Source organism: Acidisoma sibiricum (assembly GCF_057837225.1).
Genome location: NZ_CM174445.1, coordinates 2667082 through 2720789, shown reverse-complemented (window position 1 = coordinate 2720789; position 53708 = coordinate 2667082). Strand labels below are relative to the sequence as shown.

The following is a 53708-nucleotide window of genomic DNA, read 5'->3' as shown; positions in this document are numbered from 1 at the left end:
CCGCCGCCGTGCGGGACTTTTCGGCGGCCGGGATCACCGCCCGCTTTGAGCGGCTTGATGTCACCTCCGAGGCGGAAATCACCCGCGTCATCGGCGATATGGCGGCCGATACCGGCATCGATATCCTGGTCAACAGCGCGGGCGTCGCCAGCCACTGCAACACGACCGAGACCGACGCCGCACACTGGGACTATCTGATGAACACCAATCTGCGGGGCCTGTATCAGTGCTGCCGCGAAGCGCTGCGCCATATGGCGGCGCGGGGCAAAGGCGGCAGCATCGTCAATATCGGGTCCATCTCCGGCATCATTTCCAACGTGCCGCAGAATCAGGCGGTGTACAATGCCTCCAAGGCGGCCGTGCATATGCTGACCAAGTCGCTGGCCAGCGAATTTGCCGACCGCCATATCCGCGTCAATGCCATCGCACCGGGCTATATTCGCACGGAGATGACTCAAGGCGGGCTCGACAATCCCGAATGGTCGAAGATCTGGCTGGACATGACGCCGATGCGCCGTCCCGGCGAGGCTGATGAAGTAGCGCAGGCGACGCTGTTTCTGGCGTCAGACGCGGCGAGCTACATCACCGGCGAGGTCATGACGATCGACGGTGGCTACACGCTGCGCTGAGGCGGGGCCGCCCCGGCCAAGCTCAAAGCCTCACGATGATCTGCGTGGGGCTGGGCGCCGGATCGTCGATGGGCGTGTCACCGGGTTCAGGGAACGCCAGTGCGTCCGCCGCGACGGACATGCTCACCATGCTCATGGTATCGAAGCCGGGCGTCACCTGCCAGTTTCCACTGGCCGTGTAGACGGCCTGGAAGCTGGTATTGAAGGTAGCGTCGCAAACCCCGAGGCGAGAGAAACTGGTGGGGTCGACGACGATACCGGTTCCCGCATTTCCCAAGGCGAGATTGAATATCGGCTTCGGCGCGATCGTTATGGTGGTATTCGGAGAGGCGACGATGAAGGTCGGCAGCACTACCCCGCCGCTGCTCGTGCGCAAGGCCGTGCCTGCATTATAGATGGCTGTAGCGCCGTTATAACTGGCCGTGACGATACGAAAACTGTTTGCCGGTACGTTCGTTCCCGGCACGGCCGGCGAGAGCGCCAGCGGGTTCACCGTCATGGTGGTCGTATCGGTGGATTTCCCGTCGCCGGTCGATAGTTGGACAGCCTGACTGGCTGAAATATAGCCCGATTGTTGTCCCGGAACCGGCTGGGCATGGGCCTGCTGGACGCCTGCGCGATACTCGAAGTCGAGGATGAAGGTGAGGATCGCTCCGCTCTGCGCGTAGTTGCCGAGCTTGGCGGTACCAAGGCTGGTGGAATACCAGCCGGCGGCTGTACCCCCTTGGGCGGCCGACATGAAATACAGAAAATTCTGCGGCGATGGACTATCGTTCTGAACGTTAATCGTAATCAACGTCATGATGCGCCCTTCCCTTGCGGCCAGCCTCGTGCCAGGCCGGACCCTACTCCTATCATTGTGGTTAAGGAATGGTCTCAGCCTTGGCGCCTGCGATCGCCCCGCCCCGGCGGCCGGCAGACCCTGGCCAGGGTTAGCGTCAGGGCTGGTTGAACGTAATCTTGTAGTCATCACCGTCAATGGTGAACTCGGTAAATGCACTCGTGCCGAGCCATGTGAGGTCGGAGAGAGGTTTAATCAGCACGCCCTCTTCCGCAGTTGTGGTCGTTATCTTACACGTCGTTCCGGATGTGCATTCTTGTGTCGTGCCGATCGGCCAGGCGGCACTGTCGTCGCCCAAGACAAAGTCATGCCTGCCTTTGTAATTGGCGAACTGAACCATCAAGGTGGTTTGCGTTCTCCCTTTCTTCGCATATTGCAGATAGATGGTATCCAATTCAACGGCCGTCATGATGGAGTTCCTTTATTGGCCTTTGACCGTGAAATGCTGCAGATTGATGGCAAGGCGGCTGTTTCTATCTCGCACGCGAGATAGAAACAGCTCTACCCGAAGCCGCTCAATCGTGCGGGGGCTTATGGCGCGCAGGTGTCTCAGCGCGGCGCGGCGCCGTCAGGTGACAGACCAGTTCCCGGAGGCATCGTAGCCGACATTGAACGAAACCTTGCCCTGGGTTGCATCGCAAAGCGCCGCTGCGACCGAACTAGTCGTGAAGTTCATAACCGTGCCCGCGACATAGTCGCCGACAGCCACGTAGTATTTCAGGATCGGCTGGGCGTCGATATTGGCGGCGGGGCTCGCCAAAACGAAATTCGACAGCACGGGTGTCCCGTTGCCGAGCAGCACAGCGGAGCCGGCGAAGTAATTGTTGGCATTGGCATTGTAGCTCGGTGTCGTGATGCGGAAGGCGCCGGGTTGGACCCCGTTGGTAAACTTCGGCACGCTCAGCCCAAGTCCGCCGCTGCTTGAAATCGCCATGAGGGTCGAGTTGTTGGTGGGGGTGCCGTCCGCCAGCGTCAGATCAATCGGCTTGGTAGCGGTGCCGTAGCCCGAGCTTTGCCCCACAGGCGGCACGGCATTGTCCGACTGCTGAACGCCGGCGACGAACTGGATGTTCGCGCGAAAGGTCAGCGACCCGCCGCCGCTGACGGGATCGTCATAAGGCGCAAGCGGGGCACTGTAGAGACTGTTCGAATAGACCAGTGCACCGCCGGTATATTTCGCCGGTTGCTGGAAGAAATAGAAGCTGTGGTTCTGCGTGCTGTTGTTGATGAGATTGATCGTAATCAGAGTAGACATGGTAACCTCCGGCTCGGCGCGCACGGCGCCGGCAATGTTTAGTTTATAACTGGTAGCGGTAGAGACGGAATGCCTAGTCTATGACTGTGACGTTGATCTTCGGCCTGGTGTTGTGCGCGACCGTGCTGGGCGGCAGATACGGAGATGTTAGTCCCGTTGGGGTGACTTTCACCTTTTTGCCGTCCTCGGCATAGGTGAACAGATTTTCGTCAAAGTTCGCATTCTTGACGTCTTGCTTGGCGTCGGCCGCCGTCAGTTTCGCTTCATCGACGCGTTCAAAGATATAGTAGGCAACCATTGACTGTTCTCCGTTGGATCGTTCGCCCCGGTGTCTTTTGATATTACTAGGCACGGAATGAATGGCGCGTTTGCGCCACTTGTCTCCGGGAAGAAGATCACAAAAATTGTTCATTCCGATCTCGGTATGATAAGAAAAATAGCTCTTTGCGCAAAAGGAATAGACTTGCGTGGCGTGCAAGTGGCGCCGGGACCGCGTGAGCGGCGCGCAATCATCAAGGCGTTGATGGTAGTTCCGTGTGGATGCAATCCACCAAAGTCATTAGGGCTGTGGCTACAGATTTTGGCAGTTGATCAATTTTCGACAGCACTGGCCGTTCACTTGAACCGGTTTCAGCGCGATGATGCTGATCCATATCGCCCCGTCCCAGAACCAGCCAATCCAATGATATGTCTAGCGTCTCGCAAAGCTTGACCGCATGTTCCAGCGACAGGCCGGCACCTTGCTGCCAGCGGCTGACAGCGCTTTCATTAACGCCGACTTCTGCGGCAAGAACGATCTGTTTGCGGATTCCCCGTGCTGCCATGGCGCCTTGCAGGCGCTCTCCTCGTGTTGACATTCCGCACCCGTTAAGAAAGATGCGGCGCTAAAAAACGGACAGACTAAAAGTCGTCAACATCGTTTTTATTATGGATGCATATAATGAAAAAGAAACGATTCGTAGAGATGCTTGATCGAGTGTCTGTTATTTTGCTCGGGACTTTGCCGCCAGATGCACGTGGGAACTCCCGGCCCTGTCACACCCCCTCGCCCCGGACCACGGCGCGGAGAGTCAGCGCCAGGATGCGCAGGTCGAAGAGCAGCGACCAATGGGCGATGTAGTGCAGGTCGTGCGCCACACGGTGGCGCAGCTTCTCCACCGTATCCGTCTCACCGCGCAAGCCGCTGACCTGCGCCCAGCCCGTCATGCCGGGCTTGACGCGATGGCGGGCCGCGTAATCGGATGCGGCCTCACCGAAGGGCAGGCCCGCGGCCTCGGTGCCCAGAGCATGCGGACGCGGGCCCACCAGGGACATCGTGCCCTCCACAACATTGATCAGCTGCGGCAGTTCATCGAGGCTGGTGCGGCGCAGGAAGCGGCCCAGCGGCGTCACCCGCCGGTCCCCGGCCACCGTCTGCTCTCTGCCATCGGCATCGCCGTCCTCCCTGCGCATGGTGCGGAATTTGCGCACCAGGATGATCCGGCGGTTGAGGCCCAGACGGGGTTGAATGAACAAGGCGGGCCCCGGTGAGGTCAGCCGGATGGCGACGCCGATGACCAGCATGACCGGCAGGGCGATGACCAGAAGCGGCAGGCCGAGCACCACATCCTCGGCGCGCTTGGCCATCGCCCGAACCCCGGCCATCGGCTTGTCGCGCAGCGGCAGAAACGGAAAGCCGCCCAGTGCCGTCAGACGCGTGCCCGCCGCGTAAAAGCGCGCCGCGTCCGGCGGGGCCAGCCAGATATCGGCGGCCACCCCCGCCATATGCCGGTCGATCGCCGCGATATGGCGGCCCGCCGTCTCCGGCAGGGCGATGAGCAGCAGATCCGCCTCGCCGCGTTCCAGCACGGCGCGCGCGTCACGCAGGCGGGTCAGCGCAGGGCCGGGCAGAATGACCTTCTCGCGGTCCTGTCCCTCGCCACGGGACGGGATATCGAGAAAGCCGCAAAGCTGGACGAGGCCACCGGCCGCCAGCACGGGGGCAAGCCGCCGGACGCCCTCACGGTCGGCCAGCAGCACCGCACGCCGCTGCGGCGGGGCGCGCACGGCGCGCCACAGGACTGCTTCCAACCGCGGGCGGGTCGCGGTCAGCAGCAGCGGTGCCGCCAGCGTCCAGCTGAACAGCCAGTTGCGATTGAGAGCGAGAATGCCGGTCCGCTCAGCCGCCATCGCACCCGGATAAAATGCGGCCAGCCCTTCCCACAGCAGAAGTGCCAGCAGCATGAGCGCGAAGGCCTGGGCCAGCGTAAACAGCAGGGCCAGGCGCCGGCTCTCGGCCCGGCTTCGGTAGAAGCCCCGTGCCTGCAGCAGGGTCACGGCGAGGGCGGCCGTGCCCAGGATCACCACAAGTTCGCGCACTGTGTGACCGGCATGGCCCGACGGGTTCAGGCTGCGGCAGGCCAGGCCGGTGGCGCCGATACCGCCTACATCCCAGCCGACCAGAACCATGCGCGGATGAAAGGCGCTGCGGCGCTGCGGCTCTGAAAGCCTTCGCGACGCCTTGGCCCGGGAAAGCTCCATATGCGCGTCACAGCCCCCTCGCCCGTTGCAGACCTCGCCGCCTTATCCTCTCCTATCGTCGTTTCTATATCGAATCAAGTTTGACTACCAGGATGATAAGGCTTCGTTCAGGCCGCCGGCCCTGGCTCACCGAAGACGCGCGTATAGAGCGCGTCGAGCGCCTTCAGATGCATGCGGGAATCCATGGCACTATCCAGCACCTCCGGCGCCACCCGCCCGGCGACGTCCGGGTCCGCATCCAGATTGGCGCGGAAGCCGCGGCCCTCGGGCGTGCCGAGCTTGGTCCAGGTCTCCATCGCATTGCGCTGAACGATGCGATAGGCATCCTCACGGGAAATGCCAGACCGCGCGAGGGCGAGCAGCACTTCGCCGCTATGCACGACACCACCCAGGCTTTCGAGATTGGCCGACATCCGGTCGGGATAGACCAGCAGCTTGTCCATCATCCCGGCCAGGCGCTGCAGCGCGAAGTTCAGCGCGATGGAGGCGTCGGGCGCGAAGACGCGCTCGACCGCGGAATGGCTGATGTCGCGCTCATGCCACAGCGCCACATTTTCCAGCGCCGGAACCACGGCCGCGCGGACGATGCGCGCCAGACCGGTCAGGTTCTCGCTCAGCACCGGATTGCGCTTATGGGGCATCGCGGACGAGCCCTTCTGCCCGACATGGAAAAACTCCTCCGCCTCCCGCACTTCCGAGCGCTGCAGGTGGCGCACTTCGGTTGCCAGCCGCTCGACGCCAGAAGCGACGACCGCCAGGGCCGCGAACCAGGCGGCATGACGGTCGCGCGGGATCACCTGGGTGGAGACGGGTTCGGCGGCAAGGCCGAGCTTTTCCGCCACGTAATCCTCCACCCGCGTATCGAGATGGGCATAGGTGCCGACGGCGCCGGAAATCGCGCAGGTCGCGATTTCAGCCCGCGCCGCGACCAGACGCGCGCGATTGCGGGCGAATTCGGCATAATGCCCGGCCATCTTGAGGCCGAAGCTGGTCGGCTCGGCATGGATGCCGTGGCTGCGGCCGATCGTCAGCGTGAACTTATGCGCGAAAGCCTGCTTCTTCAGCGCGGCCAGCACGGCATCGACATCGGCGATCAGAATATCGGTCGCCTGGGTCAGCTGCACGGCAAGCGCGGTATCCAGCACATCCGAACTCGTCATGCCGAGATGCACAAAGCGGCTGTCCGGCCCGACGCCTTCGGCGAGCCAGGTCAGGAAGGCGATGACGTCATGGCGCGTCACGCTCTCGATCTCGTCGATCCTGGTGACATCGGCGTCCGTCATGGCGGCCAGCATCGGCGCGCCGCGTTCCCGGATGGTCCGGGCGGCGTCGGCCGGCACGGCGCCCACCATGGCCATGCCCTCGGCCGCCAGCGCCTCGATCTCGAACCAGATGCGGTAGCGGTTGATGGGCGCCCAGATGGCCGCCATTTCAGGGCGGGAGTAACGAGGGACCATGTGACGTCTCCAGGAAAAAGCGCGTAGGCGCCGCCCTAGCCCGCATGGCCAGAGTTGACAAGCACGGTCATGGCTTCAGATGAAGGGAAATGATTGAAGCAACCCTGCTCTCCCAAATCTCCGCCCTCGCCCAGGTCCTGATGATCGACCTTGTGCTGGCGGGAGACAACGCCGTCGTTATCGGCCTGGCCGTCGCCGGTCTCGCACCCGATCAGAAGCGGAAGGCCGTGCTGGCCGGCATCGGCTTCGCCGTCGTCATCCGCATCGCCATGGCCATGGTCGCGCTGAAGCTGCTGGCCATCGTGGGTCTGACCCTGGCGGGCGGCATTCTGCTGCTCTGGGTCTGCTGGAAGATGTTCCGCGAGCTGAAGCATCGCGCGGCCCATGCGGATGGCGGGGCGCCCGCCATCGCCAAGACACCGCTTCAGGCTGCGCTGCAGATCGCACTCGCCGATATTTCCATGAGCCTGGACAATGTCCTGGCAGTGGCCGGCGCCGCGCATGAGCATCCGTGGATTTTGGCGCTCGGCCTGCTGCTATCGGTCGTGCTGATGGGCATCGCCGCCAGCGTCATCGCGACCCAGCTCGAAAAGCGCCGCTGGATCGCCTGGGTCGGCCTCGCCGTCGTGCTCTTCGTCGCGGTCAAGATGATCTGGGAAGGCAGCCACAAGGTCATGGAGCATTTCGGCTGGCTGCCGGGCCTTTCCGCCCTCGCGGGCTGAGAACGGCCCTAAGGCGTCCTCCCCGGCTGCATGCCGGGGATCTAACCGTCGCAGCGCCAGGACGCCCCCCGTCTTGAGTGCCCCGGCATTAGGCGTGCAATCGGATTTCGATGTGAAACTTTCGGGCCGCTGCCTATAATCTTCGACCATGGACAAGCAATCCGGCCCCGAAAGCGACCAGCGCACCGTCAGCCTCTCGGCTGAACAGGCGCGCTATATCGACGATCTGGTCGCCTCCGGCGGCTATGCCTCCGCGAGCGAGGTGATACGCGCCGGCTTGCACGCGCTTCAGGAGCGGGACACAAGCCTCAATCGCTGGCTCAGCCAGGAGGTCGTTCCCGTTTACGATGCCATGGTGGCGGACCCGGCGCGCGGGCTTTCGGGTGAAACGCTAGCCGGGCAAATCGAGGCCCGTCATGCCGCCCGGCTGGACAAACGTCGCCGTGGCGGCTGAGGTTGTCTTTTCGCCTGAAGCTGCGGAAGACCTTCTAAGCCTTTACGATGACATTGCGGACAGTGCCGGAGAAGCCAGGGCACTGGCATTTGTCGAGACCATCCGCCTGCATTGCATGGATTTCGAGACATTCCCGCAACGTGGAACGCCGCGAGATGATCTGCGTCCCGGCTTGCGCGTCACCGGCTTCCGACGCCGGATCACCATCGCCTTTCACGTCGCGCCAGCGCGCATCGTGATCGACCGCGTTCTCTATGCCGGCCGCGATATCGACAGGCTGTTCGAGCGCGAGGGCAATACGTGAAACCCGCCCCATGCCGGTCGTCCCGGCATGGGGCGAACGACATTACTGGCCCAGCGCGGCGGCAATCTCGTCCTGCAGTTCCTTCACCGTCACGGCGATCTTCTCGGCCGAAAAGGCGTCGATCTCCAGACCGGTTACGCGCGTATAGGCGCCGTCGGCGCAGGTCACCGGCACGCCGGCGATGATGCCTTCGGGAATGCCATAGGACCCGTCTGACGGCACGGCCATCGAGACCCAGCCGCCCTTGGTGCCCTGCACCCAGTCATGCATATGGTCGATCGCCGCATTGGCGGCCGAGGCCGCCGAAGACGCGCCGCGGGCTTCGATGATCGCCGCACCACGCTGCGCCACTTTCGGGATGAAGGTCTCGCGATACCAGGCTTCGTCATTGACGACCTGCGGCAGGCTCCGACCACCCGAGGTCGCAAAACGCCAGTCGGCCAGCATGGTCGGCGAATGGTTGCCCCAGATGATCATCTTTTCGACGGTCGAGACCGGCACGCCGGCCTTGGCGGCCAGCTGAGAGAGCGCACGGTTATGATCGAGCCGCACCATCGCCGTCACATTCGCCTTCGGGAAATCGGGCGCGAAGGCGGAGAGAATGCCGGCATTGGTATTGGCCGGATTGCCAACGACGATCACCTTGGCATCGCGCTTCGCATTCTCGTTCAGCGCGCGGCCCTGAACCTTGAAGATCTCGGCATTGGCCAGCAGCAGGTCGGCGCGCTCCATGCCTTTCGAGCGCGGGCGCGAACCCACCAGGAAGGCGGCATCGGCATCGCGGAAAGCGGTCGCCGGATCATCGGTGATGACCACGTCCTGCAGCAGCGGGAAGGCGCAGTCTTCCAGCTCCATCACCACGCCGCGCACCGCGGCCTGGGCCTGCGGCAGATCGAGGAGCTGAAGGATAATCGGCTGGTCGCGGCCGAAAACGTCGCCTTGGGCGAGACGGAACAGGAGCGCGTAGCAAATCTGGCCGGCAGCGCCGGTCACGGTTACGCGTTTTGCGGGACGAGACATGTGAGCGTCCTATGTTCTTCACAGAGACCCGCTGTATGCGCTGTCTGCGGCCGCTTTCCAATCCGCTTATGGGATCGGCGGCATCATGAAATTTGGACCCAGGTCCCCGCAAAAAGAGCAGCCTGCCTCGGCTGGCCGCGGCTCAATCGGCCGCCTGGATCAGGCGCTTTACCTGTCGTCAGACCGCGAAACGGATGCGGCAGCACAGTCCTGCGGCATCGTAGGTGATGTCGGTTTCGCCTTCCTCCTTGCGAAAGGCCGAGCCGATCAGGCGGGTGCCAAAGCCGTGCGCCTGCGGCCGCACCACCGGCGGCCCACCGATTTCGCGCCACTCCAGGTGAACCGTGCCGCCGTTGCGCCGCCACCCGATCTCGACCCGGCCATGGGGCACGGACAGCGCCCCGTATTTGACCGCGTTGGTGGCCAGTTCGTGAATGATCAGCGCCAACGGCGTCGCCGTGCGCGCCGTAATCTGCACCGGCGGTCCGCTGATCTGGCAGTTGTTATAGCCGAACGGGGTCAAAACACGGGTGACCAATAGGTCGAGATTGGCGGGGGTCAGCGCCTCGGTATCGGTCACGTCCAGGGCCAGCGCCAGGCCCAGCGCCTCCAGACGGTCATGAAACTGGTCCTGATAGTCGGCCAGCCCCTTCGCGCGCCGCGCGGTCTGCTGGGAAATTGCCTGGACAAGCCCCATCAGGTTGCGGATGCGGTGGCGCATTTCGCGCGTCAGCAGCAGGGCCTGCGCCTCTGCCTCCCGGTGGGCCTCAACCAGATTTTTGAAAAGGCTGCAGATGACGATGATCACCGCGCCAGACAGGATATAGCCCAGCAGGATGTGCAGATCGTCGGTGTCGATGCGGAACGCACCGGTCGGGTGCAGCCAGAAATAGTCGCCGACCAATGCGCTCAGCACCAGGCAGGTCACGCCTGGACCGAGCCCGCCCCAGAAGGCGGTGATCATGAGGGCCGGGAAGAACGTAAAGAAGACGCCGTGGCTGCCCAAAGTTGCCGCCAGGCCCAGGCGAAGAAGCGCCGCAATCGCGAAACATCCCAGAGCCAATGCCTGACCCTGCCAAAACGTGAGCTGAGCCTGGGGGGCAACTTTCGTCCACCACCGGCCAGCACGTTCCTGCAGAAACCCTCCGGCCATCGTCCTCATTCCGGCCTTATACCTGCATCGCGATAATTGGAGTCCCGAACCAAATTTCTGTCAACTCAGGCCTGTCCGTTCAAGCCTGGTCACGGCGCTATTTGCGCAGTTCCATCTGTATAGGGCCTTCGCGGCGGCCATGGGTAAACTGGTCGACGATCGGATTGCCGGAGTCCAGGATTGTCGCCGCCGGCCCCTCCCAGATGATGCGCCCCTTATACAGCATCGCCGCGCGGTCGCCGATGCGCTGCGTGCTGGCCATGTCATGGGTGATCGCAATCGCCGTGCTGCCCAGGCGCTTCACGCAATCGACGATGAGCCCGTCGATCACCGCACCCATGATGGGATCAAGACCCGTGGTCGGCTCATCGAAAAACATGATTTCCGGCTTGGAGGCGATGGCGCGCGCCAGCGCCACGCGCTTCTGCATGCCGCCGGAGAGTTCCGAGGGGGACAGGTCACCGACCGAGGGGTCCAGACCCACCTGCCCCAGCACCATATTCGCCTTCTCATTCGCGTCCGCCCGGCTGGACTGGCGTTTGGCGACGAGGCCGAAAGCGACGTTGTCGCGCACCGTCATGCTGTCGAACAGCGCACCGTTCTGGAACAGCATGCCGATCTCGCCCCGCGCCGCGTCCCGCGCGCGCCGGCCGAGCTTCAGAATATCCTGCCCGTCGATCTCAATGCTGCCGGCATCCGGCTCGATCAGGCCCAGGACGCACTTCAGCAGCACGGACTTGCCGGTGCCCGAGCCGCCGATCACGACCATGGAGGTACCGGCCGCGACATCGAGATCGACATCGTCCAGCACCAGCTTCGATCCGAACGCCTTGCGGAGCGACCGGATGCGTATCTTGGGAGTGTCAGCCGCGCTCATCGGGTAAAGAAGACCTCGGTCATGCCATAGTCGAGCGCCAGCACCAGGACGGAGGCCAGCACGACGGCGGATGTGGTGGCCGCCCCCACGCCCTCGGCACCGCCCCGGCTGCGATAGCCGTAGAAGCAGCCGGACAGCGCGATCACGAAGCCGAAGACGACGCCCTTGGCGAGGCCGATCGTGATGTCCTCCGTGTGCAGGGCGGCAAAACTGTCCTGGATATAGGACCGGCCGTTAAAGCCCAGCTTGACCGTGCAGACGATGAAGCCGCCGAGCACGCCCAGGATATCGGCGACGACAACCAGCAGCGGCATGGCGATGATGCCGGCCAGCAGCCGCGGCGCCACCAGATACTTCATGGGCTTGGTCGACAGCGTCTGCAGCGCGTCGATCTGATCCGTCACCCGCATGGTGCCAAGCTCTGCCGCCATCGCCGCACCCGCGCGCCCTGCCATCATCAGCGCCGCCATCACCGGCCCCAGTTCACGGGTGACCGACAGCGCCACGACCGTCGCGGTCTGGGATTGCGCGGCAAACCGCGCGAAACCGGTATAGGACTGCAGGGCGATGACCATGCCCGCGAAAATCGCAGTCAGCGCCACCACCGGAAGCGACAGGAACCCCATGCCGAAAATCGCGCGGCCGAACAGACGCGGATAATAGGGTGGCAGGACGATATGGATCAGCCCTTCGACCCCGAAGATGGCGAGAGCCCCAGCAGACCGGCAGGAGGAGATGGCGCCGCGCCCGATGGCCGCGACCCCGTTCAGAATCGTATTCATGCCTCCAGATAGACGTGATGGATGCGCATGCCCAGAGCGGTCAGGATGTCATCTGCGTAAGGTCTGCCTCGCTTTGCCCCAGGACAATGGCCGCCGCGCGCCGGCCGTCCAGAATGGCGCCGCCCACCGTGCCCGCCATGCCGTCGGTGCGGCAGGCCTCCCCGGCAAAGACCAGCCGGCCGCCGGCCAGGGGCTCGGCCAGCGTCGCGCGGGCCGCTGTCGCGCCCGGCCTCGCATAGGTATAGGCGCCCAGATGATGGGGGTCCGTGCCCCAGTCTGTGGTGATGCCGCCCGCGCCGAAGATGCGATCGGCGTCATGGCCCAGCATGTCGCGCCAGACCTCCCGCGCAAAAGCCACAGCCGCCGCCGGATCGCGCGCCAATTCCCACGCCGTCTCGCCACCCACAAAGCCGATGACATGGTCCGTGTTCCGCGGCCAGGCGATGAAACTGATGAAAGGATCGCCCAGCTTGTCCAGACAGCGGAACAGCTGCGTCGGACCGTCCATCCCCAGACGGTCACCCGTGGCTGAGCGCAGCACGATCTTACTGAGCAGGCCCATCGGCAGGTCGGCGATGGCCTGCGCGGTCTGCACCGGCAAAGCGGGCGCGAAGCCGATCCGCCCGGCGGCCAAAACGCCGACCGAGACGGTGACGATGACGGACCCCGCCGCGATCACGCCCTCAGGCGTCTCCACCCGCACCTGCGGACCGCTCCAGTCGATGCGGGTCGCCGGGCAGTTCAGGCGAATCTCGCCGGCGCTTTCGGCCAGCATGTCCCGCAGCAGCTGCCCGAGCCCCTGCTCGGCCATCATATTGCTGCCGCCGAGCTGGTTCAGGCAGAAATCCGCGAGGCTGAGACAGCGCGCGTCGGAGGCTTCGATCAGCCCCGCCTCCCAGGCCTCGATCGTGGGCGCGAAGGGGTTTTGCTGGCGGAAAGGTCCGATCGCCTCGGCCAGCGCCACATCCGGGGTTTTGGCATGCGCGAAGACGCGCTCGAACCATGCCGCTTCGGCGGTCTCATACGCCGCGTGATCGGCGGCACTCGCTTCGCGGCCGCCGATGAACATGCGGCTCGGATTGCCGAAGGCTTCGCGCAGCGGCACGCCCCGCGCCCGCGCTTCGGCTACCAGCGGATTTTGCTCCGCCATATGCAGCCAGGCCGCCCCCTCATCCAGCCAGGCACCGCCGAGGAATGCGGGGCGCACCGTGCGTGCCCGGCCACCCGGCTGGCCTGAGGCTTCCAGCACAAGGGTTGTCTTGCCCGCCGCCCGCAAGCGGGTGGCGGCCGCGAGGCCAGCGGCACCCGCACCGATAATCAGAACATCGACAGAGGTCATAGCGTGCAGCCTACGATCAACGGCTGTCGTCGTGGACTTGGTCCAGATCGCCGAAGCGGGTGAATTCGCCCTCGAAGAAAAGGTCGATCTTGCCGGTGGGGCCGTGGCGCTGCTTGGCGATATACAGCTCGGCCTTGTTATGGACGCGCTCCATATCCTGCTGCCACTTGTCGAGCGCCGCTTGGAACTTGTCTTCCGAATCGAAGCTCATCTGCTGCGGAGCCCGCTGGGCCAGGTAATATTCGTCGCGGTAGATGAACATGACCATATCCGCATCCTGCTCGATCGAGCCGGATTCGCGCAGGTCGGACAGCTGCGGCCGCTTGTCCTCACGGTTTTCGACCGCACGGCTGAGCTGGGAGAGCGCGATGACGGGCACCGACAATTCCTTCGCCAGCGCCTTCAGCCCCTGGGTGATCATGCTGATTTCAAGCACGCGGCTTTCCGGCCTTGTGCCGGCCGCCGGGCGCATCAGCTGCAGATAATCGACGATCACCAAGGCCAGGCCCTTGCTGCGCTTCAGGCGCCGGCAGCGCGTGCGCAGCGCCGAGAGGGTGATCGCCGGCGTGTCGTCGATTTCCAGCGGCAGCTGCGCCAGATCCCGCGACACCTGGACGAACCGGTCGAAATCCTTGGGCCCGATGTCGCCGCGGCGGATACGGTCGCCGCTGACGCGGGCCTCCTCGGCGAGCAGACGGGCGGCGAGCTGCTCGGAACTCATTTCCAGCGAAAAGACCGCGACTGAGCCCTTCATATGCGGATCGCCGCCGCCTTCCTTGCGCGACTCGGCGAGTGATGCGCGCGCAGCACCGGAGGCGACCTTGGTGACCAGTGCTGTCTTGCCCATGCCCGGCCGGCCGGCCAGGATGACAAGATCGGAGGGGTGCAGGCCGCCGGTCTTGGCGTCCAGATCGCGCAGACCGGTCGACAGGCCCGAGACGCCGCCGGAGCGCTGAAAGGCGCGTTCGGCGCTTTCGATCGCCAGCGACAGCGCCTTCTCGAAGCTGATGAAGCCGCCTTCGCTGCCGCCTCTGGTCGCCAGGTCGAACAGCTGCTGCTCGGCCGCTTCCATCTGGTCGCGGCCATCCAGCTCGGGCTCGGCCCCGAAGGCGCGATTGACCAGGGTCTCGCCGACATCGATGAGCTGGCGGCGCAGCCAGGCGTCATGGACGGTCTTGCCGTAGTCGCCGGCATTGATGATGCCGATCATGGCGGTGAGCAGCTGAGCCAGATATGCCGTGCCACCGACCTCGTTCAGCAGGCCGGAATGCTCGAACTCGGCCTTCAGGGTGACGGCGTCGGCCAATTGCCCGGATTCGACGCGCCGCGAGATCGCCTGAAAGATGCGCCCGTGAATGGGATCGGCGAAATGTTCGGGGGCCAGGAATTCGGACACCCGTTCATAGGCTTTGTTATTGGCAAGCAGCGCGCCGAGCAGGGCCTGTTCAGCCTGGAGGTTGCTGGGCGGCAGCCGCTGGGTGAGGCCCGCGAGCGGTGAGTCGATGTGATTCATCCCACCACCATACGCCTGTGTGACGGTTTTAATCACCTCCCCCGTCTGTGGAGATCGGGGATAAGCCCGCGGCCGGTTAGCGCCGTATGGGCGGCAGCACCAGCCTGTGGCCCGCGTCCCGCGCCCGGGTCAGAATCACCCCGCACACATCCTCCGCGCTCATCGGCTCTTCGGTGACCCGGCCCGGCTCGCAGTGGCGGAAGACCACGCCACTATCCGCGCCGGCTTGGGTCAGCCAGCGGCGCATATGGGTGACCGGCATCAGGCGGGGATCATCGACCAGCGTAATAACCGAGGTCCCGCGCGCCGTGTTGGACCGGAAGCGTCCAAGATGGATCTGCATGCTGGCGCGCTCGATCCGCAGCTGGGTCACGATCAGCCGCTCCAATTCCAGGGCGCGAAAGGCCCCTGCGGCGTGAAGCGCGAGCAGAGCCCGGTCCCTTATGTCTGCCGGCCCACTATCGCCGATCGCGCGCAGGGTCTCGCTCCAGATGCGCATCGTCGGCCGCCGTACGGGCGCCTGGTCGCTCTCGGCCATCTGCGCCAGGATGTCGCGGATGCGCTGACTCTCCGGCAGCACCAGCGGCGAGGCCAGGCCGCTCTGCCGGTGCATATAGCCGATGGTCGCGATATGCCGGTTCAGGGCCGCTATGCTGCTGCCGCTCTGACGCACGGATTCCAGAAAGCGGCAAATGGTGTCCACCTCGGCCGGAAGTTCGGCGACGCCTGCCCCGGCGCACCACAGGGTAAATCGGCTCCAATCGATCTGATAGGCCCGGGCAGTCGCCTCCGATACCGTTTTCTCACCCCGCTGTGCCGCCCGCTGATCCTCTCCAGTCCGAAATACCATGGACATGTCGGAATGATCAGTCATCACGCCGCTCTCAAACATTTCGATCACCGACTACCCTTCTGCCCTGATGTCGCGGGGGGACCGAAGCCCGCCGGCGCATCGCACAGTAGTGTGGGATTACTTCCCACTCAATCACTACAAATATAACGATGGAAACAAATAGTAACTGCGCTAATATTTATTGAAATAATGTCCCGACAGGAACAATAATACATCAGAACAATGTGGCATTATCGACGCAGTCGTCGGTATTTAAATGCAACAATCCTCATGATTATTGCATTTCGTGGTCGATCGCCGAAAAGTCCGACCCCACGCTTCGGTATCTGCCGCGGCGCCACCAATCAGCGAGATCATCATGCGCATTCCCCTTCTGGCGAGTACCGCCATCGCAGTTGCCGCCAGCGTCCTCTCACCGTTGGCTCATGCTCAGACCGCGGAACCGGGATCGGTGACAGTAAGGCTCAATGGCCGCGTCAACTGGTACGCGGGCGTCGAGAGTTCATCGCTCGATTCCATCAGCGGCACGAAAACCTCGACCGCCGGCTTCCTCGGCTATCTCCGCCTCTTTCCGGGTTTCGACGGCGTCGCCGCAAACGGCCTGCACTACGGTGCCGCCGCTGAAATCCGCATGAACAGCGGCAGCTCGGCGAGTTCGGAAACTCTCTATGTTCACCAGGCCTACGGCTATCTTGGCCTGCCGCATATCGGCCAGGTCAGTTTCGGCCAGGAAAACGGTCCGGTCGTGCTCTTCGAGACGGGCACTTTCGAGGCCTTTAATGATGGCGGCTGGTGGGGCGATCTGCCGGCCCTGGTGCCCACCAATGCCGAACCCGTCTATCCCTTCGTTGATAACGGCGGCTTCAACCAGGAGACGAGCAAGATCGTCTACCTGTCGCCGACCATCGCCGGTTTCCAGTTCGCCTTCGGCTTCACGCCGAACCAGACGGCTGAAAACTACACGGCAGCCGACACCACCGTCACGACAGCGGTCTCCGGCGGCACGCCGCGCAACGTCGTCGATTTCGGCGGCCAGTATACCCAGACCTTTGGCCCCGTCGGCATCCAGGCAGGCGCCGACTATATGTTCTCCGGTCAGGTTGCCGGCACGGGCACCCAGAGCGAAAGCTACACCACGCCGAGCGGCTACAAGGATCTCAGCATCTTCTCAGGTGGCGCGACGGCCACCATCGCGGGCGTTACCTTCGGCGGCAATGTCGTGGGCGGCAACTTCAACCAGGTGTCCGGCTATACCTTCGAGCTGGAACCCGACGGCGGCAAATCCGCGATTGGCTGGCTGGGCGGCGCGCAATACACGGCGGGACCGATTACGTTTGGCGCGAGTTATTTCGTGTTCAATACCACCGGCGATCTGCCCGGCGGCATTGATTCAGGCTCCGGTGCCACCATCACCTCGGCGGGTCTGACGACAGGCCAGCAGTCCAACAATGGCTTTGCCGCGGGTGCCACCTACACGCTGGTGCCGGGCGTCAGCCTGTTCCTCGACTACGACTACGGCTGGCGCCACCAGGGTGGTTATGATTTCTCAACTGGCAAGGCCGGCACCGAGCATAACGACACTCAGGCCCAACTCTTCGGCTTCGGCACGCAGATCCAGTGGTAATATAGTCACGTCCAGCGCGATCTGACGGTCGCGCTGGGGTAACGGACTTCAGCAGGGCGCCGGCCGCGCAAGCGGCCGGCGCCCTTTTGTCCAGAGTCCTGGCGTCTTGCCCGCGTTACGCGGCGCGATGCGCCTGGCCGGCCGCTGCGTTCACCCGCGCGCGCAGTCGCTCAACCTCCACCCCCGCCACCTTGAAGGGGGCCGCACCCAAGGCATCCATGATCAGCGTGACGTCCCGCGCCGCGCTACCCCAGGCGGGATGCAGGGCGAGTGCGCCCGCGCCATTGCTGAAAGCGCCACGGTCGCCGGTATCCAGATAGGTTTCCACCGGGAGCCCTTCCGCCAGCACAACGTCATGCGACTCCAGCTCGATATGGAAATAGCGCACCGCATCGACCGCAACCTGGCGGATGCTGTCACCGTTGATGAGCTGCTTCACCGGCACCAGCACGCCCTCGCCAAAGACGGCATGATCGGGGGACAGAAAAAGCGCGCGCGCCGGCAGCCCTGGCCCGAAGGCATGGGCGCTGATCCGCACCGGGTGAACACGCGAAGGCTCGGCATGACGCGCGCACTCGACCGTGCGGTGCCCCACCCAGCGGATCGGCCGCGCGGTTCCGCGCAGCGTCATGACCGTCATGCCCGGTATCAGATTTTCCACCGCAACCGGCCCGGCGGGCGTCGCCAGATGCGTGCCCTCCGCGAAGCAGGCCGCCTCGATCGCAATATAGCCGCCGCCGGCATTGTCGACATTGAACATGATGCTCTTGCCCAGAAAGGCATCGAGCCCGGAATTGACATAGGCGCCGGTGCCGGCATCGGCCCCTCCCGAGAGAGTGTTCTCGCTTTGGTCATTGCCCAGCACGTAATCCAGAATCGTCGCGGTGCCGGTGGAACTGTCGGCCGTGAGCGTCAGGCTATTGACCGGCGCGTCATAGGTGATGCTGGTGCCGGCGGGGATGAAGGTATTCGGTGCGCCGGTATCCAGCACAATCCCGGTCTCGGACCCGGTGGTGCCATTGGTGGCAATCGTGCCATTCACGATCTGTTCGGAATAGACGTAGTTGTCATAGGAATTCGTGGTCGATCCGGCCATGGCGATGGTGCCTGACGCCGCATAATCCGCGATCTGCTGATCGGTCAGTCCGAGCTGCAGCGTGCCGATGGCATAGGTGCCGCCATCGGCGATGGTGCCGATGCTCGAGAGGCTATTGAGGGTGATGATATAGCCTTCCGACAGCGATGTGCCGAATTCCTTGAGGAGCGATTCAAGGCCGTCCTTGTCTGCTAGAGAGACGCCGAAATCCCCGTAGAAGTTGCTGTAAAGCGGCGGGCCGCCGTCCGACGCGTTGGTCGTATTCCATTCGACATCCGAGTTCGTGCTCGTATTCGTGTTCGTAACCGTCGAGATCTGCACCACCGTGCCGTCGGTCGAGACCGTGCCACCGGTGCTGTTTTCGAGCGTAATGGCGGTCGAGACCAGCGTGCCGTTATACTCCAGGCCGCTGCTATAGGTGTTGCTGGCGGTAATGCCGGTGCTGACAGTCGTGCCCCAGGCTGCGTCATCGGCAATCCAGAAGCCTTTGCCGCCCGTGTCGAACTCATACATCTGATAGGTCTGGCCACCGTCCAGGCTGACCTCGATGCCGATTTTATAAATGCCATCGGCATCGACCAGGTAAAGCGGCACATCAAAGGTGTCTGACGAAGTTTCGCTCACGGTAACTCTCGCATCCTCTGGACAGCTGTCCCGGCCGATGATGCCGCGAAACTGGCCGCTTGAATAGTATCGGAAGCGTTACGCGATGACATATTACCTTGACGAAACGACCATCAGCACCAGTCGCGGCTTACCTTCTTCATAGCGACTGCAAAATCTCGTCATGGGTTGACCCCGCGATGAAGCAGAGTGCCACCTCACCCAGCATCTGCTGGAATTCCGTATCGGTGTTGATGGTCTGATGATCCCGCGCATAGGCCGCCAGATCGGCATGGACGGATGACCAGAAGATGCGCGTCGGGTTGCCCGCCAGCGGCCGGCTGATCGCAATATCGATGCCGTGCTTCTCCGCGATCAGGGTGCTGGCGCGGCGCACGAAGGCGAAGGCTTCGCTGGTCTTGCCGGGGGCGATGGCGGCACTGCGTATCCAGGTGATCATGAGCCTTGCTCCATTTTGTAGCACTCGATACAAACGCTCTAGATATCGCGCTTCGGCGCGTCAAGCAGTATTTGTAGCGCACGATACAAAATGGAGGCGCCGGTGGCCCGCGCTTTGGCGTTCGATTATGAGGCGGCGATGGCCCGCGCGACCGACACTTTCTGGCGCGGCGGCTATGATGCGACCTCGCTGCGTGACCTGCTCAAGGCGATGGGGATCGGCGAAGGCTCGTTCTACAACAGCCTCGGCAGCAAGAAGAACGCCTATCTGGAGTGCCTGAAGCTTTACGACGCAACCGTGAACCGCCGCCGCGGCGCGGCCTTCATGGCGGCCGGCACGGCCGCCCTTGGCCTGCGCGCCTTCTTCGCCGATATCCTGGATAGTCTGGATGATCCCAGCATGCCGCGGGTCTGTCTGCTGGCGGGCTCCCTCACCCCGGCCGTGCTCGAGGAAGCGGCGCTGCAGGACTATATGCAGGAACAGGTCGCCTCCTGGATCAGCCATCTGGCAGATCGCTTCGCGGCGGACCAGCGGCAGGGCCTGCTGCCACCATCCTTTGACGGCGAAACGACGGCCGCCATTATCGTGACCTATGTGCAAGGCCTCTGGCGCCTCGCCCTCATCGACTATGACAGGACGCGGTTTGAGCGGCAGATCGAGTGTCTGCTGACGGGGCTTGGCCTGTAGCGGGGCCCCTCACCCCAGCATCGATCCCGTACGGCACGCAATCTCGGGCGTTTTGACGGCCCCGCTGGTGAGGCCTAAAGTGAGACCACCAAGGGGAGCCCCAATGAGGGGCTGAGAGGCCATTCGGGTATTTCCCGGCAATGGCGACCCTTAGAACCTGATCCAGGTCATGCTGGCGAAGGGATGGATGTCTACGGACAATGCGGCTTTTCGGGCCGCCCCTTCCCTCACCACATCCCGGGTCGCATGGATGGGGTTGCGTCTTTGCCTGTCTCAGTCACAGTTATCGGCGCCGGCATTGCCGGCCTGACCACCGCCTGGGCCCTCACCGAGGGCGGCGCTGACGTGCGGGTGATCGAGCGCAGCGCAAGCCTCGGCACACAGGCCTGCACGCGCTATGCGGGCGGCATGCTGGCCCCCTGGTGCGAGGCGGAATCCGCCGAGCCGCTCGTCGTCGCGCTGGGTCAGGAAGCGCTCGCCTTCTGGCCAAGGGCCTTCCCGCCCACCGTCCAGCGCGGCAGCCTGGTGCTGGCGCTGGGGCGCGACGCGCCGGACCTCTCGCGCTTTGCCCGCCGCACGCAGCGCTTCGAGATGCTGGACGATGCCGGCATCGGCGCCCTGGAACCCGATCTGGCCGGCCGTTTCCGGCAAGGCCTGTTCTTTGCCGACGAAGCCCATCTCAACCCCCGCGCTGTCCTGCCCGCGCTGGTAGACGCCTTGACAGCCCGCGGCGTGGTCTTCGACTTCGGCCGGGAGGCGGATGCCGATGATCCGTCCCTCGGCCCCGTCGCCGATTGCCGCGGCCTCGCCGCGGAAGACCGGATTGATGATCTGCGCGGCGTCAAGGGTGAGATGCTGATCCTGCGCTGCCCGGCGCTCTCCCTCAGCCGTCCCGTCCGCCTGCTGCATCCGCGCTTTCCGCTCTATATCGTGCCGCGCGGCGACGGCGTCTTCATGTTGGGCGCCACCATGCTGGAAAGCGGCGAGCGCCACCGCGTTACCGCGCGCTCGGTCGTGGAACTGCTCAACGCGGCCTATGCGCTGCATCCAGCCTTTGCCGAGGCCGAGATTCTGGAAATGGGCGCCGATGCGCGGCCCGCCTTCGCTGACAATCTGCCACGTCTGCGCCCCTTCGGCCCAGGCCGCCTGCGCGTCAACGGGCTCTACCGGCATGGCTTCCTGCTCTCACCGGCGCTCGCGACACGCGCGGCCGCCTATCTGCTCCATGGCACGCTTTCCCCGGAGGTGATGGATGAAAATCCTCGTCAATAATCAAGAACAGACCGTGTCGAGCACCAGCCTCGCCGAGGCGCTGACGGAACTCGGCTATGACGGCACGGTCATCGCGACCGCGCTCAATGGTGACTTCACACCGCGCGCATCCCGCGCCCAGACGGTTCTGCAAGACGGCGACCGTCTGGAACTGCTGGCGCCGATGCGGGGAGGCTAGAGCGATGAAGGTTTATGGCGTTTCGCTGTCATCGCGACTGCTGCTGGGCACATCGCAATATCCCTCCCCCGCTATCATGGCAGAGGCGGTGCGGCGCTCAGGCGCCGAGGTCGTCACGTGCTCGCTGCGCCGCGAATCCGGCGCCGAGCGCGCGGGCCAGAGCTTCTGGTCGATCATCCGAGACCTAGGCGTGCGCGTGCTGCCCAATACCGCCGGCTGCCATTCCGTGCGCGAGGCGGTGACGACGGCGCAGATGGCGCGCGAGGTGTTTGCAACTAACTGGATCAAGCTCGAAGTCATCGGCAATCATGACACGCTGCAGCCGGATGTTTTTGGGCTGGTGGAAGCCGCGCGTATCCTCGCGGCCGACGGGTTTGAGGTTTTTCCCTATACGACGGAGGATCTGATCGTGGGCGAAAAGCTGCTCGATGCCGGCTGCCGCGTGCTGATGCCCTGGGGCGCGCCGATTGGCTCGGGTCGTGGCTTGAACAACCTGTATGGCCTGCGCGCTATGCGGGCGCATTTCCCCGATACGCCGCTGGTCATCGATGCTGGCATAGGACTTCCGTCCCATGCCGCACAGGCGATGGAACTCGGTTTCGATGCCATTCTGCTCAATACCGCGGTGGCGAAAGCCGGTGACCCGGCGCTGATGGCCGAAGCCTTTGCCGGGGCCATCACGGCCGGACGGCAGGCTTATGACGCGGACCCGATGCCGCCGCGCGACATGGCGGAACCCTCCACCCCTGTTCTGGGCCTCGCCTTCCGATGATCCTCGATCCCTTCTACCTCATTGTCGACCGCGCCTCCTGGCTGGAGCGGCTTTTGCCGCTGGGTGTGAAGCTCGTCCAGCTGCGGGTGAAAGAACAACCGGATGCTGTGCTGCGGGCGGAGATCGCCCAGGCGCGGGACCTGTGCGCTCAGGCCGGCGCGGTGCTTGTCGTGAACGACTATTGGCAGATCGCCATCGACCTCGGCTGCACCTTCATCCATCTTGGCCAGGACGATCTGGCGGATGCCGATCTGCCCGCCATCCGCCGTCACGGCCTGGCGTTGGGCGTCAGCACGCATGATGATGCGGAACTGGATCGCGCCCTTTCCGTCGCGCCTGATTATATCGCCCTCGGTCCGGTCTTCCCGACCATCCTCAAGCAGATGCCCTGGGCGCCCCAGGGTGTGCCGCGGGTGACGGAGTGGAAGCGGCGTGTGGGCTCGGTGCCGCTGGTCGCCATCGGCGGTCTGACGCCCGACCGTGGCCGCGCAGTGCTGGATGCCGGCGCCGACAGCGCGGCCGTGGTGACGGATGTGCTGCTGAATGCAAACCCTGAAGCCCGGGCGCAGGAATGGCTCGCGGCGACGGCACCCTGGCGCGCCTAGTCATTATCGACCGCAAAACGACGCCTCAACCGGTCATGCGTTCCAGCACGCCATCACGCAGCCAGACGCGATGACCCAGGGCCACAAGCCCATGGCCACAGGCCACGATGATGATGGCCCAGGCCAGATACTCATGAGTCATGGACATAATCGGCCGCAGATCCGGCGCATAGACAAAGGGCGACGGGATATGAATCAGCCCGAATACATCGACGCTGCGCCCGCGCACCCAACGCTTCGATAGACCCGTCGCTACCTCGATGATCATCATCACATAGAGCAGCGAATGCACGGCATGCGCGGCCGTCGCCTGCAGGCGGGGCAAGGTCGTGGGCAGCCGGCGTCCCCAGACAAGCCGCCACAGGATGCGGAAGAGAAGCGTCGCGACAAGGCACACGCCAAGCGACACATGCAGCCGCACCAGCTCGCCCGCCAGATCGTCGCCGACGCGGCTCCAAAGAAGCGTCAGCAAAAACTGGATGATGATCTGGACGGCCATCAGCCAGTGCAGGATGCGTGTGACGCGGTCGTAATGCCGGGCTGCGGGCGCCGCAGATGCTGGATGCAATGGCATGATCAAATCCCTCGAATGATGGGTGTACGTGCCACCACAACACCGCGGGCCTGGCTTTATTCCATGACGCAGGCACTCCCGCGGGACTTTTAAATTTGCCCGGCTAGAGAAAAAGTTTGGGAATAAAGCGCGGGCGCCGGTGTTGACCCTGTGACACGATCAATCGTGCCGCCATTCATCCCGGAGAGACCATTATGAAGCGCGCTATGCTCGCCGCCTGTGCTTTTCTTGTCACCGCGCCCCTCGCCTTCGCGGCCGCACTCCCCTTTGCATCGGAAAAGACGCAGAAAGGCGTGGTATTGACCGATGCCCGCGGCATGACGCTCTATATTTTCGACAAGGACAGCAAGGGAAAGTCCGCGTGCTACGGCGAATGCGCCGAAGACTGGCCGCCCTTCCTCGCCAAAGCGGCCGATGCCGCCAGCGGCCCCTTTGGGCTGGTCACCCGCAAGGACGGGCAAAAGCAATGGGCCTTCAACGGCATGCCGCTCTATTACTGGCAGGATGACACCGCCAAGGGGCAAGCGACCGGGGATGGCGTGGGCGGCGTATGGCATGTCGTGCCCACCGTGCAGACCGCGGCGGGCAGCACCTCCGGCGGGTCCTGGTAGAGGCTGCGGCCGAAGGACCAAGACCGCATGACGGCCTTTCTGGATGAGGTGGAAACGTCCATTCCGGCTTTGCGGCGCTATGCCCGCGCGCTCTGTCATGACCGGAACGCGGCCGACGACCTCGTCCAGGATTGCCTGGAGCGGGCGTTGCGGAAACGGTCCCTGTTCCGGGCCATCGGCCCGGTCAGGCCCTGGCTGTTCCGCATCCTGCTCAATCTGTATCGCAATGAGAGACGGCGCCTGGGGCGACAAGGGGTTCATGTGTCGATCGACGCCACAGCGGATTACGCAAGCATCGCGGGCAATCAGTATGCCCGGCAAGAACTTGCGGGCATTGCCCAGGCGCTTCAGCACCTCCCGCCAGAACAGCGCGAGGCGCTGCTTCTCGTCGCACTGGAAGGCATGACCTATGAGGAGGCATCGGATATTCTCGAAGTGCCTGTAGGCACCGTCATGTCGCGGATCAGCCGGGCGCGTCAGGCACTGCGGGTGGCGACCGACGCGGCACCGAAACTGCGGAGCGTGAAATGATGCCACAACCCGAAGGCATTATCAGTGATGCCGATCTCATGGCCTATCTCGACCGCTCGCTGGATGCCGCGCGCACGGCGCAGATCGAAGCCGCGCTCGCCCTCGATCCTGACCTGCGGTTGCGCCTCGCCGAATGGCAGCACCAGAACGCCCTCATGGTCAGCCTGTATCAGCCGACGGCCAGCGAGCCCCTGCCGTCCCGTCTCGACGTGCGGCGGATGGAAGCTGATCGGCAGGATCGGCAGCACATGTGGCAGCGTCTGGCGGCGGCGGCGGTGCTGTGCGTCGCAATCGGCGCAGGCGGCGGATGGTATGTAGCCCAAAAAGATATCGGATTGTCCGGCCCTGACACCACGCAGCAGGCGTTTGCCGGTCTGATGGACAATGCGCTGGCCGCGCACCGGCTCTATGCGGCAGACCCGACACGCCCGGTTGAAGTGAGCGGCAATGATGGAGGCGCGCTCGGCATCTGGCTCTCCAAGCGGCTTGATCGCAAGCTCACGATTCCAAATCTGGAAAACGTGGGATGGCATCTGGTGGGCGGCACGCTTCTGCCCGTGGGGGACAAGCCCGGCGCGCAAATCATGTATGAGGACAGTGAAGGGCGGCGCCTCACGCTGTTCTTCACGCCTGTCCTGCGCCAGAAGGACAATGCCCCGCCCCGCTTCGCAACCTCTGCTGACCTGAATGTCATGAACTGGACCGATGCGGGGCTGAACTGCACGATCGTGGCGCCGATCGCACGCCAGGACATCAAGCAGATTGCAGCCGAGATCTATGACCAGTTGATTTGATCATCATCTGAAAGCCTGTGTTTCCTACCGGCCGATCAGCCGATGGCTGCTACCTACCCGCTTGGCAATGGTTTGGCACGTTCAACCCGCGCCAGTTCTTTCGGACTGTGCATGGCCTCCCACAGGTCGCTGCGCCGCTGCGCGTTCAGCCAGAAATCAGGACTGTTGCCGAAGACGCGCGCCAGGACCTCGCCGCGACGCCTTAGCGCACGACGGAACCTCAATCCCTTGCTATCGTTATCGCATGGATAGGTTGCCAGTCCCCGACATCCTCCCCGACCTGCTGGAGACGGGGCTTGATCTCGTCATCTGCGGCACGGCGGCCGGTGCCGTCTCGGCCGCCCGTGGCGCCTATTACGCGGGGCCCGGAAACCGCTTCTGGCCCATCCTGGCCGAAACGGGGCTTACGCCGCATCGCTTTCAGCCGTCAGACTTCCCGGCCCTTCTGGCGCTTGGCATCGGTCTCACTGATATCTGCAAGACGGAATCAGGGCAGGATGAGGCGCTGCCGCGTCATGGTTTCGACCGTGACCGGCTGCACGCGGCGATGGCCCTCTACCGCCCCCGTCTTCTCGCCTTCAACAGCAAGCGCGCGGCCGCCGAATTTTTCGCAGTGCCGACCGGCCGCCTTGCCTATGGGGCGCAACCGCCGCTCGCAGACATGCCGGAGATATGGGTTTTGCCCTCCACCTCCGGCCTGGCCTGCCGCGCATGGCATCCCGAACCATGGCACGCCATGGCGCAGCGCAGTCTCGCTATTCGGCGGGAACGAAGTTCAGCACCAGCCCGTTGATGCAATAGCGCTCAAAGCTCGGCGGCGGCCCGTCCGGGAAAACATGGCCAAGATGCCCGCCGCAATTGGCGCAATGCACTTCCGTGCGCAGCATGCCGTGGCTGCGATCTTCCGTCGTCTCCACCGCGCCGGCCAAGGGCGTGTCGAAGCTCGGCCAGCCGGTGCCGCTCTCGAATTTGGTGTCGCCGCGAAACACCGGATTGCCACAGCCCACGCATTCAAATGTGCCAGGGCGCTTTTCGCGCAGCAGCGCGCAGGAGCCGGGGCGCTCCGTCGCATGGCCGCGCAGGATCGCAAATTGCTCCGGCGTCAGCCTGGCGCGCCATTCAGCCTCGGTCAGCGTGACCGGAAACGTCTTTCCGCCCGTCTGCATGTCCATGCTATGTGTCCTTAAAGGTCCGCTACAGCGGATTATCCGTCACTATCGGTAGCCCGGCCCTGTTATAGGCCGCAACCCAGCCGTTCCGGCCTTCCAATTGACCATGGCCGCCCGTCCAGCGCAGAATATTGGCATGATCCTCCTCATCGACAACTACGACAGCTTTACGTTCAACCTCGTGCAGTTCTTCGGCGATCTCGGCGCCGCATGCGAGGTCTGGCGTAATGACGCGCTGTCCGTGGATGAGGTGATGCAGAAGCAGCCCGAGGCGATCGTGCTCTCGCCCGGTCCCTGCACACCGAATGAGGCCGGCATCTGCCTCGATGTCATCCAGGCGGCGGCAGGCAAGATCCCGCTTTTTGGCGTCTGCCTCGGCCATCAGGCCATCGGCCAGGCCTTCGGCGGCCATGTGCTGCGCGCGCCGACACCCATGCATGGCAAGATCAGCCCGGTCACGCATGGCAATTCGGATATTTTCGAGGGACTGCCGTCCCCCTTCAATGCGACGCGCTATCACAGCCTGATCGTCGAGCGCGACACGCTGCCCGAAACCCTGGTGCCCACCGCCTTTACGGAAGACGGGCTCATCATGGGACTGCGGCACCGCTCGCTGCCCGTCTTCGGGGTCCAGTTCCATCCCGAGAGCATCGCCAGCGAGCACGGGCACAAGATCCTGTCGAACTTTCTGGATATCGCCCGCGGCCGCAATACGCCCGCGCGTGCCGCCTGACCGCGAACGGCCCAATCAGCGATGATGAGTGACAGCGCATGACCGGCGCCATCCGTCCTCTATTGACGCGGCTGGCCCGCGGCGAAAGCTTGACCGAGGCGGAAGCCGAGGGTGCCTTCGGCGCCATCATGAGCGGTGACGCGACACACGCCCAAATCGCCGGCCTGCTCATGGCCATGCGCGTGCGCGGCGAGACGGTCGCCGAAATGGTCGGCGCCGTCCGCGCATTGCGCAGCCGCATGGTCGCCATCACGCCGCCGCCTGGCGCCATCGATGTTTGCGGCACCGGCGGCGATGAGCAGGGCACGCTGAATATCTCGACCGCCGTCACCTTCGTCGTCGCCGGCTGCGGCGTGCCGGTCGCGAAGCACGGCAACCGGGCGCTGTCCTCCAAATCCGGCGCGGCGGATGTGCTGGAGCATTTGGGCATCGGCGTCGCCCTGCCGCCTGCCGCCTTGGAAGACCTGCTCGCCCGCACCGGCTGCGTGTTTCTATTCGCGCCCGCCCATCACCCGGCGCTGCGCCACGCCGCGCCTGTTCGCGCCGAGCTTGGCACCCGCACGCTGTTCAACCTGCTCGGGCCGCTTGCCAATCCGGCGCGCGTGACGCGCCAGTTCACCGGCGTTTTCGCCAGTCACTGGACCCGCCCCGTCGCGGAAGCGCTCAGCCATCTCGGCACGGAAGCCGCATGGATCGTCCATGGCCAGGGGCTGGATGAGCTGACGCTCGCCGGGCCGAACCATGTCTCGGTTCTCACCCATGGCCGGGTCGAGGATGTCATTCTGCATGCCGGGGATGTCGGCCTGCCCACGGCCCCGTTGTCCGCCTTGCGCGGCGGCGATGCGGCGGCCAATGCCGGGGCCCTGCAGCGCCTGATGGACGGCGAGCCGGGCCCGTACCGCGACACTGTTATCCTTAACGCCGCCGGCGCCTTGCTGGTGGCCGGCCGCGTGGCTAGCCTTGCCGAAGGCGTCACAGCCGCCACCACCTCATTGGATGAGCGCCGTGCGCTCGGCGCGCTTGACACTTTGCGCCGGGAAAGCCAGCTCCTCTCCTCAGCGATTTCCAAGCATTGACGGAAGCATGAATTCACACATTCCCGACGTCCTGATCCAGATCTGCAATGACACAAGGGCTGAGACCGCCCGCCGCAAGGTGGAAGCGCCGGTCGAGGCGCTGAAGCAGCGGATCGCCGTCCAGACGCCGCCGCGCGGTTTCGGCCGCCGCCTGATGGATCACGTCAATCTGCATCGCGTCGCGCTGATCGCCGAAATCAAGAAGGCCTCGCCCTCGGGCGGGCTGATCCGCCCGGATTTCGATCCGCCGTCCCTGGCGCGTGCCTATCAGGATGGCGGTGCCACCTGCCTGTCGGTGCTCACCGACGGCAAGTATTTCCAGGGGGAGACGGCGGATCTGGTCGCCGTACGGGCAGCCGTGCCGATGCCGGTGCTGCGCAAGGATTTCATTCTCGAACCCTGGCAGGTCTATGAAAGCCGGGCGATGGGGGCGGATTGCATTCTGCTCATCCTGGCCGCCCTTTCCGACGATCAGGCGCGTGAGCTGGAAGCACTCGCCCGCGCGCTCGATATGGACGTGCTGGCCGAAGTGCATGATGAGGCTGAGCTCGGCCGCGCGCTTGGGCTGCAGACGCCGCTGATCGGCATCAATAACCGCAATCTCAAGACCTTGAAGACCGATCTTCAGACGGCGGTGACGCTCGCCCCGCATGTCCCGCCTGACCGGTTCCTGATTGCCGAAAGCGGCATCCAGACCCCGGATGACGTGAAGCGCCTGATCGATGCCGGGCTGCAATGCTATCTGGTCGGCGAAAGCCTGATGCGTCAGGCCGATGTCGCCCAGGCCGTGCGTGACCTGATCGGCGCGCAGCGAGCCACAGACGCCGCCGCCTAACCTCGACAAAGGCCGGCCGATGACCGAGAAAACTGGCGACCGGCTGACCCATTTCGATGCCTCCGGCCAGGCCGTTATGGTCGATGTCTCGGGCAAGCCCGAGACGGCGCGGGAAGCGACCGCCCGCGCCCGCATCACCATGCTGCCCGAAACCTTGATGCTCATTCAAAGCGGCGAAGCCAAAAAGGGCGACGTCCTGGGCGTCGCGCGTCTCGCGGGCATCATGGCCGCCAAGCGCACGGCCGATCTTATTCCGCTCTGCCATCCTCTGCCGATCGCGGCCGTCACCCTCGCCTTTGAGGTGAATGTCAGCGGTTCGAGCATCGAGATTACAGCGACCGTCCGCACCACGGGGCGCACGGGCGTGGAGATGGAGGCGCTGACCGCGGCCTCGGTCGCCGCACTCACCATCTACGACATGTGCAAGGCGGTCGATCGCGGCATGGTGGTTGACGGCTTGCGCGTCACCGCCAAATCCGGCGGTGCATCCGGGGATTTTGCCGCGCCATGATTTCCGTCACCGAAGCGCGCAGCCGCATCCTCGCCGGGCTCACGCCCACCGCCGCCGAAACGGTCTCGCTGATGGCGGCCTCCGGCCGCGTTCTGGCCGCCCCTTTGATCGCGCGCCTGTCCAATCCGCCGGCCGATGTCTCGGCCATGGACGGCTATGCGGTGCGGGCCGCGGACGCGGTGGCGGGCGCGCGGCTGCGGCTGATTGGCGCGGCACCCGCGGGCCATCCCTTCGCGGACCGGGTCGAGCGCGGCGAGACCGTGCGGCTCTTCACCGGCAGCACCGTGCCCGCAGGCGCGGATACGATCCTCATCCAGGAAAATGCCACGGCGGACGGCGACTGGGTGACGGTGAATGCGGCGCCGCCGCTGGGGCGCCATATCCGCGTTCACGGTGCCGATTTCGCAGAAGGTGAGACGGTCGCGGCAGGTGGCCTGCGGCTGCATCCGCGGCTCATCGGCCTGGCCGCCGCCGCCGGCCATCCTTGGGTCGCCGTCCATCGCCGGCCGCGCATCGTCATCCTCTGCACGGGCGATGAAATCGCCCTCCCGGGAGAGCCCCTGCCGCCCGGTGGCGTGGTCTCCTCCAACGGTCCGGCCCTCGCCGCCCTGGTGCGCGCGGCGGGCGGTGACCCGGTCCTGCTGCCGACGGTGCCGGACGATCTGCCGGCCATCGCCGCCGCGGCCCGCGCCGCGCGGGGTGCCGATCTGCTGGTGACCACGGGCGGCGCCAGCGTCGGCGCGCATGATCTGGTCCAGCAAGGCCTTGCCTCTGCCGGCCTGGTGCTCGATTTCTGGCGCATCGCCATGCGGCCGGGCAAGCCGCTGATGCATGGGCATTTGGGGGATGTGCCGATGCTGGGCCTGCCCGGCAATCCGGTCTCCGCCCTGGTCTGCGCCATTCTGTTTCTGGTCCCCGCCATCGAGCGGATGCTGGGCCTGCCCGGCGACCCGCCCTTGGCTGAGCCGGTGCGGCTGGCCGCCGACCTGCCGGCGAATGACATCCGCGAGGATTACGTGCGCGCCTCGCTTCTCGTGCGCGAAGATGGCGGCTGGGCGGCCTATCCCTATCAGACTCAGGATTCGGGGCAGATCAGCCGGCTGGCGGCAGCCGACGCCTTACTTGTCCGGCCGCCCTTCGCGCCGGCTTTGGCGGCCGGCGCCATGGTGCCGGCCATCCGCCTCGGTCCTCTGGGGCTGTGACCGCTATGCTGTCCAGGATGACAGAGCGAAACTTCACCCTATCTGGACAAAGCGGCAATGCCGCCGCTGGTTTTAATCGACATAAGAGATAGAGGTTCCCATGCGTCTTCTCCTGGCGCTGCTGCTGCCCGCCGTATCCTTTTTCTTTATCGGCCGCCCCTGGTCCGGCCTTCTGTGCCTGATCCTGCATTTGACCATCATCGGCTGGATACCCGCGGCGATCTGGGCAGTCTACGCCCTCAATCAGTATGAAACCGACCGCAAGCTGCGTCTGGCTGGCTGGGGCCGCTGAAATCCTGACCGCGGCCTGCCGGACGACAGCAACAGCCATCGGGGACCATTGATTTATGTGATTAATGTCTTCCCTTGCGGGTCATATCGTTTGTAAAACGGATAGCCCGCACGGTCTTTTGCAGCTCAGAGGCGAATAATGGCCCAACCAGAAGCCACCGCCTGCACCACGATGGCCCCTCCCGGACAGCGCTGCCCGCTGTCTGAGCGAGCCGGAGGCGGCCCGCGTCGTGGCCCGCATCTTTAGCCCCGTTCCGCGCCGTCGCCCTGCGACGTCGCTGCGCGTGCGGAAAAGGCCACAGGCAGCGCATGACATGGTGATGCGGGGCATCGGACTTGACATTGTCTCGGGCCTGTACCCCCCGGGAAGCCTCCTGCCCAGCAAGGACGTGCTGAGCCGCCATTTCAAGGTATCCAACAGCACCCTGCGGGAGGCTCTGCAGAAGCTCTCCTCCAAAGGCATGATCCATCCCAAGACGCGCGTCGGCACGCGGGTGCTGGAAGAGCGTCATTGGAACATGTTTGACGCCGATATCCTGGACTGGCGCTTTGCTGCGGGCGTCGACCGCGCCTTCCTCGCGCATCTCTTCGTGCTGCGCCAGGCCTTCGAGCCGATGGCGGCCGCCATCATGGCCGCGCGCGGCGACGCGGAGGCCGCGAGCCAGCTCACCCGGCTTGCCGCTCAAATGGCTGAGGCGGGGCGTGATCGGGAAGCTTTTGCCAGGGCCGATCTCGCCTTTCATCTCTTTATCCTTGAAAGTGCCGGCAACCCGTTTTTGCAATCCATCGCCGCGCTGATCCGCACCGCTCTGCTGGCAAGCTTCTCGATGAGCGCGCCGCGCGAGGATGACGGGGCGGATGCGCAGTCCCAAAAGGACCACGGCATCCTGGCCAGGGTCATTGCGGCGGGCGACCCGCAGGGCGCCGCGGACGCCATGATGACTGTCATCCGCACGGGCTGGACCAATCTGGGCGGCGACGATCCGGCCGAACTGGCAACCTTGCATCTGGCCCTGCCGGCGCCCTGACATGCTCTGCCGCCCCGGCGCGCTGGGTCGCCGCGCGAAACTGCGCGACGGGGGGATGACAGGCCGGGGGCGACGGCCTAACTCACTAAATCTTAACAACCACTGAAGGCTTGTCGTGGCGAAAGCTCTCTATGCGACGTTCGAGGTTCTGCCAGGCCATGAGGAGACCATCCGCGCCATGATGGCCGATCTCACGCGGGACGTGCGGGCCGAGCCAGGCTGCCTGCGTTTCGTGGCCTATACCTTGGACAGCAACCCCCGCGCCTACCATGTCGACGAAATCTACGCTGACGACGCCGCCTTCGAGGCCCATATCGGCAGCGCCCATGGCCGCGCCTTCAATGCCAGGATCAAGGATATGGTCGCCGGCGGCGGTTCGACCGTCTATTTCCTGAACGAGGTCTGAGGGGCGCTCGTCAGCCGGCGCCGGCGCCGTGTGGGCGCCTGCGGCGCCCGATCCATCGCTGGCTGGCCTGCGCGCCGCGCGACGCGCCAGCCAGCGTGCGAAACTGAACCTTCACCTTTCGGTGCTAGTGATGCGGCGCGCCCCGATCGGCCTCACAGTGTCTCGATTGTGTCCTGGCTGCCCAGCCACGCATCGTCACCCATCAGTTCCCCGTATTCGGTGACCGCGCCAGCCGGTGGCGACTGCGCCCGAGGGGACATGGATTGGACGCACTTTTTCCGATAAACGGCACGCGGGCGTTCTGGACGATCGGCGAACTCTACACAATCATCGATACGATGCCGACACCCGTCAGCTGGGCCTCCATCGGCGACGGCACGATCGGTTTCGTCAATCGGGCCTTCACCGATGTCTTCGGCTATACCAGTCAGGATCTCTCCACCGTAGACGACTGGATCGCCTATTATGTGCGGCAGGACGACCGAGAGGCGTTGGGCCGGCACTGGGCGTTGCTGCGGGATAGCACGCGCCGCGGCGTCACCATCATCCCGCCGCTTGAAGTCACCATCCGCTGTCGCGACGGGTCCGTCACAACCGTGCAGAGCCGCGGCACCGTGTTGCATGACCTGGGCATCGGCGTCGCCGTTTTTGAAGATATCTCCCTGCAGAAACAGGCAGAGGAGGCATTGCGCCGCATCGCGTCTGAAGACGCACTGACCGGAATCCCCAATCGGCGCGGGTTGCAGCGGGAATGGCAGCGGTTGACCAGTCAGACCAGCAGACAGCCCGGCGGCTTCTCACTGCTGCTGGCTGATCTCGACGGCTTCAAGACCGTCAACGACCAGTGGGGGCATGATATTGGCGACTGCGTGCTCGTCGAAGCGACCAGACGGTTGCGCAGCGCTGTCGGTGAAGACGGCATGCTATGCCGGCTGGGCGGGGATGAGTTCGCCCTGTTTCTGCCTGACGGCACCGGCCATCGCAGCGAAAGCCTGGCCCGGCGCATCCACGCCGCCTTTCACGCACCGGTCGCCACGCGTCTAGGCGCCGCCCAGCTTGGCGTCAGCATCGGCGCCAGCCGCTTCCCAGCCCATGGCAACGACCTCCGCAGCCTGCTGCGCCACGCCGATGAAGCGCTGTATCAGGTCAAGCGCCACGGCAAAGGCGGATTTGCCTGGTTCACGGCATCAGGCCCCGGCACCCATGGCATCACCCACTGAGGGCGGAAGGCCGGACCATGGCGGCCTCCGGTCATGAAGCGTCCCGCCCCGCCGGCTGGTCGTACAGACCTTGCGCCATTTTTCGCTGCACGGTCGCAAAGGACTGTGGCCGGTCGAACAGAAATCCCTGCGCCAGATCGCAGCCGAAACCGCGCAGAATGTCGTATTGCTCCCGCGTTTCGATGCCCTCCGCCGTGGTCTCGATACCAAGCTTGTGGCCGAGGCCAATGATCGATTCGACAATCGCCAGCGAATCCGCCCGCGTCACAATTTCGCTGACGAAACTGCGATCGATTTTGATTTTGTCGAATGGGAATTTCTGCAAATACCCCAGTGAGGCGTAGCCGGTGCCGAAATCGTCCAGGGCCACCCGCACGCCCAGGGCGCGCAGATCCCGCAGCATGGCGCGGACATCGTCCACATCCTGCAGCAGCGCACTTTCGGTCACCTCCAGCTCCAGCCGATGCGCGGGCAAGCCGCTGCGCGCAAGCGCCGTCTCGATCACCAGCGGCAGCTGCAGGGATTTGAACTGCAAGGGAGAGAGATTGACCGCGATGCGGATATCCTCGGGCCAGTTCATGGCCGTGCGGCAAGCCTCGCCGATCACCCATTCGCCCATCGGCAGGATCAGACGGGTCTCTTCCGCCATCGGGATGAAGCGATCGGGCGTCACATAGCCCAGCGTCGGGTGGCGCCAGCGCATCAGCGCCTCGAACTGGCGCAGATGCCCGGTTTTGAAGTCGAAGATCGGCTGATAGACGAGTTCCAGCTCATGACGGTCGAGCGCATTGCGGATGTCGGACGCAATGGCCGTACGCACGCGCACGGCATCTTCCATGTCAGGCGCGAAAAAGCGCCAGGTGTTTCGTCCCTCGGCCTTGGCGCGGTAAAGCGCCATATCGGCGCTGCGCAGCAGGCTTTGGGCGTCCGTCATGCCGTTATCGGCACAGAGAGCGATGCCGATGCTGGCGCCGGCGGCCAGGCGGGCGCCTTCGTAATAGAATGGCTCGGCGATTGTGGAGACGATGCGGCGCGCCAATGCTTCCGTCTCCGCGATGCGACCCGGCTTGGTCTGGAGAATGGCAAACTCATCACCGCCCAGGCGCGCGACGCTGTCCTGCGGGCCGATACAGCGCCGCAACCGTTCGGCGGCGGCCACCAGCAAAGTATCGCCCGCCAGATGCCCCAAAGTATCGTTCACGTCCTTGAAATTATCGAGATCCACGAGCAGCAGCGCGAAATAGTCACCCGCCGGCCGCCGGCTCAGCGCCGTGCGCAATGTCTCGGCGAACATCAGGCGGTTGGGCAGATCGGTCAGGCTATCGTGATGCGCGAGATAGGCTGTGCGCGCCTGGGCCTGGCGCTGCTCGGTGATATCTTCAAAGGTGGCAACCCAGCCGCCGTCCACCATCGGCTGATGATCGACTTTGATGGCCCGCTCCTGGGTTTCCGCGACGAAGGCCTCCGGCTCGTGCTTTCCCGTGAGCGCGCGCGTGCGGTCATGCAGCGTGTGGGCGACCTGCACCGGCACACGCTCCCGCTCGGCCACCATGGAAAACAGCGCAGCCACATCCTGTCCCGGCGGCGCGTCCCGCGACGCGAGACCGAACAGTTCCAGAAAGCGCTGATTGCTGACGATCACGCGCCCGAACCCGTCGACCATCAGAAGGCCCTGCGACATGTTATTGAGCGCTGCGTCGAAGCGCGCATTCTGCACCGCCAGGTCCTGGTCCCGGCGGCGCAGCGTCGCGTTCTGCACATTAAGATCCTCGTTCGCCTTGGCGACAGCGATATGCGCGCTGGAGAGTTGAGATCCGGTGCGCTGCAGCTCGTCCGTCAGCCGGCTCAGGCGGCCGTAATTCTCGGCCATGAGGTGATTGTCGCGCAGCAGGATGAGAATGAGCAGAACGCCCAGCCCGATCAGCACCCCGGTGACCGCCGCCGAAATCATATGCAGCCTCTGCAGACGGATTTCGCCGGTTTCAATATCATTGCCGACGAAGGTGCTGCTGAGCGACGCGAGCTGGATCAGGTCGGGTTCCAGCGGTTCCAGGATGGTCAGGATGCGCCTGGGCACGTCCGGCTGATCCGGCGAACTGGCGAGCGGCTTAATCTCCTGCACCGCCCGCGCCAGATCAGGCACGACGGTCGCCAGTTCAGAATGGCCGCTGAGGAAGGACTGGAATTCCGGGCGGAGCAGAACGCTCACCCGGTTCTGCAAAATAGCAAAGCGCAGCTGGAGCATTTCCGGGGAACTGCCCGGCAGCTTCAGGGCGAGCCTGGCGGCGGACGTCTCCAGACGCATGAGTTCGGCCGCGCCCTGACTGGCATCGAAGGCGGTGTCGTATCGGGCCAGACGATGTGCCGCTGTCGATTGCTGCAGTACAAGGTAGGACGTCCCCGCCGCCGCGAGAGCGAAGCAGACGAGGACCCCGGCAAGGAACAGTTTGACCAGACGGCGCCGGCCCGTGTCGCGCTGAATGCGAGCCTGCATGGCTTAGACGATGGTCATCCGGTCCAACTGCCACACGCAACGGCCATAAAACGTCTGCCGCGCGAGATCGGGATTGCCGTCGAAGGGATAGACAATGAAGAGCGGCCCCTTATCGGCGATCGGCATCAGTTGACCGTTCATGCGGGTCGCGAGGAGCGGCTTATAGGCGGCAAAGTCGGAAATCGGCACTTCCGCGCTATAGTCATTCAGGGCCGTGGCGACGAGGGTTGTGCCCTGCGCCCCGATACGTTTCATCAGCGTGTCAAGCAAAACGCCGCTGAATTTCGTCTGATCCGTCCACGGTGTTTTGGTCGTGAGCGTGGTGATCCCGAGCGATTCGAGTGTGGCCATGTCAAAGACCGCGGTCGCGCCGCGGTTGGGATTGCTGATCTTACCCATAATGGTGAGCACCGGATCGCCCTTGGGCAAGGGAATCGGTTGGGCCGCCTGAGCTTTCCAGGGACTGCCGGCCAACCCGGCGGCCGCCCCACCCAAGCTCACCAGGAGCTGACGCCTTCTCATCCTTCGTTCCTCACCCAATGTAAGCCAATCAGCAACCGCCCAAAGCAACCCAACCTGACTAACCTTTCGATGGAGTTAAAGCCCTATTTCAGATCCATTAACAACTGAGCCTTGCACGCAACCCGCAGATAAGGCTAGCAGAACTGCCTCTAGGAACGACGAGCATGACAACCAAACTCTGGGCGTTAAGTAGCGCCCGCACGCACGAAAAAGACGTCGCCCTTCAGGACAGTTCTGCGGAAGATCGGCTGGCGACGATTATTGGCGACCTGCCCCGGGGTTCCCTCGTCGTCGACTACGGTTGCTACGGTTGGCAGGCGGCGCATATCGCAGCCAGGATCGGACGTGGTGACCTGCGGCACATCGGCATCGATCTGCATCAGGAACCCCCGGAACGGCCGCTCGGCGCAGAATTCCGTCTATTGACCGCGATCGGCGGACCGCTCCCTCCCCTGCAAGCGGACCTGATCGTCGCCACTCATGTCATTGAGCATTGTAGCGACGCCGTTTCTGTTTTCGGCACGATGATCGCCGCCGTAAAGCCCGGCGCGTGCGTTTATATCGAAACGCCAAGCGAACACACAGCTCTTTTACGGAGCGACCCGGACGTTGAGGGGCATGCCTTCACGAATTTTTGGGATGACCCGACCCATGTCCGGCCCTGGCCGCTCGCGGCCTTGTACCGGCTCGCCTTGTCCTGGGGAGCGCGGCCCGAGGATCTTTGCCATGCCGATCGGGGTGGCATCCATTGCAGCACGGCACTGATCCGCCGAATCGATCCTGACGTCCCGCGCTATCGATACGTCTCACTCGCCGATGTCCCCCGCGGCGTCGCGGCCGCGCTGGACCATGTCAACCGCCAGGCGCGGCCGACGGAGTAAGGATAGCGGCAGGCTGCGGCCCACCGGCCATCCAATCCAGCAACTCCACTGTATGAACCACCGGCACACCCTCGCCTGAGAGCTGGGTGATACAGCCGATATTGCCCGCGGCAATCAGATCCGGCCCGCGTTCCTTCAGGCTTGCCAGCTTGCGCGTCCGCAGCTGCCCGGAAATCTCCGGTTGCATGATGTTGTAGGTGCCCGCCGACCCGCAGCAGAGATGCGCGTCCCGCGGCTCGACCACCGCAAACCCGGCGGTTTTGAGAAGCGCCTTGGGCGCGGCGGTCACCTTCTGGCCGTGCTGCAGGCTGCAGGCGGCGTGATAGGCGACGGTCAGGCCAGGGGCCGGGCGCTGCGCCTGATAGCCGATCCGCACCAGATATTCGGTGATATCCGCGGCGAGCGCCGAGACGCGCTCTGCGCGCGCCGCCTCCGCCGGCGGCTCGTCGCGGAACATGAAGCCGTAATCCTTCACCGTCGTGCCGCAGCCCGAGGTGTTGATCAGAATCGCGTCCAACCCCTCGCCCTCGATCTCCCGGCTCCATCCCGCGATCGCGGCGCGGGCCGCTGCCATTGCGGGATCGTGCCGGCCCATATGATGGGTCAAGGCCCCGCAACAGCCGACTTCGGGCGCGATGACGACGTCGATTCCGAGACGGGTTAGCAGCCGGATGGTGGCCTCGTTGATCGAGGGCGCGAGCACTTTCTGCGCGCAGCCGGTGAGCAGGGCCACGCGGCCCCGGCGCTCACCCTGCGCGCGGTGAATCTGCGGCCGCTGCAAGGCGCTTTCGGCGGGCAGGCTGGCCGGCGCCAAAGACAGCATGGCGCGCAGGCGCTGGCCCGTGATCCCGCGCGCGGGGATGAGCCGGGCCGCGGGCCGCGCCACAGCCGCCGCCCGCAACGCCAGGCGGAACAGCCGCGGATTGGGCAAAACGGTTCCCAGGACAGCGCGCAAGATCCGCTCCGGCCAGGGGCGCCGGTAGCTCTCCTCGATATAGCGGCGGGCATGATCGACCAGGTGCATGTAGTTCACACCTGATGGGCAGGTCGTCATGCAGGACAGGCAGGAGAGGCAGCGGTCGACATGGCGCACCACCTCCTCCGTCGCCGGCTTGCCCGATTCCAGCATGTCCTTGATCAGGTAGATGCGTCCCCGCGGACTATCCAGCTCATCGCCCAGCAGCACGAAGGTCGGACAGGTGGCGGTACAGAAACCGCAATGGACGCAGGTGCGCAGCACCTGGTTGGATGCCGCGGTATCTGAATCCCGCAGCTGTTCGGCGGAAAAAGTGGTCTGCATGACTCTCTATAGCCCCGCGTAGAGACGGCCCGGATTGAAGATGCCGGCGGGGTCCATCGCCGCTTTGACGCGCCGTGTCAGGCCGACCAGGGGCGGGCTTTCCGGCGGCACCACCGGCATGGCCGCCCGCAGCGTTTCGGGCGCCCGCATCAGGGTGAAGGTGCCGCCCAGTTCCCAGACAGCATGCATGATGGCGCCATGCGCGGCCTCGGTGCCGGGTCCCACCGCCCAGATGCGGCCGCCACCCCAGTCCATGAAGCCACGCACGCCGGCATTGCCGATCAGCTCCAGCAGTGTCGGTCCGCGCGAGGGCCGCGTGGAGAGATGCCACACCGCCTCCCCCGGCTCGGGGCGAATGGGGGTCACGTCACGGATCGCGGTCCAGACCCGCCGGCTTGTCCGCTCATCCAGAGGCTCCGCTTTGCCGAAGCGGGCGAGCGTCCCTGCCAGCCGCTCCAGCCGGTAGGATACGCTGTTCGGGAAATCCTCGACCCGGATGATGGTGACGGATTGTGAGCCGATGCCGGGGACACGATCGACGGCCCAGGCCGGCAACCAGGCGGCGCCCGATACCCCGAAGGGTGAGCCGAGGGCAGCCGACAGCGCCGCCACGCCATGGCGGGCATCGAGCCCGCGGATAATCAGCGCGCCCGTCATTGCCGGCGCCGGCAGCACCTTCATGGTGATTTCGGTCATGATGCCGAGCGTGCCGTGGCTGCCGGTGATGAGCTTGCACAGATCAAGCCCCGTGACGTTCTTGAGCACGCGTCCGCCGGCGCGGATGACCTCGCCCCGGCCGTTGATGATGCGCATGCCGATGACATGGTCGCGCGTCGCCCCCCAGGCCACGCGGCGTGGTCCGCTGAGATTGGCGGCCACCATGCCGCCCCAGCTCTGCGCAGCCGTGCTGCCCAGCAGCCCGGACAGATCGGGCGGTTCCGCCGTCAATTGCTGGCCTTGCGTCTGCAACGCGGCCTCGACCGCTTCCAGCGGTGTGCCGGCCTGCGCGCTGATCACGAGTTCAGTTGGAGAATAGAGTGTGATGCCGGAGAGTGCGCGGGTGGAAAGGGTCGTGGCTGCCTGCACCGGCCGCAGCATTGCGGTCTTGGAGCCGAAACCCTGCACCAGCAGCGGACGCTGCGCCGCCCGCGCCTCCGCTACCATCGCCGCCATCTCCGCCTCGTCGGCGGGGATAAGGTCGGCGCGCTCCGTGGTCTCGCTCATGCGGCTCAGGCCGCCACGAGCGGAAAGACCTTGGCGGGATTGAGCAGCCAATCCGGGTCGAAGGCGGATTTGATGGCACGCTGCTGGTCCAGCTCGATCTCGGTAAATTGCCGCCCCATCAGATCGCGCTTCTCGACGCCGACGCCATGTTCGCCGGTCAGGCAGCCGCCGACCTCGACACAGAGACACAGGATATCGGCGCCGAAGGCTTCGGCCCGGTGGAAACTGTCCGGGTCATTGGCGTCGAACATGATGAGCGGGTGCAGGTTGCCGTCACCGGCATGGAAGATATTGGCGACCTTCAGCCCGTATTGGTCGCTCATCTCACCGATCCGGCGCAGCACTTCCGGCAGACGGCCGGTCGGGATGGTGCCGTCCATGCAGAGATAGTCCGGGCTGATTCGCCCCACGGCCCCGAAAGCGCCCTTGCGGCCTTTCCAGATCGCCGCACTTTCCTCGGCCGATTGGGAGACTTTGCAACTGATCGGGTCGAATTCGGCGCAGATGGCGCGGATGCGGTCGAGCAGCTCATCCTGTTCGGCGACCGAGCCTTCGACCTCGATGATCAGCAGCGCTTCCGCATCCAGCGGATAGCCGGCATGGGCGAAAGCCTCGCAGGCGTGGATGGCCGGCCGGTCCATAAATTCCAGCGCCACAGGAATGATGCCCGATCCGATGATGCGGTCGACGCAGGCCCCGGCAATTTCGTTGGAGCGGAAGGCGGCGAGCATGGCGCGCTGCCCTTCGGCCGCCGGCAGGATGCGCACCGTGACCTCGGCCACCATCGCGAGCTGGCCTTCGCTGCCGGTCAATATGCCAAGCCAGTCGAAGCCCGCCGCATCCAGATGGGCGCCCCCGATATCGACGATCTCGCCATCGATGGTCACGATCTTGAGGCCGAGCAGGTTATTGGCCGTGACGCCATATTTCAGGCAATGCGCGCCGCCGGAATTCATCGCCACATTGCCGCCGATCATGCAGGCAAGCTGGCTGGACGGGTCAGGCGCGTAAAAAAACCCGTCCGCCTGCATGGCGGCGGTAATCGACAGATTGGTGACGCCCGCCTGGACCACGGCAAAGCGGTCGTCATAATTGATGTCCAGGATGCGGTTCATGCGCATCATGCCGATCACGACACCGTCCGCCAGCGGCAGCGCCCCGCCCGACAGGCTGGTGCCCGCGCCACGGGGAATGACGCGCACCGATTCCCGATTCAAAAAGCGCAGCACCGCGGCCAGCTGCTCGGTGGTTTCCGGCAGGGCCACGGCCAGCGGCGGCTGGCGATAGGCCGTCAGCCCGTCTACCTCATAGGGTTTCAGCCGCACGGCTTCGGCGATCACACCGGTTTCGGGCAGAATCCGCCGCAATCCGGCAATGATGGCGTCCCGCTTGGCAAGTGTCGCCGCTTTCGGTTCCGGCAGACGGATCATGGCGGCCTCCCCTCGAAGCTGGTGCCTTTCGGTGAATCTGCGCTGCACGCGCCCGGGTTGCAAGCCGCTATAGTTGCGAATGCCTCGCACTTGCACTAATACCCGGCCGCACTGCCCCGCCACCGGAGATTGCATCATGGACGCCCGCTATTCAGGAACCCGTATCCTGCTGCATTGGCTGTCGGCCGCGGTCATTATCTGGGCCTCCGTCACCGGTTTTCTGGCGGCACACCATCCGCATGACGCCTTCCGCCGGATGATCGACCTGATCAACCCGCAGATCGCCACCCTGTTCGTGCCGGTCTTCCTGGCCCGCACGGCGCTGTTCCTGCGCAGCCGCCCCTGGCAGCAGGCCCGGCGCTCAGCCTGGCCGGCCCGCGCGGCGCTCGCTGGCCACGCCATGCTCTATGCCACCATCATGGCCGTCCTCGTCTCAGGATTGCTGATGATGCCTGGCCCATGGCGCTTGCTGGGCCTGCTGCCCATGCCAAGCCTGCCGCCGGGGAACGCGGCTTTGCCCGCACTCGGCCATCTGCACCGCCTCTGCTGCGCAGGGCTGGGGACCTTGGTCCTCGGTCATGTCGCGGCGGTCGCCCTGCATCATCGCGCCGGCGACCCCGTGCTGCGCCGCATGCGCCCGCGGATCGCGGCGCGCGGCCCGCAGCCTGCCACCGGCTAAGACAGACGCCGGTGGCATGGCCGCCGTATCACAGACTATGCAGAACCGCCGTGTGGCGCACCGGAATATCGGTCGCAAAGCTCTGCGCCTCGGCCTTCAGACTGGCATAGTCGGCGTCTCCGCCCTTCTTATAGGCGGCTTCCTCGGCGGACTTGTAATAGCGATGCGCGAAAGCCTTGTTATGGGTGGCATCCGTGATCAGCTCGATACGCTCGACCTTGGTGTTTTCCTTGTACCAGGGCACCGCCTTCGACTTGTAGAAGGCGACGAAATTCTCGGTTTGACCGGGAAGAAGATGGATTTCGGTGACGATGACATGCATGGACGGTCTCCTTTCAAGGAAGGTCTGGCGGGTGTGCCGTCGTCCTACCGGTTTAACGAACTGTCCGATCGGACGCGGTCAGTCATCAGGGGACCGTGCCAGGGCAGGGTCGCCTCATGAGCGCAATCGAAGACGCGCGTGTCATGCGCATCCGGCTGTGGGTTGATGACGCGCACAAGCCAATAGAGTTTCGCTTCGACGACACGCGACTCCATGAATCTGAACTTGATATGGTGCAGCAGGCAAAAGACAGTCTGGCCGGAGTCTGACAGGTAGCGGCCATTCATGCGCCGAAGCTGCCGCGTCTGTTCGGGCGTCAGAAACCCCAGATCGGCGATCGCCTGCAGAACGGCGTCACAGCCGGCGACGGCCGGCGCCCATTGCCGCTGGAAGACATTCACTTCCACGGCAAAGGCGCCGAGAAACCGCTCCGCGCTGTCGCAATCGAGCATGAGCGAATTGCCGCGGCGCATCAGCGGGCGCAACCGCGCCAACTCCCGGCGTAAAACGCCGTCGTCACGCGCAATGCCGAGCAGGGTCAGCCATTGCCGTATCTGGTCTTCGCTGTCGCATCGCCAGCAGCTCCGCAAGGATGAGGCGGAAGACGCCGTCAGGCGTGAGGCCATATAGCCGATATGACCCAGCGCCATGGCGTCCGCGGCCTGCCATGGCGCTTGATGACGCAGCAGATGCGCGAAGCGGGACACCTGATCGGCCAAAGCGGGATAGCCCGCCAGACTGGCCGACAAAGCCTGAATATCCGCCCCCGGCACCAGGGCGATGAAGAGCGCCGGATCGCCGAGCGCGGCCTCATGCGGCGCCAGATCGAATTCCAGCCACATCATCATGCATTGATCGCGCAAGGCACCCTGCCCTGCGGCCAGCTCGCGCCGCCAATCCTGCAGCAGCGCAATCGTCGCCGCCCAGACCGGGCTCCGCTGCTCAAACCCCGCCTTCAGCCAGGCCGCAAGCGACCCGTCCGAAATGCACAGGCTGGTGACGATATCGCAGCGCGCTGGACGGCTGCCTGGATGCAGTTCCAGAAACATCCGGTTGCTGCTGGGCACCGCACTGGCGCAGTCAAGCCAGCGCGGCCAATGCGCCGCCCCGATCCAGGACAACAGCGCGGGCCGCAGCCCGGCCAGCAGATCCCCGCCTGAGACTGCCTGCGGCAGGCTGGCACGGCGCCGTGCGGTCATGACCGATGCGTCTCGCATTCAGGCTGTGCCTTACTGCCGGGGAACAGCACCCAAAAGACCAGAACCGTCTTTTCACCGGACAGAACCGGCCGCCCGGCATGCAGTTCGGTCGGCAGAAAGACCAGCACGCGGCCAGCTTTGGGCTGGCAACGGTAGTCCAGGCGCGGAAATTCAGTCTCGCCCCCCGTGAAATCATCATCCATATAAACGATCACCGTGAAGGCGCGTTCGGCATTGCCGCGATGGGTATCGGTATGCGGCTTGAATTCGCCGCCTTCGGGGTAGCGGATGATTTCGGCACCCCCGATCGTATCGAAATTCAGGCCGAATTCTGAGGTGACAAAACGACAGACCACGGCCTGTACCCTCTGCAGCAGCTGCACGGTCTGCGGTTTGCTGGCGAGATCAATATCGCGCAGCCGGATGCGGGTCGCATTGCGGCGGTCATAGTCGATGACGCCGACAATTTCTGATTGTCCAGGAACGGATTTTTGCAAAACCGCAATCTGCGCCTGGTCCCAGGGATCGTCTGCGGTAAACTCGCGCAAGACCGCGGCGGTGACGGCAGGCGATAGAAGATCGGCGATATAGACTGATGGCGCGACTTCCGAGAATGCGGCGTCTGTCTGGCCCATAGTGATAGAGAAGGCGCGCTCTTCGACGTCACTATCGATGATGGTCATGACTTTCCCATCGCCTTATGGATGGCGGGACAGCAGAGACCCGAACCTCGGCCGCTAGACCGGTGCCGTTGCGACCGCCGGTTTCCGGCGGCCGTTCGGTGTGATGTTTGTCAAATGGACGTGGGCAGGGACGCCTAGTTGGTCCAGGTCGTCATCGTTTCCCCATCTTCATCCACCAGCTCGTCGCAGCTGGCGATGTTCAGCTTGCCCAGAAGATCGCCGCTGACACTCAGCCCGTGGCTGGACAGCAGATCCGACATCGCCTTGGCAAATTGCAGGCGCACGCGGGGAATACGGCTCAGTTCGCGCCGCAGATCGGCGATATCGTCAATAGGCTTCAGGTCTGTCAGCATGGCGCTGTCCTCCGTCCGGGGTGATTTTTGATGGTGGTCACTCAACCAAGCGCGGTCGTTCTTACGAACTGACAACATACAGGACTCATAGTGACAGGGCAGAATAACAGCAAGAGTTTTTGTTTTGAATTAGTACCGTTTTAAGGAAATCGGTCGAACCGATACGATGTCGATACTCTCTCTGCTGGACGGTTTCTAGGATGGGCAGGCCGACATCTGCGCGCTTGCCGCTGATCCTGCCGCACAAACAAAAACGCAGCGCCCTTGCGGACGCTGCGTGTCGTAAAAACCCAGGGAAAACGGAGTTAGTAGTGGTGACCGAAGAGCAGCAGCAGGATCAGCACCACCACCAGAAAGAAGCCAAGACCGCCGACGCCGTAGCCGTAATGCGGGCGATCCCGGTAATAGCCGCGGCTATAGCCATAACCGCCGCCGCCGAAAACAAGGACCAGCAGAATGATGATAAGGATCAGAAACATGGCCAACTCCTGTGAAGGCCAGACGGCCCAGGGTTAGGCCGTCGGGCGCGTCTCGTTGCAGTGACACATGGCGCTGCCCGGACGTACGGCAGGGGGGGCTACACAGGAACGTGATCCACCGCTCCGCCAGTCCTTTTCGATGCCGCACTGATAGCAGGGCTGCCGCTACGGGACTTCCGCCAGGACAAAGCGGCGCGCAGGCACCATCTTCGTCGGGATGGCGGAATAGACATCCTTCACCGCCTCGGCGATCGTCACCCCCGCCAATTGCGGCATGGCCCAATGCCCGACACGCTCGAACAGGCGATTGCTGCGCAGGACAAGACGCGTCTCCATGGGCGGCATGAACAGAGCGGTCTCGCGCTGCTCGACCCGGAACAGGCTTTGTGACAGCAACCGCCCCACCTGCCCCGCTGAATAAGGCGTGCCATGGCCGAAGGGCGTGTTCTCGAAATAGGCCCACATCCCGCGCCGGTTGGGGGTCACCACGATCAGCCGTCCGTCATCCTTCATGACGCGCCAGATCTCGCGCAGCAGGCGGCGGGCATTCTCGGCCCCTTCCAGCCCGTGCACCAGCAGCACGCGGTCGAAAACCGGCCCCGCGAAGGGCAGCGCATCCTCTTCCGCCATGCAGGTCAGGTTCGCCCCACCCACCGGCCAGCGCGCCGCGCCGAAATGCGCCGGCGTGACAGCCACGGTCAGCCGCGCATCCTCGCGCCAGCCGCGCAGATAGGGCGGCGCATAGCCCAGGCCCAGTACGGTCCGTCCGGTCATATCCGGCCACAAGCCGGCAATCCGGTCGCGGATCAGGCGGCCGGCCACGATCCCCTGGGCGGTTGCGTAGAAATCGGCTGCTGCATGAACATCAAGTGCCATCCGGCCGATCATAGCGTAAAGCACACAGCACCGCGATGCGGCTGAAACGCCGCGCCGCTGCATTCCCGCGGGCGGCCTGCGGTGCTAGGCTTTGGCCATGACCCTCACCGCAATCCCCGTCCCCATGCTGTCCGACAACTACGCCTGGCTCCTGCGGGACGAGGCATCAGGCGCCCTCGCCTTCATCGATCCAGCCGAGAGCGAGGCCGCGACCGAAGCGGTGCAAGCGATGGGCGGCAAGCTCGACATGATTCTCCTCACCCATCACCACAATGACCATATCGGCGGGGCCGAGGCGCTGCGCACGCGGTTCGGCGCGCAGATCGTCGGCGCGGCTCTCGATTCCCATCGCCTGCCGGCGCTCGATATCGGCGTGCGGGAGAGCGAGGATTTCACCTTCGCCGGTCATAAGGTTGAGGTGCTGGAGACGCCGGGCCATACGGTCGGCCATATCTCCTACTTCCTGCCCGATGGCCCGATGCTGTTCTGCGGCGATACCATGTTCAGCCTCGGCTGCGGCCGCATGTTCGAGGGCACGCCGGTGCAGTTCTTCGACAGTTTCCGCAAAATCGCCGCCTTGCCGCCGCGCACGCTGATCTATTGCGGCCACGAATATACCCAGTCGAATGCGCGCTTCGCGCTGTCGATCGACCCTGACAATCAGGCCCTGCGCGACAAGGCGGCAGAAGTCGACCGGCTGCGCGCGGCAGGGCAAATGACAGTGCCGGTGCGGCTGGAAGACGAACTTCCGGTCAACCCCTATCTGCTCGCGCGCGACGCGGTGAGCTTCGGGCGTATCCGCCTGCTCAAGGACACATTCAAAGGCTGATCGGCGCACTGCGGCGCCTCTTTCCTCATCCCTATAAAGGACGTTCCGGTGAAGCTTTTCTACTCGCCCAGCAGCCCTTTCGTGCGCAAGGTCGTGCTCGCCGCCAAGATCCGTGGCCTGGACGCACAGATCGAGCGTCTGCCGACCGATGCACATAGCTCGCCGGCCACGCTGCTTGCGGCCAATCCGCTGTCGAAAGTGCCCTGCCTTCTCACGGAAGATGGCGTCGCGCTCTTCGACAGTCCCGTCATCTGCGAATATCTCGACAGCCTCGGTGATGCGCCGCCGCTTTTTCCTGATCACGGCGGTCCGCGCTGGACGGCGCTGCGCCAGCAGGCTTTGGCCGATGGCATTATGGATGCCGCGGTCCTCGCCCGCATGGAAAGCGTCCGCCCGCAGGAGGAGACGCGCGCTGCCGTCATTGCCCGGCAGAAAAGCGCTGTCTTGCGCGGACTGGCGGTGCTGGAGGAACATCCGCCCGAAGCCGGCAACCCCACCATCGGCTCCGTCACCGTTGCCTGCGCGCTGGGCTATCTCGATTTCCGCTATGCCGCGGACAACTGGCGTGACGGCCATCCGCGGCTCGCGCGCTGGCTGGACGGCTTTGCCAAAACCGTGCCGGGCTTTGCCGAAACCGCGCCACCGGTCTGAGCGGGCCAGGCGATGGACCTGACGCAGCCGGGCCTCGCGGCGGATGCGGTGGTGGCAGCCCTCGGCCTGTCGCCCCATCCCGAAGGCGGCTTCTATCGGGAGACCTTTCGCGACGGCGATCTGCAAAACCGCGGCGTCGCGACTGCCATCCATTTCCTCTTGCCGCGCGGCGTCATCAGCCACTGGCATAAGGTCGATGCCGTGGAGATGTGGTTCTGGCATGCGGGCGCGCCGCTGCGGCTCGATGTCGCCAAAGCGGGATCGGCACAGGCCAGCCTCACCCTCGGGCCGAACTTAGGCGCGGGCCAGGCCCTGCAGGGCGTCGTGCCGCAGGATGCCTGGCAGCGCGCCGAAAGCCTGGGCGACTGGACCCTCGTTTCCTGCACCGTCTCCCCGGCGTTTCTGTTCGCTGGGTTTGAGATGGCACCGCCCGGCTGGGAACCCGCCGGCTGAGCGCGGCTGGCTAAGCTGTCCGCACGCCCCTTGCCACCTGATGCGCCCAGATCGCCATGCCAAGGCCGATCGTGGCAGCCAGGCCGCCGATCAGGAAAACTGGCGCATAGCCCGACCGGTCAGCCAGCAAGCCGGCGACCGGTCCGGTGGCGCCATAGGCCAGGTCCTGAAAGGCTGCGAAACCGCCCACCGCCGTGCCCCGCTGCTGGGGTGCCACCTGTTTGACGACCTCGGACCCCATGGCCGGAAACACCATCGAGCAGCCGAGGCCCGTCAGCGTGGCACCGGCGAGTGCCGAGAGCGGTCCCGGCGCCAGCCACAGCAGATATTGGCCGCAGGCCTCGATGGCGAGCGAGACGATCGCCACAGGCGTGCCGCCGATGCGGTCAGGCAGATGGCCGCAGAGCAGGCGCACGGCGACGAAGCCGAGACCGAAGCAGGTCAGGCCGAGGCCGGGATGCGGCCAGTGGCGGCTGAGGCAATAGAGCGAGAAGAAGGCCCCCAGCGCCGCGAAACCCACCCCCTGCAAACCGACCGCCGCACCCGGCCGCCAGATGCGTCCGATAATCGTCCAGAAGGATTGGCGATGGCCGCCCGATGGGGCGACGCCCGGCACGCGTGCGACCCCGATCAGCCCCAGAAGCGGCAAGACCGCACAGGCCAGCATCAGCCAGCCGAAACCGAAGCGATGCGTGATCCACAGGCCCAGCGGTCCGCCCACGGCGAAGGCGCCATACATGGCCATGCCGACCAGGGACAGGACCTTGCCGGATCGTGCCTGGCCCATCAGGCCAATGGACCAGCTGATCATGCCGACCAGGGCAAGGCTTTCACCCAGGCCCAGGACCAGACGCCCCAGGATCAGGGCCGCGTAGCCCGCCGTCACCGGCACCTGTGGCAGGCTCGACAGCAGGCAGATCAGGCTGGCCGCAGCATAGACGATCAATCCGCGCTGCATGGAGCGTTTGCCGCCATGCAGGTCGGCCTGGGTTCCGACATAGCTCCGTGACAGAATCGTCGAGAGAAAAGCGATGCCGACCGCCGCCCCGCCATAGGCGTTGTCGAGGCCAAGCCCCCGCACCACATGCAGCGGCACCGCAGGCAGGGACATGGCAACGGACAGATAGGAGACGAACAATGTGGCTGTCAGGATGACGACACGACGATAGGCCGTATCCGGCCGATCCCTGGCAAGCATGGTCAAGCACTCCGCATAAAGGATGCCAGCCTCGGGAAAGCGCTGGCCTGATGGCCGCTCGCCCCTGCACGCCTGGCAGCCGGTTTATGCGTTGATTGACGTAAACGCTTACGGGCCGTTCGGCCTTCGGTATGGCCACATAGAACGAAGGCGCGCGGCGTGCAAGCGGGCTTCGATGACGGTGTGGCCAGGTGCCCTTTCCTGGCTAAGACTGCCCTAGCTGCGCGCGCAGGGCCGCGACCTCCGCTTCCAGCGCCGCGACATGATCCATCAACGGCTTGATCGCCTGGCCCACCTCCGCCTCGGTAAAGCGCGGCGTGATATGCTGCGGACAGTTCCAGTCGAAGGTGACCAGATGCAGAATCATGATACGCTCGACCTTGGCTTTGTCGTCCGGGTCCAGCACGATCGCCGCCACATCCGGCCGCTCCGCGGCTGATACGATCTCCATGCGGCCCAGGATCTTCATCCGCGCGCGGCGTGGGTAGTCCACCAGAATAAGCGCGACGCGATCATCGGCGGACAAGTTCCCCACGGATATATACTGCCGGTTTCCCCGATAGTCCGGGAAGGCGAGCGTCGTCGCATCAATCACCTTGACGAATCCCGCCTTGCCGCCGCGATGCTGGACATAGGGCCAGCCGGTCTCACCGACGGTCGCCATATACAGATGGTCCTGGTCAGAGATGAAGGCGATTTCGTCCGCGCCGAAACGGTCGAATTCCCGGTGGCCTTTGAAATTGGTCCAGGTCCGGTCGCTGCCCATCGCGGCCTGAGCGGCGCGTACGGCGGGCGTCGCCATGATATCCAGAAACCCATAGCCCATGACCGATCTCCCTGTATTGGCCCGGTGCGGCCCGCGGGCCGCGCCGGGCGGCCTTGATCAGGCGCCCAGAAAACGTTCGATGAGAACTGCAATCTCGCGAGAATGCGTCTCCACCGCGAAATGCCCCGTGTCGAGCAGATGCACCTCCGCCTGCGGCAGATCCCGCCGGTAAGCCTCGGCTCCTGCCGGCAGAAAGTACGCGTCATTCCGGCCCCAGACGGCCAGCAGCGGCGGCTGATGCGCCCGGAAATAGTCCTGAAAGGCGGGATACAGCGCGACATTGGTCTGGTAGCTGAGGATGAGGTCCAGCTGAATCTCCCGCGCTTCCGCACGATGCATGTAGTGCTGGTCCAGCGTATAGCCGTCCGGGCTCACCTGGCCTTGCGGTGCTCCGTCTTCATACTGCGCGCGGATCGCGGCGTCGCTCAGGGACGCGCGGCAGGCGTCGCGATGCGCGTCCGTCGGCTCCCGCCAATAGGCCTGCCACGGCTCCCAGTCGCGGCTCAAACCTTCCGCATAGGCATTGCCGTTCTGGGTGATGATGGCGCTGACGCGCTCTGGATGCGCCATCGCCAGACGCAGCCCCACCGGCGCGCCATAGTCGAAGACATAAAGCGCATAGCGCGTCAGCCCGATCGCCGTCACGAAGTCCCCAATGACATCGGCAAGAGTGTCGAAACCATAATGGAAAGCATCGCGCCCTGGCGCCTTTGTCAGGCCGAAACCCGGCAGGTCCGGCGCAATGACGCGAAAGCGCCCGGCCAGAAGCGGGATGAGGTCGCGGAACATATGGCTGCTGGTGGGAAAGCCATGCAGCAGAAGCAGCACCGGCGCATCGGCCGGTCCGGCCTCGCGGTAGAACACCTCCACCTCACCCACCGTCTGCGTGCGATAGCGAATGTCGATCATGATCGTCTCCTGTAACGCTCTGGCACGGAGACTAGCTCCTTGCAGAAACCGGCAGAATGCGCGTTCCTTGGCAGGCTTGCTTTCAGGAATCGAAATCATGGACCGCTTGGACGCGATGGAACTGGCAGTCGCCGCCATTGAGGAGGGCTCGCTCGCCGCCGCCGCCCGCCGCCTTGGACGCTCAGCTGCCGCGGCCACGCGCGCCCTCGCCGTGCTGGAGAATGAGGCCGGGGAGACGCTGGTGCTGCGCTCCACCCGCGGCCTGCGCCTGACGGACGCGGGCGAGCGTCACGCCGCGGTATGGCGGGATGTGCTCAGCCGCCTCGCGGACATCCGGCTGGACCCCTCCGCGCCTAGCATCAGCGGCACGCTGGTGCTGACCGCGCCGGAACTCTTCGGCCGCTTGCACGTCGCGCCCGTGCTCGAAACCTTCCTCGCCCTGCATCCCATGGTGCAGGCGCGGGCGCTTCTGCTCAACCGGGTTGTGGATATGCAGGGCGAAGGCGTCGATGTCGCGATCCGCCTCGCGCATCTGGCCGAGACCAGTCTCGTCGCCGTCAAGCTCGGCATGGTGCGGCAGGTGGTCTGCGCGTCCCCTGCCTATCTCTCCCGACACGGCCAGCCGCGGGACCCGGCCGGGCTTGCAGACCATGCCTGCATCGGCATGAACCCGGACGGCAACCGCGAGCTGTGGAGCTTCCGGCGGGAGGCCGGGGGCGCCCCTCTGCGGGCAACGCCGGTGCAGACCCGCCTCGCGATGACCAGCGTCGGCGCCGGGCTGGATGCCGCCTGCCGCGGCGGCGGCTTCATTCGCTGCCAGTCCTATCAGGTGGCCGGACACCTGGCCGCGGGCCGGCTGCAGCGCGTTCTCATGCCGTTCGAGCCGGAGCCGACCCCGGTCCATATCGTCTTCCGTGCCAATCCGCGGCGCTGGTCGCCGGTGCGCGGCTTCGTCGATCATGCCGTCCCCATCCTGCGCCACGAACTCACGCAGGTCGCCGCCATCATCGACGGTCTGCCTGAATCCGCACCCCGCGGCCCGTGAGCAGCCGCAACCCCGCGCGCGCCGAAATACCGCCGCAAATCCCTCACATTATGGCGTCTCTGCGGAGCCTTGGGGGCTTTCGCATGCCGGAGTGCTCGCTTATGGACTATGCCATGACCGAAGAATCCCAACCCGTGCCGGAATCGGCCGCGGCGTCCGCTCTGCGTCCCGTCAGCGCGGAGCTGTCCATCGTCGTGCCCTGCTACAAGGAGCGGCCGAATGTCCGCCCGATGGTGGAACGCGTGGCGGCGGCGCTGCCCGGTGTCGCCTGGGAGATCATCTTCGTCGACGACAACAGTCCCGACGGCACGGCGGATGAGGCGCGCGCCATCGCGCGCATCAACCCGCAGGTCCGCTGCATCCGCCGCATCGGCCGGCGCGGCTTGTCAAGCGCCGTGATCGAAGGCGCGCTCTCCTCCTCCGCCGATTTCGTCGCCGTCATGGATGGCGATTTGCAGCATGACCAGACCGTCCTCCCCGCCATGCTGGAACAGCTGCGTGGCGGTAGCGCCGATATCGTCATCGGCAGCCGCCATGTCCTGGGCGGGTCCTCCGACGGGCTGTCATCGGCCATGCGCCACCGCATTTCCAATGCCGGCATCTCGGTCGCGCAATATTTCCTGCCCATGCGCATCACCGACCCGATGAGCGGCTTCTTCATGATGCCCCGCGGCCGGTTTGAGGCGATCGCCCCGCGCCTGTCGGGCCAGGGTTTCAAGATCCTGCTCGACCTCATCCTCTCCGCGCCCGAGCGGCTGCGCGTGCTGGAAATCCCCTGCCAGTTCCACCGGCGTGAAGCGGGCGAAAGCAAGCTCGATGCGCTGGTCATGATCCAGTTCGCCTCCCTGCTGCTGGACAAGGGCTTGCACGGCTATGTGCCGATGCGATTCGTCGCCTTCGCGCTCGTGGGCGCACTCGGCATGATCGTGAACCTTCTCGCCGTGTGGCTCGGCCAGGACATCGGCCTCACCTTCGTCGCGGCGGAAATCATCGCCACCATCATCGCCATGCTGTTCAATTTCCAGCTCAATAACCGGCTCACCTATCGCACCCACCGGCTGCGCGGACCGAAACTGATCCGCGGCCTGATCCTGTTCATGGCGGTCTGCGGCCTCGGCGCCATCGCCAATGTCGGCATCGCGACCGCCCTCTTCTCTAGCACCGCCCATAATGGCTTCGCGGCCGCAGCCATCGGTGCTGCTGTCGGCGTCGTTTGGAACTATGCCGTCTCCTCCACCCTCGTCTGGCGGACGGTGTGACCGCGGCGAATACCGCTATCGCTGAGGTGGGGCGCGGGTTTCGGGGCTAGTGCGCCCTGGCACGCCTGGGCCATAGGCTGACGCTGATGCCAGGACCTT

Annotated in this window: 63 protein-coding genes and 1 riboswitch (2 of these 64 only partly in view); of the genes, 31 read left to right on the top strand and 32 right to left on the bottom strand. The window is 64.7% G+C overall.

All coding sequences use genetic code 11. From position 1 onward, the window contains the following. On the top strand, positions 1-629 hold the 3' portion of the coding sequence (locus AC3G7M_RS13010) for an SDR family NAD(P)-dependent oxidoreductase (protein WP_489212469.1). Its footprint begins 139 nt before the window's first position; 629 of the gene's 768 nt are visible here — the last part of the coding sequence; the start codon falls outside the window, past its left edge; the stop codon is at positions 627-629. Positions 630-651: 22 nt separating this feature from the next. Here AC3G7M_RS13010 and AC3G7M_RS13005 read toward each other — a convergent pair whose 3' ends face one another. The 7 genes from AC3G7M_RS13005 to purB all read right to left on the bottom strand — a co-directional run bounded on the left by AC3G7M_RS13005 (position 652) and on the right by purB (position 6702). Then, entirely contained in the window at positions 652-1431 is a 780-nt protein-coding gene (locus AC3G7M_RS13005) for a hypothetical protein (RefSeq protein WP_489212468.1), read from the bottom strand. A gap of 136 nt (positions 1432-1567) precedes the next feature. After that, positions 1568-1879 (bottom strand): hypothetical protein, encoded by a 312-nt coding sequence (locus tag AC3G7M_RS13000; protein ID WP_489212467.1) that lies wholly within the window; start codon positions 1877-1879, stop codon positions 1568-1570. Positions 1880-2038: 159 nt separating this feature from the next. After that, positions 2039-2725, bottom strand: a complete 687-nt coding sequence (locus tag AC3G7M_RS12995) for a hypothetical protein (protein ID WP_489212466.1) — start codon at positions 2723-2725, stop codon at positions 2039-2041. Positions 2726-2798: 73 nt separating this feature from the next. Then, positions 2799-3023: a hypothetical protein gene (locus AC3G7M_RS12990; RefSeq protein ID WP_489212465.1), complete on the bottom strand. Its 225-nt coding sequence runs from the start codon at positions 3021-3023 to the stop codon at positions 2799-2801. 214 nt (positions 3024-3237) lie between these two features. Beyond that, positions 3238-3549 carry a helix-turn-helix domain-containing protein gene (locus AC3G7M_RS12985; RefSeq protein WP_489212463.1) on the bottom strand — a complete coding sequence of 104 codons (312 nt, stop codon included), beginning with the start codon at positions 3547-3549 and terminating at the stop codon, positions 3238-3240. Positions 3550-3760: 211 nt separating this feature from the next. Continuing rightward, positions 3761-5245 carry an exopolysaccharide biosynthesis polyprenyl glycosylphosphotransferase gene (locus AC3G7M_RS12980; protein WP_489212462.1) on the bottom strand — a complete coding sequence of 495 codons (1485 nt, stop codon included), beginning with the start codon at positions 5243-5245 and terminating at the stop codon, positions 3761-3763. Positions 5246-5352: 107 nt separating this feature from the next. Next, complete coding sequence (purB, locus tag AC3G7M_RS12975; protein WP_489212460.1) at positions 5353-6702, bottom strand: adenylosuccinate lyase; 1350 nt, start codon at positions 6700-6702, stop codon at positions 5353-5355. Positions 6703-6791: 89 nt separating this feature from the next. Between purB and AC3G7M_RS12970 the strand changes: the two genes are divergently transcribed. From AC3G7M_RS12970 to AC3G7M_RS12960, 3 genes are all read left to right on the top strand, one after another. Then, positions 6792-7424 carry a TerC family protein gene (locus tag AC3G7M_RS12970; protein ID WP_489212459.1) on the top strand — a complete coding sequence of 211 codons (633 nt, stop codon included), beginning with the start codon at positions 6792-6794 and terminating at the stop codon, positions 7422-7424. A gap of 148 nt (positions 7425-7572) precedes the next feature. Next, positions 7573-7878 carry a type II toxin-antitoxin system ParD family antitoxin gene (locus tag AC3G7M_RS12965; RefSeq protein ID WP_489212458.1) on the top strand — a complete coding sequence of 102 codons (306 nt, stop codon included), beginning with the start codon at positions 7573-7575 and terminating at the stop codon, positions 7876-7878. Further along, positions 7868-8182 (top strand): type II toxin-antitoxin system RelE/ParE family toxin, encoded by a 315-nt coding sequence (locus tag AC3G7M_RS12960; RefSeq protein WP_489212457.1) that lies wholly within the window; start codon positions 7868-7870, stop codon positions 8180-8182. Before AC3G7M_RS12965 ends, AC3G7M_RS12960 begins: the two co-directional genes overlap by 11 nt. A 42-nt stretch (positions 8183-8224) precedes the next feature. Here the strand turns inward: AC3G7M_RS12960 and AC3G7M_RS12955 are convergent, their stop codons facing one another. From AC3G7M_RS12955 to AC3G7M_RS12925, 7 genes are all read right to left on the bottom strand, one after another. Beyond that, positions 8225-9202: a malate dehydrogenase gene (locus AC3G7M_RS12955; RefSeq protein WP_489212456.1), complete on the bottom strand. Its 978-nt coding sequence runs from the start codon at positions 9200-9202 to the stop codon at positions 8225-8227. A gap of 178 nt (positions 9203-9380) precedes the next feature. Further along, complete coding sequence (locus tag AC3G7M_RS12950) at positions 9381-10355, bottom strand: sensor histidine kinase (RefSeq protein ID WP_489212455.1); 975 nt, start codon at positions 10353-10355, stop codon at positions 9381-9383. A gap of 97 nt (positions 10356-10452) precedes the next feature. Then, positions 10453-11232, bottom strand: a complete 780-nt coding sequence (locus AC3G7M_RS12945) for an ABC transporter ATP-binding protein (RefSeq protein ID WP_489212453.1) — start codon at positions 11230-11232, stop codon at positions 10453-10455. After that, positions 11229-12014, bottom strand: coding sequence for an MlaE family ABC transporter permease (locus AC3G7M_RS12940; protein ID WP_489212452.1), 786 nt, complete (start codon positions 12012-12014; stop codon positions 11229-11231). The genes AC3G7M_RS12945 and AC3G7M_RS12940 overlap by 4 nt, the downstream gene beginning before the upstream one ends. A gap of 40 nt (positions 12015-12054) precedes the next feature. After that, the gene (locus AC3G7M_RS12935; RefSeq protein WP_489212451.1) at positions 12055-13353 is read right to left on the bottom strand and encodes a flavin monoamine oxidase family protein; all 1299 of its coding nucleotides are present in this window, start codon (positions 13351-13353) and stop codon (positions 12055-12057) included. Between the two features lie 16 nt (positions 13354-13369). Then, positions 13370-14866 carry a replicative DNA helicase gene (locus AC3G7M_RS12930; RefSeq protein ID WP_489212449.1) on the bottom strand — a complete coding sequence of 499 codons (1497 nt, stop codon included), beginning with the start codon at positions 14864-14866 and terminating at the stop codon, positions 13370-13372. Between the two features lie 76 nt (positions 14867-14942). After that, positions 14943-15722 carry a hypothetical protein gene (locus AC3G7M_RS12925; protein WP_489212448.1) on the bottom strand — a complete coding sequence of 260 codons (780 nt, stop codon included), beginning with the start codon at positions 15720-15722 and terminating at the stop codon, positions 14943-14945. Positions 15723-16077: 355 nt separating this feature from the next. Here AC3G7M_RS12925 and AC3G7M_RS12920 point away from each other — a divergent pair, with 355 nt between their 5' ends. After that, positions 16078-17343, top strand: coding sequence for a porin (locus AC3G7M_RS12920; RefSeq protein WP_489212447.1), 1266 nt, complete (start codon positions 16078-16080; stop codon positions 17341-17343). Positions 17344-17458: 115 nt separating this feature from the next. On the opposite strand, the gene AC3G7M_RS12915 is transcribed toward AC3G7M_RS12920, so the two are convergent. Continuing rightward, positions 17459-19063, bottom strand: coding sequence for a Hint domain-containing protein (locus AC3G7M_RS12915; RefSeq protein ID WP_489212445.1), 1605 nt, complete (start codon positions 19061-19063; stop codon positions 17459-17461). Between the two features lie 139 nt (positions 19064-19202). Next, complete coding sequence (locus tag AC3G7M_RS12910) at positions 19203-19502, bottom strand: hypothetical protein (RefSeq protein ID WP_489212444.1); 300 nt, start codon at positions 19500-19502, stop codon at positions 19203-19205. Between the two features lie 102 nt (positions 19503-19604). Between AC3G7M_RS12910 and AC3G7M_RS12905 the strand changes: the two genes are divergently transcribed. The 5 genes from AC3G7M_RS12905 (at position 19605) to AC3G7M_RS12885 (ending at position 23016) form a co-directional block, all read left to right on the top strand. Then, positions 19605-20189 (top strand): TetR/AcrR family transcriptional regulator, encoded by a 585-nt coding sequence (locus AC3G7M_RS12905; RefSeq protein WP_489212443.1) that lies wholly within the window; start codon positions 19605-19607, stop codon positions 20187-20189. Between the two features lie 81 nt (positions 20190-20270). Continuing rightward, positions 20271-20390: riboswitch (TPP riboswitch) on the top strand. A 45-nt stretch (positions 20391-20435) separates the two neighbouring features. After that, the gene (locus AC3G7M_RS12900) at positions 20436-21461 is read left to right on the top strand and encodes an FAD-dependent oxidoreductase (protein ID WP_489216048.1); all 1026 of its coding nucleotides are present in this window, start codon (positions 20436-20438) and stop codon (positions 21459-21461) included. 13 nt (positions 21462-21474) lie between these two features. Then, the gene (gene thiS / locus AC3G7M_RS12895; RefSeq protein WP_489212442.1) at positions 21475-21639 is read left to right on the top strand and encodes a sulfur carrier protein ThiS; all 165 of its coding nucleotides are present in this window, start codon (positions 21475-21477) and stop codon (positions 21637-21639) included. A gap of 4 nt (positions 21640-21643) precedes the next feature. Next, complete coding sequence (locus AC3G7M_RS12890) at positions 21644-22411, top strand: thiazole synthase (protein ID WP_489212441.1); 768 nt, start codon at positions 21644-21646, stop codon at positions 22409-22411. After that, on the top strand, positions 22408-23016 hold the full coding sequence (locus tag AC3G7M_RS12885; protein ID WP_489212440.1) for a thiamine phosphate synthase: 609 nt from the start codon (positions 22408-22410) through the stop codon (positions 23014-23016). Before AC3G7M_RS12890 ends, AC3G7M_RS12885 begins: the two co-directional genes overlap by 4 nt. 25 nt (positions 23017-23041) lie before the next feature. Here the strand turns inward: AC3G7M_RS12885 and AC3G7M_RS12880 are convergent, their stop codons facing one another. Continuing rightward, on the bottom strand, positions 23042-23590 hold the full coding sequence (locus AC3G7M_RS12880; RefSeq protein ID WP_489212438.1) for a cytochrome b: 549 nt from the start codon (positions 23588-23590) through the stop codon (positions 23042-23044). A gap of 194 nt (positions 23591-23784) precedes the next feature. On the opposite strand from AC3G7M_RS12880, the gene AC3G7M_RS12875 reads away from it, so the two are divergent. The 4 genes from AC3G7M_RS12875 to AC3G7M_RS12860 all read left to right on the top strand — a co-directional run bounded on the left by AC3G7M_RS12875 (position 23785) and on the right by AC3G7M_RS12860 (position 26319). Then, positions 23785-24201, top strand: a complete 417-nt coding sequence (locus AC3G7M_RS12875) for a COG4315 family predicted lipoprotein (protein ID WP_489212437.1) — start codon at positions 23785-23787, stop codon at positions 24199-24201. A 27-nt stretch (positions 24202-24228) separates the two neighbouring features. After that, positions 24229-24732, top strand: coding sequence for an RNA polymerase sigma factor (locus tag AC3G7M_RS12870; protein WP_489212436.1), 504 nt, complete (start codon positions 24229-24231; stop codon positions 24730-24732). Next, positions 24729-25526 carry an anti-sigma factor family protein gene (locus AC3G7M_RS12865; protein ID WP_489212434.1) on the top strand — a complete coding sequence of 266 codons (798 nt, stop codon included), beginning with the start codon at positions 24729-24731 and terminating at the stop codon, positions 25524-25526. The genes AC3G7M_RS12870 and AC3G7M_RS12865 overlap by 4 nt, the downstream gene beginning before the upstream one ends. Before the next feature lie 244 nt (positions 25527-25770). After that, the gene (locus AC3G7M_RS12860; protein ID WP_489212433.1) at positions 25771-26319 is read left to right on the top strand and encodes a mismatch-specific DNA-glycosylase; all 549 of its coding nucleotides are present in this window, start codon (positions 25771-25773) and stop codon (positions 26317-26319) included. Here AC3G7M_RS12860 and msrB read toward each other — a convergent pair. After that, positions 26282-26692, bottom strand: a complete 411-nt coding sequence (gene msrB / locus AC3G7M_RS12855; protein ID WP_489216046.1) for a peptide-methionine (R)-S-oxide reductase MsrB — start codon at positions 26690-26692, stop codon at positions 26282-26284. The two genes, AC3G7M_RS12860 and msrB, sit on opposite strands and share 38 nt — an antisense overlap. 139 nt (positions 26693-26831) lie before the next feature. Between msrB and AC3G7M_RS12850 the strand changes: the two genes are divergently transcribed. The 9 genes from AC3G7M_RS12850 to AC3G7M_RS12810 all read left to right on the top strand — a co-directional run bounded on the left by AC3G7M_RS12850 (position 26832) and on the right by AC3G7M_RS12810 (position 33997). Then, the gene (locus AC3G7M_RS12850) at positions 26832-27428 is read left to right on the top strand and encodes an anthranilate synthase component II (RefSeq protein WP_489212432.1); all 597 of its coding nucleotides are present in this window, start codon (positions 26832-26834) and stop codon (positions 27426-27428) included. Between the two features lie 38 nt (positions 27429-27466). Then, positions 27467-28504, top strand: a complete 1038-nt coding sequence (gene trpD / locus AC3G7M_RS12845; protein WP_489212431.1) for an anthranilate phosphoribosyltransferase — start codon at positions 27467-27469, stop codon at positions 28502-28504. Between the two features lie 7 nt (positions 28505-28511). Then, a complete protein-coding gene (gene trpC / locus AC3G7M_RS12840; protein WP_489212430.1) occupies positions 28512-29339 on the top strand; it encodes an indole-3-glycerol phosphate synthase TrpC in 828 nt (275 codons plus the stop codon). Positions 29340-29358: 19 nt separating this feature from the next. After that, a complete protein-coding gene (gene moaC, locus AC3G7M_RS12835; RefSeq protein ID WP_489212428.1) occupies positions 29359-29850 on the top strand; it encodes a cyclic pyranopterin monophosphate synthase MoaC in 492 nt (163 codons plus the stop codon). Continuing rightward, on the top strand, positions 29847-31052 hold the full coding sequence (locus tag AC3G7M_RS12830; RefSeq protein WP_489212426.1) for a molybdopterin molybdotransferase MoeA: 1206 nt from the start codon (positions 29847-29849) through the stop codon (positions 31050-31052). Before moaC ends, AC3G7M_RS12830 begins: the two co-directional genes overlap by 4 nt. Positions 31053-31152: 100 nt before the next feature. Next, complete coding sequence (locus AC3G7M_RS12825) at positions 31153-31344, top strand: YqaE/Pmp3 family membrane protein (protein WP_489212425.1); 192 nt, start codon at positions 31153-31155, stop codon at positions 31342-31344. A gap of 229 nt (positions 31345-31573) precedes the next feature. Next, entirely contained in the window at positions 31574-32371 is a 798-nt protein-coding gene (locus tag AC3G7M_RS12820; RefSeq protein WP_489212423.1) for a FadR/GntR family transcriptional regulator, read from the top strand. Positions 32372-32486: 115 nt separating this feature from the next. Then, positions 32487-32777, top strand: a complete 291-nt coding sequence (locus tag AC3G7M_RS12815) for a putative quinol monooxygenase (RefSeq protein WP_489212421.1) — start codon at positions 32487-32489, stop codon at positions 32775-32777. A gap of 263 nt (positions 32778-33040) precedes the next feature. Next, on the top strand, positions 33041-33997 hold the full coding sequence (locus AC3G7M_RS12810; RefSeq protein WP_489212419.1) for a diguanylate cyclase domain-containing protein: 957 nt from the start codon (positions 33041-33043) through the stop codon (positions 33995-33997). Between the two features lie 31 nt (positions 33998-34028). Here the strand turns inward: AC3G7M_RS12810 and AC3G7M_RS12805 are convergent, their stop codons facing one another. Both AC3G7M_RS12805 and AC3G7M_RS12800 read right to left on the bottom strand, forming a co-directional pair. After that, on the bottom strand, positions 34029-36491 hold the full coding sequence (locus tag AC3G7M_RS12805) for a putative bifunctional diguanylate cyclase/phosphodiesterase (protein WP_489212417.1): 2463 nt from the start codon (positions 36489-36491) through the stop codon (positions 34029-34031). A 3-nt stretch (positions 36492-36494) separates the two neighbouring features. Continuing rightward, positions 36495-37013 (bottom strand): putative pterin-binding protein, encoded by a 519-nt coding sequence (locus tag AC3G7M_RS12800; protein WP_489212415.1) that lies wholly within the window; start codon positions 37011-37013, stop codon positions 36495-36497. Positions 37014-37177: 164 nt separating this feature from the next. Between AC3G7M_RS12800 and AC3G7M_RS12795 the strand changes: the two genes are divergently transcribed. Next, positions 37178-37894, top strand: a complete 717-nt coding sequence (locus AC3G7M_RS12795) for a class I SAM-dependent methyltransferase (RefSeq protein ID WP_489212413.1) — start codon at positions 37178-37180, stop codon at positions 37892-37894. Here the strand turns inward: AC3G7M_RS12795 and glcF are convergent. The 3 genes from glcF to AC3G7M_RS12780 are packed head-to-tail and all read right to left on the bottom strand — an operon-like array spanning position 37866 to position 41848. Continuing rightward, the gene (gene glcF, locus AC3G7M_RS12790; protein WP_489212411.1) at positions 37866-39194 is read right to left on the bottom strand and encodes a glycolate oxidase subunit GlcF; all 1329 of its coding nucleotides are present in this window, start codon (positions 39192-39194) and stop codon (positions 37866-37868) included. The genes AC3G7M_RS12795 and glcF overlap by 29 nt on opposite strands. Before the next feature lie 6 nt (positions 39195-39200). Next, the gene (locus AC3G7M_RS12785; RefSeq protein ID WP_489212410.1) at positions 39201-40418 is read right to left on the bottom strand and encodes an FAD-binding protein; all 1218 of its coding nucleotides are present in this window, start codon (positions 40416-40418) and stop codon (positions 39201-39203) included. Between the two features lie 5 nt (positions 40419-40423). After that, a complete protein-coding gene (locus AC3G7M_RS12780) occupies positions 40424-41848 on the bottom strand; it encodes an FAD-linked oxidase C-terminal domain-containing protein (protein WP_489212408.1) in 1425 nt (474 codons plus the stop codon). 136 nt (positions 41849-41984) lie between these two features. Here AC3G7M_RS12780 and AC3G7M_RS12775 point away from each other — a divergent pair, with 136 nt between their 5' ends. Continuing rightward, positions 41985-42527 carry a cytochrome b gene (locus AC3G7M_RS12775; RefSeq protein WP_489212406.1) on the top strand — a complete coding sequence of 181 codons (543 nt, stop codon included), beginning with the start codon at positions 41985-41987 and terminating at the stop codon, positions 42525-42527. Positions 42528-42555: 28 nt separating this feature from the next. On the opposite strand, the gene AC3G7M_RS12770 is transcribed toward AC3G7M_RS12775, so the two are convergent. The 6 genes from AC3G7M_RS12770 to AC3G7M_RS12745 all read right to left on the bottom strand — a co-directional run bounded on the left by AC3G7M_RS12770 (position 42556) and on the right by AC3G7M_RS12745 (position 46439). Continuing rightward, entirely contained in the window at positions 42556-42849 is a 294-nt protein-coding gene (locus AC3G7M_RS12770) for a hypothetical protein (RefSeq protein WP_489212405.1), read from the bottom strand. A gap of 44 nt (positions 42850-42893) precedes the next feature. Next, positions 42894-44066, bottom strand: coding sequence for a hypothetical protein (locus AC3G7M_RS12765; RefSeq protein ID WP_489212404.1), 1173 nt, complete (start codon positions 44064-44066; stop codon positions 42894-42896). Next, entirely contained in the window at positions 44045-44731 is a 687-nt protein-coding gene (locus AC3G7M_RS12760; RefSeq protein WP_489212403.1) for a prolyl hydroxylase family protein, read from the bottom strand. The genes AC3G7M_RS12765 and AC3G7M_RS12760 overlap by 22 nt, the downstream gene beginning before the upstream one ends. A 134-nt stretch (positions 44732-44865) precedes the next feature. Next, positions 44866-45084 (bottom strand): hypothetical protein, encoded by a 219-nt coding sequence (locus AC3G7M_RS12755; protein WP_489212402.1) that lies wholly within the window; start codon positions 45082-45084, stop codon positions 44866-44868. A 305-nt stretch (positions 45085-45389) separates the two neighbouring features. Continuing rightward, the gene (locus tag AC3G7M_RS12750) at positions 45390-45563 is read right to left on the bottom strand and encodes a DUF3309 family protein (RefSeq protein ID WP_489212401.1); all 174 of its coding nucleotides are present in this window, start codon (positions 45561-45563) and stop codon (positions 45390-45392) included. A 165-nt stretch (positions 45564-45728) separates the two neighbouring features. Beyond that, positions 45729-46439 (bottom strand): class I SAM-dependent methyltransferase, encoded by a 711-nt coding sequence (locus AC3G7M_RS12745; RefSeq protein WP_489212399.1) that lies wholly within the window; start codon positions 46437-46439, stop codon positions 45729-45731. A 97-nt stretch (positions 46440-46536) separates the two neighbouring features. Between AC3G7M_RS12745 and gloB the strand changes: the two genes are divergently transcribed. The 3 genes from gloB to AC3G7M_RS12730 are packed head-to-tail and all read left to right on the top strand — an operon-like array spanning position 46537 to position 48372. Beyond that, a complete protein-coding gene (gloB, locus tag AC3G7M_RS12740; protein ID WP_489212398.1) occupies positions 46537-47268 on the top strand; it encodes a hydroxyacylglutathione hydrolase in 732 nt (243 codons plus the stop codon). A gap of 48 nt (positions 47269-47316) precedes the next feature. Further along, positions 47317-47919, top strand: a complete 603-nt coding sequence (locus AC3G7M_RS12735; protein WP_489212396.1) for a glutathione S-transferase N-terminal domain-containing protein — start codon at positions 47317-47319, stop codon at positions 47917-47919. A gap of 12 nt (positions 47920-47931) precedes the next feature. After that, positions 47932-48372 carry a cupin domain-containing protein gene (locus AC3G7M_RS12730; protein ID WP_489212395.1) on the top strand — a complete coding sequence of 147 codons (441 nt, stop codon included), beginning with the start codon at positions 47932-47934 and terminating at the stop codon, positions 48370-48372. 10 nt (positions 48373-48382) lie between these two features. Here AC3G7M_RS12730 and AC3G7M_RS12725 read toward each other — a convergent pair whose 3' ends face one another. The 3 genes from AC3G7M_RS12725 to AC3G7M_RS12715 form a co-directional block, all read right to left on the bottom strand. Next, positions 48383-49570 carry an MFS transporter gene (locus AC3G7M_RS12725; protein WP_489212394.1) on the bottom strand — a complete coding sequence of 396 codons (1188 nt, stop codon included), beginning with the start codon at positions 49568-49570 and terminating at the stop codon, positions 48383-48385. Between the two features lie 205 nt (positions 49571-49775). Then, positions 49776-50396: a pyridoxamine 5'-phosphate oxidase family protein gene (locus AC3G7M_RS12720; protein ID WP_489212392.1), complete on the bottom strand. Its 621-nt coding sequence runs from the start codon at positions 50394-50396 to the stop codon at positions 49776-49778. Between the two features lie 57 nt (positions 50397-50453). Next, positions 50454-51305 carry an alpha/beta fold hydrolase gene (locus AC3G7M_RS12715; protein ID WP_489212391.1) on the bottom strand — a complete coding sequence of 284 codons (852 nt, stop codon included), beginning with the start codon at positions 51303-51305 and terminating at the stop codon, positions 50454-50456. A gap of 97 nt (positions 51306-51402) precedes the next feature. Between AC3G7M_RS12715 and AC3G7M_RS12710 the strand changes: the two genes are divergently transcribed. From AC3G7M_RS12710 to AC3G7M_RS12700, 3 genes are all read left to right on the top strand, one after another. Then, entirely contained in the window at positions 51403-52350 is a 948-nt protein-coding gene (locus AC3G7M_RS12710) for a LysR family transcriptional regulator (protein WP_489212389.1), read from the top strand. A gap of 113 nt (positions 52351-52463) precedes the next feature. Further along, positions 52464-53609 carry a glycosyltransferase gene (locus tag AC3G7M_RS12705; RefSeq protein ID WP_489212388.1) on the top strand — a complete coding sequence of 382 codons (1146 nt, stop codon included), beginning with the start codon at positions 52464-52466 and terminating at the stop codon, positions 53607-53609. A gap of 86 nt (positions 53610-53695) precedes the next feature. Then, positions 53696-53708: the 5' end (the start) of a glycosyltransferase family 39 protein gene (locus AC3G7M_RS12700; protein WP_489212387.1), read on the top strand. The gene runs 1478 nt beyond the window's last position; the window shows 13 of its 1491 coding nt (coding positions 1-13); it begins with the start codon at positions 53696-53698; its stop codon lies off the right edge, out of view.

Bases quoted from the DNA above. Each gene is read 5' to 3' on its own strand.
- AC3G7M_RS12880 (WP_489212438.1), bottom strand. From the start codon at position 23,590: ATGCCATTGCATCCAGCATCTGCGGCGCCCGCAGCCCGGCATTACGAC.
- AC3G7M_RS12760 (WP_489212403.1), bottom strand. From the start codon at position 44,731: ATGACCATCATCGATAGTGACGTCGAAGAGCGCGCCTTCTCTATCACT.
- AC3G7M_RS12980 (WP_489212462.1), bottom strand. From the start codon at position 5,245: ATGGAGCTTTCCCGGGCCAAGGCGTCGCGAAGGCTTTCAGAGCCGCAG.
- AC3G7M_RS12865 (WP_489212434.1), top strand. From the start codon at position 24,729: ATGATGCCACAACCCGAAGGCATTATCAGTGATGCCGATCTCATGGCC.
- glcF (WP_489212411.1), bottom strand. From the start codon at position 39,194: ATGCAGACCACTTTTTCCGCCGAACAGCTGCGGGATTCAGATACCGCG.
- AC3G7M_RS12990 (WP_489212465.1), bottom strand. From the start codon at position 3,023: ATGGTTGCCTACTATATCTTTGAACGCGTCGATGAAGCGAAACTGACG.
- AC3G7M_RS12885 (WP_489212440.1), top strand. From the start codon at position 22,408: ATGATCCTCGATCCCTTCTACCTCATTGTCGACCGCGCCTCCTGGCTG.
- msrB (WP_489216046.1), bottom strand. From the start codon at position 26,692: ATGCAGACGGGCGGAAAGACGTTTCCGGTCACGCTGACCGAGGCTGAA.
- AC3G7M_RS12860 (WP_489212433.1), top strand. From the start codon at position 25,771: ATGGATAGGTTGCCAGTCCCCGACATCCTCCCCGACCTGCTGGAGACG.
- AC3G7M_RS12710 (WP_489212389.1), top strand. From the start codon at position 51,403: ATGGACCGCTTGGACGCGATGGAACTGGCAGTCGCCGCCATTGAGGAG.
- AC3G7M_RS12925 (WP_489212448.1), bottom strand. From the start codon at position 15,722: ATGTCCATGGTATTTCGGACTGGAGAGGATCAGCGGGCGGCACAGCGG.
- AC3G7M_RS12890 (WP_489212441.1), top strand. From the start codon at position 21,644: ATGAAGGTTTATGGCGTTTCGCTGTCATCGCGACTGCTGCTGGGCACA.
- AC3G7M_RS12930 (WP_489212449.1), bottom strand. From the start codon at position 14,866: ATGAATCACATCGACTCACCGCTCGCGGGCCTCACCCAGCGGCTGCCG.
- AC3G7M_RS12965 (WP_489212458.1), top strand. From the start codon at position 7,573: ATGGACAAGCAATCCGGCCCCGAAAGCGACCAGCGCACCGTCAGCCTC.
- AC3G7M_RS12910 (WP_489212444.1), bottom strand. From the start codon at position 19,502: ATGATCACCTGGATACGCAGTGCCGCCATCGCCCCCGGCAAGACCAGC.
- AC3G7M_RS12750 (WP_489212401.1), bottom strand. From the start codon at position 45,563: ATGTTTCTGATCCTTATCATCATTCTGCTGGTCCTTGTTTTCGGCGGC.
- AC3G7M_RS12780 (WP_489212408.1), bottom strand. From the start codon at position 41,848: ATGATCCGTCTGCCGGAACCGAAAGCGGCGACACTTGCCAAGCGGGAC.
- AC3G7M_RS12875 (WP_489212437.1), top strand. From the start codon at position 23,785: ATGAAGCGCGCTATGCTCGCCGCCTGTGCTTTTCTTGTCACCGCGCCC.
- AC3G7M_RS12765 (WP_489212404.1), bottom strand. From the start codon at position 44,066: ATGCGAGACGCATCGGTCATGACCGCACGGCGCCGTGCCAGCCTGCCG.
- AC3G7M_RS12870 (WP_489212436.1), top strand. From the start codon at position 24,229: ATGACGGCCTTTCTGGATGAGGTGGAAACGTCCATTCCGGCTTTGCGG.
- AC3G7M_RS12730 (WP_489212395.1), top strand. From the start codon at position 47,932: ATGGACCTGACGCAGCCGGGCCTCGCGGCGGATGCGGTGGTGGCAGCC.
- AC3G7M_RS12950 (WP_489212455.1), bottom strand. From the start codon at position 10,355: ATGGCCGGAGGGTTTCTGCAGGAACGTGCTGGCCGGTGGTGGACGAAA.
- purB (WP_489212460.1), bottom strand. From the start codon at position 6,702: ATGGTCCCTCGTTACTCCCGCCCTGAAATGGCGGCCATCTGGGCGCCC.
- AC3G7M_RS12755 (WP_489212402.1), bottom strand. From the start codon at position 45,084: ATGCTGACAGACCTGAAGCCTATTGACGATATCGCCGATCTGCGGCGC.
- AC3G7M_RS12715 (WP_489212391.1), bottom strand. From the start codon at position 51,305: ATGATCGACATTCGCTATCGCACGCAGACGGTGGGTGAGGTGGAGGTG.
- AC3G7M_RS12805 (WP_489212417.1), bottom strand. From the start codon at position 36,491: ATGCAGGCTCGCATTCAGCGCGACACGGGCCGGCGCCGTCTGGTCAAA.
- AC3G7M_RS12935 (WP_489212451.1), bottom strand. From the start codon at position 13,353: ATGACCTCTGTCGATGTTCTGATTATCGGTGCGGGTGCCGCTGGCCTC.
- AC3G7M_RS12705 (WP_489212388.1), top strand. From the start codon at position 52,464: ATGACCGAAGAATCCCAACCCGTGCCGGAATCGGCCGCGGCGTCCGCT.
- AC3G7M_RS12785 (WP_489212410.1), bottom strand. From the start codon at position 40,418: ATGAGCGAGACCACGGAGCGCGCCGACCTTATCCCCGCCGACGAGGCG.
- AC3G7M_RS12900 (WP_489216048.1), top strand. From the start codon at position 20,436: ATGGATGGGGTTGCGTCTTTGCCTGTCTCAGTCACAGTTATCGGCGCC.
- AC3G7M_RS12800 (WP_489212415.1), bottom strand. From the start codon at position 37,013: ATGAGAAGGCGTCAGCTCCTGGTGAGCTTGGGTGGGGCGGCCGCCGGG.
- AC3G7M_RS12995 (WP_489212466.1), bottom strand. From the start codon at position 2,725: ATGTCTACTCTGATTACGATCAATCTCATCAACAACAGCACGCAGAAC.
- moaC (WP_489212428.1), top strand. From the start codon at position 29,359: ATGACCGAGAAAACTGGCGACCGGCTGACCCATTTCGATGCCTCCGGC.
- gloB (WP_489212398.1), top strand. From the start codon at position 46,537: ATGACCCTCACCGCAATCCCCGTCCCCATGCTGTCCGACAACTACGCC.
- trpD (WP_489212431.1), top strand. From the start codon at position 27,467: ATGACCGGCGCCATCCGTCCTCTATTGACGCGGCTGGCCCGCGGCGAA.
- AC3G7M_RS12830 (WP_489212426.1), top strand. From the start codon at position 29,847: ATGATTTCCGTCACCGAAGCGCGCAGCCGCATCCTCGCCGGGCTCACG.
- AC3G7M_RS12970 (WP_489212459.1), top strand. From the start codon at position 6,792: ATGATTGAAGCAACCCTGCTCTCCCAAATCTCCGCCCTCGCCCAGGTC.
- AC3G7M_RS13000 (WP_489212467.1), bottom strand. From the start codon at position 1,879: ATGACGGCCGTTGAATTGGATACCATCTATCTGCAATATGCGAAGAAA.
- AC3G7M_RS12795 (WP_489212413.1), top strand. From the start codon at position 37,178: ATGACAACCAAACTCTGGGCGTTAAGTAGCGCCCGCACGCACGAAAAA.
- AC3G7M_RS12720 (WP_489212392.1), bottom strand. From the start codon at position 50,396: ATGGGCTATGGGTTTCTGGATATCATGGCGACGCCCGCCGTACGCGCC.
- AC3G7M_RS12770 (WP_489212405.1), bottom strand. From the start codon at position 42,849: ATGCATGTCATCGTCACCGAAATCCATCTTCTTCCCGGTCAAACCGAG.
- AC3G7M_RS12955 (WP_489212456.1), bottom strand. From the start codon at position 9,202: ATGTCTCGTCCCGCAAAACGCGTAACCGTGACCGGCGCTGCCGGCCAG.
- trpC (WP_489212430.1), top strand. From the start codon at position 28,512: ATGAATTCACACATTCCCGACGTCCTGATCCAGATCTGCAATGACACA.
- AC3G7M_RS12920 (WP_489212447.1), top strand. From the start codon at position 16,078: ATGCGCATTCCCCTTCTGGCGAGTACCGCCATCGCAGTTGCCGCCAGC.
- AC3G7M_RS12725 (WP_489212394.1), bottom strand. From the start codon at position 49,570: ATGCTTGCCAGGGATCGGCCGGATACGGCCTATCGTCGTGTCGTCATC.
- AC3G7M_RS12745 (WP_489212399.1), bottom strand. From the start codon at position 46,439: ATGGCACTTGATGTTCATGCAGCAGCCGATTTCTACGCAACCGCCCAG.
- AC3G7M_RS13005 (WP_489212468.1), bottom strand. From the start codon at position 1,431: ATGACGTTGATTACGATTAACGTTCAGAACGATAGTCCATCGCCGCAG.
- AC3G7M_RS12945 (WP_489212453.1), bottom strand. From the start codon at position 11,232: ATGAGCGCGGCTGACACTCCCAAGATACGCATCCGGTCGCTCCGCAAG.
- AC3G7M_RS12940 (WP_489212452.1), bottom strand. From the start codon at position 12,014: ATGAATACGATTCTGAACGGGGTCGCGGCCATCGGGCGCGGCGCCATC.
- AC3G7M_RS12775 (WP_489212406.1), top strand. From the start codon at position 41,985: ATGGACGCCCGCTATTCAGGAACCCGTATCCTGCTGCATTGGCTGTCG.
- AC3G7M_RS12985 (WP_489212463.1), bottom strand. From the start codon at position 3,549: ATGGCAGCACGGGGAATCCGCAAACAGATCGTTCTTGCCGCAGAAGTC.
- AC3G7M_RS12850 (WP_489212432.1), top strand. From the start codon at position 26,832: ATGATCCTCCTCATCGACAACTACGACAGCTTTACGTTCAACCTCGTG.
- AC3G7M_RS12825 (WP_489212425.1), top strand. From the start codon at position 31,153: ATGCGTCTTCTCCTGGCGCTGCTGCTGCCCGCCGTATCCTTTTTCTTT.